Raw genomic sequence first — 56402 nt, forward strand, 5'->3', positions numbered from 1 at the left:
CGGAGGGTCGCCCTCGTACTGGATGTACGAGGGCGATCCCGACAACGCGGCTGGGGGTCCCCCCTGCTCGCAGAGCTCGGGGGAGGGCGTGCCAGACGCCGCGAGCCAGGCGCCACTTTGCGGACACGCCCTAGTGCCGGGACATCCGCACCCCGTGCGGTGGCGCGGTCTCTCAGTTGCTGAGCGTGCCGCTGGCCAGCAGGCCGATCAGGAGCGCGCCGACGACGACGCGGTAGATCACGAAGGCGTTGAAGGAGTGCTTGGCGACGAACTTCAGCAGCCAGGCGATGGAGGCGTAGGCCACCACGAAGGAGACGACGGTGCCCACCACCAGCGGGGCGGCGCTCACACCGGCGCCGAGGGCGTCCTTGAGCTCGTAGACACCGGCGCCGGTGAGGGCCGGGATGCCGAGGAAGAAGGAGAGCCGGGTGGCGGCGACGCGGTCGAGGTCGAGGATGAGCGCCGTGGACATGGTGGCGCCGGAGCGGGAGAAGCCGGGGAAGAGCAGCGCGAGGATCTGGGAGCAGCCGACCAGCATCGCGTCCTTGAACGAGGTGTCGTCCTCGCCGCGCTTGTGGCGGCCCATCTGGTCCGCGGCCCACATGACGCCGGAGCCGGCGATCAGGGAGCCGGCGACCACCCAGAGCGAGGCGAGCGGGCCGTCGATCAGCGGCTTGGCGGCGAGACCGACGACGACGATCGGGACGGTGGCGGCGATCACCCACCAGGCGAACTTGTAGTCGTGCCGGTAGCGCTTCTCGGGGTTGACCAGGCCCTGGAACCAGGCGGAGACGATCCGCCTGATGTCCTTGAAGAAGTACACGAGCACGGCCGCGATGGCGCCGACCTGGATGACCGCGGAGAACCCGACGACGGACTTGTCGTCCACGGGGATGTTCATGAGCCCCTCGGCGATCTTCAGGTGTCCGGTGGAGGACACCGGGAGGAACTCGGTCACCCCCTCCACTACTCCGAGGACGACGGCCTGACCGACAGAGATGGCGCTCATGGATTCCAGTTCTGGGGAGAGGGGGTCGGCGGCGGTGTGCGGACACGTCGAGCTACGCCCGTACGGCACCGGCGCGGACCGCTGCTGAGCGTCGCCCGCGCGTACGGCAGCGTAGAGGCACCGGACGGGCGGGGCGGCACAGGGGCGCGCGGGCCCGGACCGGCCGGACGGGGCTCTCGCGGGGCCCGTGCGCCCCGGTCACGCGGTGACCGCGCGCGAGCGCGGTGCGGGCGCGCGGGGGGCGGAAGCCGGGCCGCTCACAACGACTTCTTACCGTCGGTGCCCGTATTGCCCGGGAAGTGAGGGTCACCAGTTCTTCTCGAAGAGCTGGGCCACCTCGGCGATACGGGCCTCGTCGCGCCGGTAATAGGTGCGCAGCAGTCTCCGGCGGGTGCGCAGCAGGCCGAGCCGGGTGAGGAAGTCGAGGTGGGCGATGACGGTGCGGCGGGGAACGCCGAGCTTGACGGCGAGGGCGCACGCGGTGACGCCGGTCCCGGCGGGGTCGGTGTGGAGGCTCGCCGGGGGGAAGTGGGCGGCCGGGTCCTTGAGCCACTCCAGGACGGTCTGCCGTATGCGGCCCGAGGGGGTCCCCACCATGCGTACGCCTCCCCTCCCCCGGGCTTCTCGCGCGTGCCGGTGGCCCCACTGTGACGCAGGAGGCCGAGGTGCGCCGGGCTCTCGGCACGTGTTGTCTGGTACCGGACGGCGGCGAAGGGCGCGCACGCGGCGGGGCGCGGCGCGGCCGGAGGGCCGGGACTGCCGGTAAGGCGGCTTGCGCGAGCACTAGTTGCACAGTCAACGATTGGCCGGATCGGTGCTACGGTGCGGGTATGGCAGTGAAGACGGGTGAGGACGCCCGGCTCGAAGAACGTTGGCGGGACATCCTCGCGGTGCACGCGCGCACGATGTGCGAGATAGACCGCGCCCTGCATCCGCACGGGCTGGGTGCCAGCGACTTCGAGGTGCTGGACCTCCTGGCCGCGGAGACGCCGGCCGAGGGCGACCATTGCCGGGTGCAGAACCTGGTGGGCCGGGTCCACCTCAGCCAGTCCGCGCTCTCGCGGCTGATCGGACGGCTGGAGAAGGAGGGCCTCGTCGAGCGCTCGGTGTGCGCGGAGGACCGGCGCGGAGTGTGGGTGAGCCTCACCCGCAAGGGCCGCGAGCTGCACGCGCGGGTGCTGCCGCTCCAGCGGTCGGTGCTGGGGCGCATGCTGACGGACTCCACGGACTGAGGTCCGGGCACACCACTGTGGCGGAGCCGCCCATGTGCGACTCCGCCACAGGGAACGCGGTTCAGCGCGCCAACAGCGTGCGCACGCCCTGCGAGGTGAGCGTCAGGCCGTGCTCTGAGCTGCCGTCGATCGTGAGCGAGAGCTCCTCCTCGGGCCACTGGGAGGCGAGCGCGCCGAGCTGGATCAGCCGGTAGCGGGAGACGGAGGGCAGCAGCCCGGCCATCTCCAGTTCCGAGGTGAAGACGGGAACCACCTGCTCGCCGCCGGGCTGTTCCAGCACCGGCAGGGCGACCATCGTGGAGTCGGCGCCCTCCGCGTCCACCGCCTCGTCGGGCATCGGGACGAGCACATCGCTGTGCGCGAGGGTCTCAAGGGCGGCCTGGTCGTCGGTGTTGACGGCCAGCACGTCCAGCGCCTGCTGGGCGGGCGTCGGCGTCGGAAGGTCGTCGTGTGCGGGTGTCTCCATGGCACATCCCCAGGTAGTGCGGTCGTACGGGCTCGCGCCGGGGCCGGGGCCCGAGCGCGCTCCCGGCCGCGTACCCCTGCGGGCCCGGAGCATGCGCACGGATTTCCGGCCGCCCGCCCCCTGACCGGCCCGGAGCCCCGCCACCGCTGCGGCCGGGGGCGTGCGGGGCGGCGGGCGGTTCACCCGATCGGCGGGCCGGCCGGAGCCCTGCCCAAAGATCTGAGGTGAGGCTAACCTAAGCCCGTCGTCGGCGTCCGCCGGTGACGCCGCGCCTCGGACCGGCCCCTTGCGCGGGCCGCGCACACTGCCTGGGAGGCAGCGTTGTCGACACCCCTCTTCTCCTCGGTCATCCGTACCGCGAGCCAGGACCGGCACACCGAGGCGGAGGGGGCGCCGTTCCTGCGCGATCTGCTGGGCGGCCGGTTCGGCGTGGAGGCGTTCGCCCGCTACACCGAGCAGCTCCTCTTCGTCTACCGCGCACTGGAGGACGCCGCCCCCGCCCTGGAGCGCGACCGGGTCGCGGGCCCCTTCGTCCGGCCGGAGCTGCGCCGGGTGGCCGAGCTGGAGCGCGACCTGCGGCACCTGCTCGGCGACGGCTGGCGCGAGCGGGCGGCCCCGCTGCCCGCGACCCGGCGGTACGCGGCCCGCATCACCGAGGTCGCCGCGACCTGGCCGGCCGGATACGTGGCGCACCACTACACCCGCTACCTGGGCGACCTGTCGGGCGGCCAGGTGATCCGGCGGATCGCCGAGCGGACCTGGGGCCTTGAGAGCAAGGGCGACGGGGTGCGCTTCTACGTCTTCGAGGAGATAGCCAACCCGGCCGCCTTCAAGCGCCGCTACCGCACCCTGCTCGACGCGCTGCCGGTGGGCGCGGCGGAGCGGGAGCGGGTGGTGGAGGAGTGCCGGACCGCGTTCGCGCTCAACAGCGCGGTCTTCGCCGACCTCGGCAGCCTCTTCCCGGCCGGCGCCTGACCTCCCCCGGGAACACCCCTCCGCGACCCCGCACCGAGAGGTTGATTCACCGTACACACATCTGCATAATGGCCTTATGCATAAGCGGGTTATGGACAACGATCCCGTCGTCACCGCCCCCGGGACCTCCACCGAAGACCTGATGATCGCCGTGGAGCAGCTCGTCCGCCATGTACGGCGCAGCGCCACGGCGGGCGGCCTGAGCACCGCCGCCTCCTCGGCGCTCGGCAGGCTGGGCCGGGAGGGTCCGCAGCGGCTGACCGAGCTGGCGCGGGCCGAGAACGCCACCCAGCCGAACATGACCCAGCTCGTCACGCGCATGGAGCGCGCGGGGCTGGTGCGCCGCGTCGCCGACCGCACGGACGGGCGGGGCGTGCTGGTGGAGGCCACCGCGCAGGGGCGCGAGGTGTTCCTCGCGCGCCGGGCCGAGCGGGCGAAGGCACTGGGACTGCTCGTCGAGGAACTGTCCGAGCCGGAGCGGGAAGCCGTGCGGCTCGCCCTCCCGGCGCTGGCCCACGCGATAGAGAAGCGTTCCTGATTCGTCCGTCGGTATCTCCCCGACGCCGCCACGGCAGCGCCGGGGAGAGCGATTCGAGTGGAGAGAAGCGGCAGATGAGTGTTCCGCGCGCACGGGCCGCGAGCCCGTTCCGGCAGCCGAAGGCCGTGTGGGCCGTGGCGTTCGCCTGCGTGATCTCGTTCATGGGCATCGGGCTGGTCGACCCGATCCTGCCCGCTCTGGCGGACAGCCTGCACGCCACGCCGAGCCAGGTGTCCCTGCTGTTCAGCAGCTATCTGATCGTGACGGCCGTCGCCATGCTGTTCGTCGGCTGGTTCTCCAGCCGGTTCGGCGCCAAGCGCACCCTGGTCGTCGGTCTCGCCGTCATCGTGGTCTTCGCGGCCCTGGCCGGGACCACCGACTCGATCAACGGCATCGTCGGCTTCCGCGCGGGCTGGGGGCTGGGCAACGCCCTGTTCATCGCGACCTCGCTCGCCGTGATCGTCGCCTCGGCAAGCGGCGGCTTCGGCGGCGCGATCATCCTGTACGAGACCGCGCTCGGCCTGGGTATCGCCGTCGGACCGCTGCTGGGCGGGGAGTTGGGGGCGATCAGCTGGCGCGGGCCGTTCTTCGGAGTGGCCGTGCTGATGGCCGTCGCCCTGGTCGCCACGCTGGCCTTCGTCCCGTCATTGCCGAAGCCCGCCCGGCCCACCTCGCCCCTCGCCCCGCTGAAGGCGCTCAGGCACCGGGGTCTGCTCACCATGGGCATCATGGCGCTGCTGTACAACTGGGGCTTCTTCACCATGCTCGGGTACGCGCCGTACCCGATGAAACTGAGCGCGCACGAGCTGGGACTGGTCTTCACCGGCTGGGGTCTGCTGGTGGCCGCGTTCAGCGTGTTCTTCGCCCCGCGTCTCCAGGCCCGCTTCGGCACCGCGCCGGTGCTGTACGCCAACCTGCTGGGCCTCGGCGTCGTGATGGCGGTCATCGCGGCCGGGGTCGGCAGTCCCACGGTGGTCATCGTGGCGGTGATCGTGTCCGGGGCCTTCATCGGCATCAACAACACCCTGACCACGCAGGCCGTCATGCTCGTCTCGCCCGTCGAGCGCCCGGTGGCGTCCTCCTCGTACGGCTTCCTGCGGTTCATCGGCGGCGGACTCGCGCCGTTCGTCGCGGGCAAGCTGGCCGACGCCACCGACCTGAGCGTGCCGTTCTACCTCGGTGCGGCGACCTTCCTGATCGCCATCCCGGTGCTGGCCAGCGGGCACGGGCTGCTGCGGAAGGCGGAGGAGGAGCCGGAGGAGGCCGAGGCCGTCGCTCCGTCGCTCGCCGCCGTGGGTGAGCCCGCCGGCTGGGACACGCCCCCGGTGATCGTGGCGGTCGGCGCGCACGGCGGCGCCCCGGGCATCGTGGACGCGGCGGCGCGGCTCGCGCGGGAGAGCGGCAGCCCGCTGGAGGTGGTGCACGTCCGGGAGACCGTCGTGGTGGAGGGGCAGACCGTGGTGCCGGAGGGCGCCGAGGAGGCGCGGGCCGCCGTCGCCGCCCATCTGACCCGGCTGGCCACACACGGAGTGGCCGCCTCGGGCCAGGTGCTGACCAGTGTCGGCGACCACGCCGCCGCCGGGCGGGTGCTGGCCGAGCACGCGACGCGGGTGGGCGCCCGGGCGGTGGCGGTGGGCCGTTCGCCGCGCGGACCGCTGACCCAGTTCGCGGACGGCAGCATCACCTCCGCCCTCACCCACGGTGCGCCGTGCGACGTGCTGCTGGTGGACGCGGAGTCGGTGCCCCGGCAGTTGACGAAGGGTTCGCTGGCCGAGCTGCGCGACAGCGCGGTCTGAACGGGACACGGCGAAGGGGGCCGCGGCGTGTGCCGCGGCCCCCTTCGCCGTGTCCCGTTCAGCGCGTCAGCAGTCCCCTGACCTGGTCGTGGACCGCCGCGCGGGCGGCCGGGACGTCGTGCAGCAGAGTCGGGGCGAGCGCCGACAGCGCTTCCTCGGGGTCGGGGCCGCACTCGGTGGTCTCGCCGACGACCTCGTAGCCGTCGCGTACGGCGATGTTGAGCCGGTAGCGGTCCTCGCCCAGGGGGTGAAGGGCGGAGGCGACGACGAGGGGCGGGGGTCCGCCCGGGTCGCCCTCGTGCTTGCGGTAGGCGCTGGCCACGGGGGTGCGCCAGCGCAGGCTGAGCAGGACAGGGCTCTTGGCGACGACCTCGGCCAGGTCGGTGTCGTGGACGCCGGTGGAGGTCAGGACGGTGGCGCGCGCGTCCAGCACGAGGGCCGCCGGGAGCAGGCAGCGCAGGGTGCTGCCCGCTATGTTGCCGCCGACGGTGGCCGCACGGCGTACGGCGCCGGTGCCGACCGCGCCCGCCGCGCGGCGCAGCACCTCGGGGACCCGGTCGTCGACGCGGTTCAGGACGACGGCGCCGCCCAGTTCCTCGCGGCCGAGGACATTGGCCTCGGGCAGGTCGCGCAGCGACATGGCCTGCGCCGGGAAGCCGTCGCGCTGCCAGGTGGCCCAGACCAGGGTGGCGCCGCCCACGGCGACGGCTCCCTCGGCCAGATGGTCCCGCGCTTCGGAGACGGACGTGGGCAGACGCAGCAGCACGGTGGCCAACCTGCCTTCCTCGGGGGTCCGGCGAGCGGCCGCTTCCGCGGCCAGGGGCATTCTGGCCGCCCGGTCAGGGGCGCGTCCAGGGCTCATGGGCGCGCGCCCCGTGCGCCCCTTCGCGCCCCTGATGGGCCGTCAACGGCGGGTGCGGACCAGCAGGTACAGGAAGTACGGCGTGCCGATGACCGCGGTCATCAGGCCGGCGCCGAGCTGTGCGGGGGCGATCACCGTGCGGCCGGTCAGGTCGGCGACGCAGACCAGGACGGCGCCCAGCATGACGGCCACCGGGACGACCCGCGCGTGGCGGCGGCCGACGAGGGCGCGTGCCGCGTGCGGCGCCACCAGGCCGACGAAGCCGATGCCGCCCGCGGCGGCGACGGCCGTCGCGCTCAGCAGGACGCTGACCACCAGCAGCCCCAGCCGGGCGGGTGCCGTGCGCAGTCCGAGCAGCCTCGGGGTGTCCTCGTCGAGGGAGACCAGGTCGAGTTCGGTGCGCCGGGCGACGGCGACGGCCAGGCCCAGGGCGAGCGCGACCGCCACGGGCAGGGTGTCCGTGAGGGTCCGCCCGTAGGTCGAGCCGGACAGCCAGGTGAGCGCCTTGGTCGCGTTGAACGGGTCGGTGAGCACGATGAGCAGCCCGATCAGCGCCGTCGTCGCGGCCTGTGCGCCGATGCCCACCAGCACCAGCCGGTTCTGCCCGAACCCGCCCCGGGCGGCGAGCCCGAAGACGACCAGGGCCGCCAGGCCCGCGCCCGCGAACGAGGCACCGGCGATGCCCCAGGACCCGGCGAGCGGTGCCGTCGTGACGAACAGGACCGCGCCGAGCGCGCCCCCGCCCGAGACCCCGAGGACGCCGGGTTCGGCGAGGGGGTTGCGGGTGACGGCCTGGACCAGGGTGCCGGAGAGGGCGAGTGCCGCGCCCGCGAGGAGCGCCGCGAGGACTCTGGGGACGCGGGTGTCCAGGACGAAAGTGACGGACTGTCCGGCGAGGCCGCCCGCCCAGTTGGCGACGTCGCCCAGCAGCAGCACGGTGTCGCCGAGCAGGACCCCGGCGAGCGTGACACCGGCCAGGACGACGGCGAGCACCGCCACCGTGACCAGGAACGCGGTCCGGCCGACCAGGCGTCCCCCGTCGGCGCCGCCGACGGTGCCGGTGTCGCGCACCCGTGCGGCCATGCCGACCAGGAACAGCGCGCCCAGCAGGCTGGTGACGACGCCGGTGGGCACGGCGACGGCGGTCTGGGCGGGCACCAGCAGGCGCAGAGCCACGTCCGCGCCGAGGACCAGGCCCGCGCCGGTGAGTCCGGCCACGGGCAGGGCCGTCCGTGCCCTGACGAAGGGGCGTACGCGCCGGGCGAGGGGGCGTACCAGCGCGGGGGCGCACAGGCCGACGTAGCCCACGGGTCCGGCCAGGGTGACCGCGGCGGCGGAGAGCAGCGCGGCGCACACCACGACGGTGATCCGGGTTCCCCTCACCGGCACGCCGATTCCGCGCGCGGCCTCGTCGCCGAGGGCGAGGGCGTCCGTCCGGCGGGCCGTCAGGAGCAGTCCGGCGGCGCCCGCGAGGACGACCGGGGTCATCTGGAGGACGCCGTCGAAGCCGTTCTGGGCGATGCCGCCCTGGTTCCACCGATAGAGGCCGCTGGTCCGCTCGGGGTAGAGCAGGAGCAGGGCGTCGGTGACGGAGGACAGGCCGAGGGTGAGGGCGCTGCCGGCGAGGACGAGCCGTACGGTGCCCGCGGCGAGGCCGGACAGGGCCAGGACGACGGCCGCGGAGGCGAGCGCCCCGGCGAAGGCCACGCCGGAGGAGGCGATCATGGGCAAAGTGACGCCGGTGACGGTGAGCAGGCCGAGGGCGAGGTAGGACCCCGCGTTCACGGCCAGGGTGTCGGGTGCGGCGAGCACGTTGCGGCTGACGGCCTGGAGGGCGGCGCCCGCGATGCCGAGGGCGGCGCCGACGAGGAGTCCGGCCGCCGCGCGGGGCAGCCGGGAGGCGATGACCACGGAGGCGTCGCCGGGTTCGGCGCGGCCGGTGAGGGCCTTGAGGACCTCGGGCGCGCCGACGGCGGCGGTGCCCTGGACGAGGTCGGCGACCGCGAGGGCGGCGACCAGCAGGGCGAGGAGGGCCGCCACCGCGACCGCTCCCGTCCGGGTGGTGACGGCCGCGCGGCCGGTGGCGGGCAGGGGCGCGGTGACGGTCATTGGGCTACTTCGTGAGGGCGCCGGTGAGGGCGTCGACGTACGCCTGCATGGACTTGGGGCCGCCGAACATCCAGATGCCGTCGGGGAGCCGGTGCACGGCGTCCTTCTTGACGAAGGGCAGCGCCTTCCAGGCGGCGTTCGCCGCGAGTTCCTTCTTGAACGGGTCGCCCTCGCTGTCGCTGCCGATGTACGCGAACCGCGTGCCGGCGCCGAGCGAGGAGAGGCCCTCGACGTCGGTGGCGGCCAGGCCGTAGGCGGGGTCGCCCTTGAGCTTCCAGGCGTTCTCCAGGCCGAGGGCCTTGTTGACGGAGCCGAGCTGGGAGCCGTCGGTGTAGGCGCGCAGGGAGACCTGGTTGGCGGCGACGTAGGCGTCGGCGAAGGCGATCCCGGCACCGGCGAGGCCGGCGCCGGCGAGCTTCTTCGCGCCCTCGGCGATCTTGGCGTCGAACGCCTTGTTCGCCTCGGCGGCACGGTCGGTGGTGCCGGTGGCCCTGGCGATGAGGTCGAGGTTCTTCTTCATCCGGCCGATCTGGTCGGCGGCGTCCGCGGACTTGACCTCCAGCACCGGGGCTATTTTGCGCAGCTGCTTGACGGCGCCCGCGGGCAGGTCGGTGGTGGCCACGATCAGGTCCGGGCGCAGCGAGGCGATGGTGTCCGTGCTGGGCTCGCCCCGGGTGCCGATGTCCTTGGGGGTGCCGCGCAGCGGGGCGGCGGTGTCCCAGGTCTTGTAACCCTTGACGTCCGCGACGCCGACCGGGTCCACGCCGAGCGTGACGAGGCTCTCCACGACGTTCCACTCGGTGCCGACGACCCTTTTGGCGGGACCGTCGAGCTTGATCTGGGCGCCGGTGTCGTCGGTCAGGGTGATGCTCCGGGCGGTGCCCTTGTCCTTGCCGGTGGCGGCGGGTTCGGTGGTGCCGCAGGCCGTGAGGGCGAGCGCGCCGGCGGACAGGGCGGCGAGGGCGGTCAGGTGGCGTCTCATGAGGTGGTGCTGAGCCTTCCGGTACGTGCGTGGTGGCGGCCGACGGCGCGGGTGCGCAGCCGGCCCGTCAGGGGGTCGGTGTCGACGTCGACGCGGATGCCGTAGGTGTCGGTCAGACGGTCGGAGGTGAGGACGTCCTCGGGGGCGCCGTCGGCGACGATCCGGCCCGCGCGCAGCAGGGTGATCCGGTCGGCGACGGCGGCGGCCTGGTCCAGGTCGTGCAGGACGACGCCGACGGCGATGCCGTGGCCGTCCGCCAGGTCCCGCACCAGGTCGAGGAGTTCGACCTGGTAACGCAGGTCGAGGTAGGTGGTGGGTTCGTCGAGGAGGAGGACCCCGGTGTCCTGGGCGAGGCAGCTCGCCAGCCAGACCCGCTGGAGCTGGCCGCCGGAGAGGTGCTCGGCGCCCCGTCCGGCGAGGTCCGTCAGATCGGTGAGGGCGAGGGCACGCCGTACGGCGTCCGCGCCGTCCGCGTCGGCACGGGTCCAACGACTGCGGTACGGGTAGCGGCCGAACTCGACGACGTCCCGCACGGTCAGGCCGCCCGGGGTGGGGCGGCCCTGGGTCAGCAGGGCGACACGGCGTGCGAACTCGCGTGCCGTCAGGGCCAGTCCGTCGACCGTGACCGTCTCCTCGCCCCCCGGCTCCGCCGGCCGCGCCAGCGTGAGCGTGGCGGTACGGGGGCGCTGGAGGCGGGCGAGGGTGCGCAGCAGGGTGGACTTGCCGCTGCCGTTGGGGCCCACGAGCGCCGTGACCTCGCCGGGCCGGAGCGTGATGGCCGCCTGGTGCACCACGTCCGTCCCGTCGTAGGCCACGGTCACGTCACGGGCGGCCAGTTGATGACCGCGCGCACGGCGGCCCTCGGGTGTCTCTTCACCGGAACTCACGAGGTGAGGTTAGCCTATCCTTACCTTGCCGATCACCCCCCTGACCGGGGTGGCCTCTTGCGACCCTTCGAAGATCCCTTCCGTCGCCCTGCGGCAAGCCCTCACCCGCGGGGCATGTGCTTGGTGGCCGGGCAACCCTTCCGGCTCACTTCACCGACGCAGCCCCACCCCGTAGCGGTGATGTAGCGAAAGTACTGACGGGGCTTACGCGGCACGGCCTCGGTGGTGATCGTGCCGTTCCCCTTCGGGATGCGTTGGGTGTGATAGCCGGATGTATCGATATATGCCACGTTGATGTGCCATGCGCAGGTGTGAGTGGATACTTCGGGCTGGATACCGAAAGCCATGCCTGACTGGCCACTGCCCAGGTCCACCACGTTGTGATGGAAGAACAACTTGCCCTGGGAGTCGCCCTCGTCGAGGACGTACGGTCCCTTCGGCTTGTCCGCCTTCCCGCCTGTCAGGTCCCACAAAAGGCCCTGCCGGGGCTGGGAGCCCGCGGGTGGGATGTTGACCACGGTCTGCGCCGTGGGTGCGCTGCACGCGTCCTTCACAGCGGTCATTCCGTTGATCGTGAGTCCGGAGCTGCGGTCACTGTTCAGATTCAGATTGAATGTCTGGGCCTCGCCACGGTTCTCATTCCCGTCCTCGAAGGGCGCCACGTACGACGCGCTCTCGACGATACGGCCGCCCAGGGGCTTCAGGAACGCCCACACCTGTGACGCATCGCCACTTATGCCGGTCAGGGCCGCCTGTTCACTCGCCGTCAGCGGCCGGTCCAGCAGCACATACAGGGCCTCAGGAACGTCCTGTTCGTAGTCGCGAGGGGTGATGGTGGAGACGAACGCGGGCTGTTCGCGGTCGACGGCGTTCTCCGCGTTCTTGTCCGAGCGGGCTCGGTCAGTGGACGTGGTCCAGTCCAGCGCGTAGCTCGCGTAGTAGGCGAACACGAGACCCCCCAGGACCACGACCGCCGCAACCACCACGTACAGCAATCGATGCTTCGGCGTAAGCCTGCGCATTCCAGGCAGGCGTTCGTCAGCCCAGACCTGCCACGCGGTCGATCCGGACTCCGGGGTGGCATTCTCCGGGCCGGGCTCCGGGGCACCGTCGTGGACCCGGCCGCCGGCCGACGGGGTCGAGGCCGGCCCCGAGGTGCCTTCATCGGGATCCGGCGTGCCGGAGCCAGAAGGCGGCGGGGCTGGTGGAGTCGTAGCCATGGATTCCCCCGGTTCTGCGCTGTGATCGATTTCGTAGGCCCCTCTCACCTGGCGAACCGCCTGACGTGGAAGGTGGTGTGGGGCCTGCCCCAGTGGCCGCGTTCACGGCATACACATGACCGTCGGCGCAGCCGAAGTAAAGCAACCCGTGGGCCACGTCGAGGGCTGACTCGACCCTGCCGCCGGCAGAGAAAGCCCACCGCTCTCTTCCGCCGGCTGTTTCCAGCGCGTACACCTTCCCGTCGTCGCTGCCGAAATAGACCAGCCCACGGGCCACCGCCGGCGACGAGTGGACGGAGTCCCCGGCAGTGAAGGACCACTTCTTCGTTCCGGTAGCAGCGTCCAGGGCGTACACGTTCTTGTCGCGGCTGCCGAAGTACACCACCCCGTCGACGACCGCCGGCGAGGAGGCGACGAAATCTCCGGTGGTGAAGGACCACTTCTTCGTTCCGGCAGCAGCGTCCAAGGCATGCAGGATCCCGCCGGCCGTACCCAGGTAAACTGTCCCGTCGACCACGACCGGCGAAGTCGAGATGAAGTCGTGCTTCTTGGTCATGCTGATGGTGACCGACCACTTCTCGGTCCCTGTCACCGCGTCGAAGGCGTGGAAGACCTCGTCCCAATTGATGTAGACCACTCCACCGACTACATCTGGCCGATAGTCGAACGTCGTTCCCCTCATGCGAGTGGACCACTTCTCGGTCCCGGTGACTGTGTTCATCGCACGCAGCACCCCGTTCTCCGCACTGAAGTACACCGTCCCGTCGGCCACGGCCGGGGAGTAGAACGGCCAGCCTCCCGCCGAAGGATGTGACCAGTCACTGGTGTCAAAGATCCAGTTCTTGGCACCCGTAGCCGCATTCAGGGCGTAGAGAGCCCCCGCGCTGCTGCCGAAGTACACCGCCCCGTCAGCCACCGTTGGAGACGAGGAGAGGACGAAGGCACTGGTCTCGGTGGTGTAGGCCCACCTCTTGGTCCCGGTGACGGCATCCAGGGCGTGCAGGACCTCTGTGTCGTGTTCATTGCTGAGGAGGTACACCACACCGCCGACGACCGTCGGTGATGAAATATCGACGCTGCCGACGGCATGGCGCCAGGGACGCGGTGAGACGGCGTTCTTGTCGCCTCGACCAGCGCCGTCACATCCGACGGCGCTGACGCCGACACCGACTGCGGTAGCAGTTCCAAGGCTCAGGCGCAAAGCGGCGCGCCGAGTGAGAACACTGGACCACGGCGGGGTACCGACAGACGGTTCCAGCACGCGCTCCGGGCCATGAGCCACGACGGGCGGGCCGGTCTCCACCACGCCGGCACGGTTCGACTCATGGGCTGGGCGGACCGCGCGGACGAGCTGACGCATGCGCCGTCGAGACAGCAGACGGATGGTGCCGGCGGAGCGGGTCATGGTCTCAGAATAGGAATCTCTTTCACGGCGGACACCGATTCCGGCGGATACAGAGCGAGCCGCGACGACGCGGTGGGGACTGCGACGGGGTCACCCCTCGGGCCGGGAAGCGGGGTTCCACAGGCCGGAGCGGCGCAGTGCGGCCGGGCAGTGGAGGTAGATCTCGTCGATGTCGACGACGAGTGCCAGTAGGGGGCGCCGGCCGCCCTGGGCCATCGTCTCGAAGAAAGGCGCGTCGGTGAGGATGCGGGCCCGGCCGTTGACGCGGAGCACGTCACCGCTGCCGGGGACGAGATAGAGCAGACCGGCGTGCGGGTTGTCCAGGATGTTGTGGAAGCTGTCGGCCCGCCGGTTGCCGGGGCGGTCGGGGATGGCCAGCGTGGACGGGCCGAGGACGTGGGTGAAGCCCGGCCCGTCGCCGCGCGGCGAGACGTCGCAGTTGCCCCGGCGGTCGGAGGTGGCCAGCAGGCAGAAGGGCGCGCGGGCGAGGATGTCCCGGTCGGTGTCGTCCAGGTGACGGTGCACCTTGTCGATGACGAGGGGGAACGGCTCGCCCAGCAGTTCGCGCAACTCCTCGGGCGAGCCCAGTTCCACGAATCCGGCGGTGTCCGCGCCGTCCGGTCGCGGCGCGGCCGCGTCGATGAACTGGGACAAGCCGACTCCCTCGGTCCGCGCGCGCCGGGAGCGGCCCGGCCCGCGGTCGTGTCGCATGGACCCGTACCGCGGGCCCGGCTGATGGCCCGGCACACATTATCGGACGTTAGGTTTGGCTTACCTAACTGGCATTGCGCTTACCTGTCCGGCATTGCTCAGGGCAGGCGCGCGACGCCCGCGTAGATCCCGCTCTCCTCGGGCGCCGGGGCGTCGCCGTCCTTGAACCACTCCGTGGCCGTGACCAGGCCCGGCTCGACCAGTTCCAGTCCCTCGAAGAAGCGCTGGACGCCCGCGCGGTCGCGGAAGCCGAGCCGGATGCCGCCCTTGGCGTACTCGGCCGTGACCTGCGCGGACAGCTCCGGGAAGATGTCGGAGGAGGCGTGCGAGAGGACCAGGTAGCTGCCCGGGGGGAGGGTGGCGAGGAGGTTCGACACCAGGCCGTAGGGGTCCTGGTCGTCGTTGATGAAGTGCATCAGGGCGATCAGGGACAGGGCGACGGGCCGGTCGAAGTCGAGCGTCTGCCGGGCGTGCTTGATGATCGCGGCCGGGTCGCGGACATCGGCCTCCACGTACTGGGTGGCGCCCTCGGGACGGCCGACGAGCAGCGCCTCCGCGTGCCGCAACACGATCGGGTCGTTGTCGGTGTAGACGATCCGGGCCGTCGGCACGATCCGCTGGACGATCTGGTGCAGGTTCGGCTCGGTGGGTATGCCGGTGCCGATGTCGAGGAACTGGTCGACACCCTGGGTGGCGAGCCAGGCGACCGCGCGGTTCATGAAGGCGCGGTTCTGCCGGGCGCCGTCGCGCGCCTCGGGAGGCAGCCGCTCCCCCACGGCCTCGTCGACGGGGTAGTTGTCCTTGCCGCCGAGCAGCCAGTCGTACACCCGCGCCGGGTGGGCCGTACTGGTGTCGATCTGCCGGGGGCCGGGCGTGGCGGTGGTCATGGGCGGACTCCGTCATGATTCAGGCCGGTGCGAACACAGACGATCATCGAGTGGTGTCGTCATTCTGCATGTGGCGTACGGGAGTTGACCAGGGTGGGGTGCCCGGGGACCGCTCGGCGGGCCGGGTGCGGGGGCTGCCGGGGCGGGCCGTCGGCGCACGATCGCCGACCGGTGCCGATCGCTCCGGAGGGAGAGTGTGACCCATGACCGACCCTGGTCTCCAGGGTTCGAAAGTATTAGCTGATAATTTGTGAAGCTCGCGGGCAGACACGGGGCCAGGGGGAAAGAAATTGGCCACGGGTACCGCCGTGATGGTCACCGATTCCGGCCGGTCCGTCTGCCCACGCGAGCAAGGCCGAGTGGGGAGGGAGACCTGTCGTGACCGAGGCAGGGCGCGGGGCGGACGCAAGGGACGGCGGCCGGCGCGGGCGAGGCCGGCGCGCGGCGCCGAAACGGGCGTGGGGACGCCGTACGCAGGACCCCGAGGGGGAGGCCGGCAACGAGACCGGGAGCGCCCCTGAGGGACCCGCGTTCGAGCCGGAGGCGACCATGCAGCTCCGGGTCGGCACGGTCCGCCCGGACGAGACGATGCAGCTCAAGATCGTCGCGCTGGACGGCACCCGCCCCACACCCGAGCCGGAACCCGGGCCGACGAGCGACGAGAAGCAGGCCGAGGCACGCCGTCCGGGGTTCCTGGCCCCGCTGTTCACCGTGCTCGCCGTGCTGGGCCGCCTCCTCGCGCCGGTCACCGCGAAGCTCGCCCCCTACGCCCGGATCGCCGCCCCCTACGTCCGCAGGCTGCGGCCCGAGTACCCGCGGCCGGGCCGGGAGGACTGGCGGCGCTGGATACCCTCCTGGCGCCAGTGGCTCGCGGGCTGGCTGGCCGCGGTCGGCGTCACCGGCCTGTTCCTTACCGTGGCCTACGCGGCGACCGACGTGCCGACCAACCTCAACTCGTACGCCACCCAGCAGGACAACGTCTACTTCTGGTCCGACGGCACCCCCATGGCCCGTACCGGCTGGGTGCGCCGCCAGGCGATGCCGCTGAAGGACATCCCGGAGGGGGTCCGCTGGGCAGTGCTCGCGGCGGAGAACGAGAGCTTCTACACCGACCCCGGCATCTCCGGCAAGGGCATCACCCGCGCCCTGTGGCGCACGGTCGGCGAGGGGGCCACCGAGGGCGGGTCGACGATCACCCAGCAGTACGTCAAGAACGTCTACCTGAACCAGGACCAGAACCTCGGCCGCAAGCTCACCGAGGCGATGATCGCCCTCAAGCTCGACAACCGGATGAGCAAGGACAAGATCCTCGAGGGCTACCTCAACACGAGCTGGTTCGGCCGCGGCACCTACGGCATCCAGCGCGCCTCGCAGGCGTACTACGGCAAGGACGTCAGCAAGCTGAACCCCAGCGAGGCCGCCATGCTCGCCTCGCTGCTCAAGGGCGCCGGCCTGTACGACCCGACGCTCAGCGCGGCCAACCACGCCCGTGCGCAGGAGCGCTGGTCCTGGATCCTCGACCGCATGGTGAAGATCGGCAAGCTCTCTCCGGCCGAACGCGCCAAGTACACCAAGTTCCCCGAGCCGCTGAAGACCCTCCAGATCTACGACACGGGCAAGCAGAGCGACTACCTGGTGGAGCTGGCGTCCCAGTACGCGAAGAAGAACGCCCACCTGTCGGCCAAGGAGTTCGACCTCGGCGGCTACCAGATCTACACGACCTTCGACCGCAAGCGGGAGAGCGAGCTGACCGACGCGGTCACCAAGGCCCGCGAGGACGCGCGGAAGAAGGACCCCGAGGCGGCGGGCGACGCCCACTACGGGGCGGCGTCGGTCGCCACCGACGGCCGGATCGTCGCGGTCTACGGCGGCCCCGACCACCGCAAGCAGGGCTACAACGAGTCCAACGCGACCACCGTGCCAGCCGGTTCGGCCTTCACGCCGTTCGTCTACGCGGCGGGCCTGGAGCACGGCGTGCACAAGACCCGCGAGGGCCCGGCGACCCCGGTCTCCCCGGAGTCGGTCTACGACGGCAACGACGCGGTGCCCGTCACCACCCCCGAGGGCCCCTACTGGGACCGCAGCGGCCGCAAGGTCTCCGCGCACAACGAGGGCAAACGCTCCTACGGGCCCATCTCCCTGCACCAGGCGATGGCCCGCTCGGTGAACACGCCGTTCATGCAGCTCGGCATGGACACCGGGCTGGAGAAGGTGAAGTCCACCGCGCAGGCGGCCGGGCTGCTCCCCTCCAGCTTCGGCCCGGCGACGCCCGCGCTGTCGCTCGGCACCTCCACGCCCAGCACGATCCGCATGGCCAGCGGCTACGCCACCTTCGCCGCGGAAGGGCGGCACACCGAGCCGTACTCGGTGCGCCGCATCACCCGTAACGGCTCCGGGGTCCGGCTGGACGCGCCCGACCGGCGCCGGGCGGTGAGCCCGCAGGTCGCCCGGCAGGTCAGCGAGGCACTCGGGGACAACTTCCGCACCTCACACCCCACCGCCGCGGCCGTCCCGGCCGCCGGAAAGGACGGGACCACCGAGAAGGACACCGCGCTCTGGTACACCGGCACGCTCAAGTCGGTGTCGACCGCGATCGTCGTCTACCGCATCGACCTGGGCAAGAGCCTGGAACCGCTGCCGCTGGACGGCCTGGCCGGCACCACGGCGAACAGCGTGCCGTACGGAATCTGGTCGCGGGCCGTGGGCGTCGGCTGACCCCCGCCGCCCCGCCCCGCCCCTCCCGGCTCCACACCCGCAACCCGCAACCGGAGATCGATCCGTATGAAGTCGTCGAGCACAGGACGCCGCCGCAAGGCCCGCGCCACCGAGAGCCGCCGCGTGCCCCGCCCCGGCATCATCGCCCTGGCCCTGCTGCTCGTGCTGGTCTCCTCGGTCACGGGGTACCTGCTGCTGAGCAACGACGACGGCACCGCGTCGGCGGTCTCCCCCGCCAAGGAGCCCGGCGCGGCCAAGGAGCCGAAGTGGGACGGCAAGACCAAGGTGCTCGGGGACGGCTCCACGTCCTACACCGGCCCCCAGAAGGGCACGCTGAAGCCCGTACGGCTCAAGCCGGGTGAGAAGCCGCCCCAGTTCGTCGTCTTCTCCTGGGACGGCGGACTGGAGGGCAGCGACCATCTCTTCTCGCACTACCGCGAGCTGGCCAAGCAGTACAACGCCCACATGACGTTCTTCCTGACCGGCATCTACCTGCTGCCGAAGGCCAAGAAGGACCTCTACCACCCGCCGCAGCACTCGCCCGGCGCCGCCGCCATCGACTACGCGACCGACGAGCACATCCGGGAGACGGTCGAGGAACTGCGCAAGGTGTACCAGGACGGCAACGAGATCGGCACCCACTTCAACGGCCACTTCTGCGGCGCCAAGGGCGGCGGGGACTGGAGCGTCGCGGAGTGGAAGAGCGAGATCGACCAGTTCTTCTCCTTCGTGGAGAACTGGAAGACCAACACCGGCTACAAGGACCTCGCCCCGCTGCCCTTCGACTTCAAGAAGGAGGTCACCGGCGGCCGGGCGCCCTGCCTGGAGGGCCAGAAGAACCTGCTGAAGGCCATCAAGGACTACGGCTGGCGCTACGACGCCAGCTCCGCGGGCGACTTCCAGATCTGGCCGGCGAAGAAGGACGGCGTCTGGGACTTCCCGCTCCAGATGCTGCCGTACGAGTCGGGCAAGTACCAGGGCCTGTCGATGGACTTCAACTTCCTGTACAACCAGTCCGAAGGCGAGACCCAGGGCAACGCGGCCGAGTTCCCCAAGTGGGAGCAGCAGACGGTGGATTCGTACATGGCCGGATTCAACCGGGTCTATTTCGGCAGCCGGGCGCCGCTGTTCGTCGGCAACCACTTCGAGGACTGGAACGGCGGCATCTACATGCGCGCCATCGACCAGGTGGTCAAGAACGTGTGCGTCAAGAAGGGCGTGAAGTGCGTGTCCTTCAAGGAACTGGCGGACTGGATGGACGTGCAGACCCCGCAGACGCTCGCCCGGCTGCGCAGCCTGGACCCGGCCCAGTCGCCTGACTGGTCGTCGGTCGTCAAGTGACGTGTGAAACAGTCTGGTTCCACTTGTGCATCCCGTCTTCACACCTGCCCCGCGCGGCATGCGAAGATGCGTTCGCCCGGTCTCTGTCACCGGAGTCCCGGTCTCTGTACCGGCGTAGAGGGGAACATCATTGAAGTCAAGAAAACTGAGCCGTAAGCGGAGCCGCGCCACCATAATCTCGGCGGCGGCCGCCTCCGTGGTGGCGGGCGTCGCCCTGCTGCCGAACTGGAGCGCGGGCGCGGCGGTCACCGACGACCCGACCGTCGACACGGCGACCAAGGCGACCTTCCAGAAGCTGGCGGACGCGGTCTTCACCGACCGCACCCAGGCCCTGGTCGGCGGTTCCACGGAGGGCCGCAAGCAGCGGACCTCCGGTTTCTCCGGCGATGTGCGCCTGTCCGGCACGCAGTCGCGCCAGGAGGACTCCGCGCTCAGCCAGCTGCGCGGCCGCAAGAGCCGTCTGGCCGAGCTGGGCGAGCAGTACAGCGCGGGCAGCACCAGCGTCAAGCTGGACGCCACGGAGGTCAAGGGACGGCGTGCCACGGTGGCCGTCACCGAGACGACGTCGCTCACGTACAAGAAGGTCACCGGCAAGGAGCCCGCGACCACGGGGTTCCAGGCCCACCACGAGCTGACCTTCAAGGCGGACCGCGGCGGGAACTGGCAGCTCACGGGCATCAAGGACACCGATGAGGGCTACCTCGCGGTGAACCAGGTCGCGAAGCCCGAGGTCGCCAAGGTCTCCGTCAAGGCCGACGACGGCCCGCCGGAGGCGCCTCGCGCGGCCACCACGCGGCCCGCCCCGGCGAACCCCAAGAACTTCACCGCGTCCGGCTACGACTACAACGCCATGGCCGCGTACGCGACGAAGTACTGGAGCAAGTACAACACGGAGTACCCCGACTTCAACGGGGCCGGCGCTGGTGGTGACTGCACCAACTTCGTCAGCCAGTCGCTGAAGGCGGGTGGCTGGAAGCACGTTCCCGGTTACACGAACGACTTCCACAAGTGGTTCGGCAACGCCGACATCCAGTCGGACTCCTTCGTCGGTGTGAACGAGTTCTCCTGGTTCGCGCTGTCCTCGAAGCGGGTCACGAGCCTTGCCAACGTCTACCAGGCCGACATCGGCGATGTCGTCCAGATGGACTTCAACAAGGACGGGTCCAAGGACCACACGATGATCGTCACCAAGCGCGACGCCCAGGGCGTGCCCTACGTGACGTACCACTCCACCAACACCTACAACCGGTCGGTGGCGAGCCTCGTCGCGTCCTACCCGACGGCGGCGTTCTTCGCCTACCGCACCTGAGGTGAGTGAGGGCCCCCGTACGGCGCGCAGGTTCCGGCGCCGTACGGGGGCCTTCGCGCGTTCGGGCGCCGGTCCTTTGCGGCTGATCGCGGCCTGGCTAAGGTCGTGCACCGACCAGGTTTCGGCGGGCGTCGCTGTCAGGGGGAGTGGATGAGCCGGTACGCGCGGTTGGCCTTCACCAAGAACGTACGGGGTGTGCAGGAGGAGCGGGGCAGTGCCGAGGCGATGGCCCGGCTGCTCGCGCGGGACACCGGGGAGCCCGACCGGCTGGGGCCCGACGAGGCGGACTTCATCATGGCCCGCGACGGGTTCTACCTGGCCAGCACGGGCGACGACGGCTGGCCCTACGTGCAGTTCCGGGGCGGGCCGCCCGGGTTCGTGCACGTGCTGGACGCGGGCACGCTGGGCTGGCTGGAAGTGCGGGGCAACCGGCAGTACATCACCACGGGCAACCTCCGCTCCGACGACCGGGTCTCGCTGTTCTTCATGGACTACGCGAACCCGACCCGGCTGAAGATCTTCGGCCGTGCCGAGACCCGTGATCCGTCCGAGTTCCCCGAGCTGCACGGGAAGCTGGCCGAGCCGCGCACCGACGGTCCCCTGGAGCAGCTCATGGTGATCCGGGTGGAGGGCCTGTTCTGGAACTGCCCCAAGCACATCACCCCGCGCTACTCGGAGGCGGAGCTGGCCGAGGCGCTGGAACCGGTACGGGAGCGGATGCGGATGCTGGCCGAGGAGAACGCGGCGCTGCGGGAACGGCTCCAGGACCGGGACTGAGCGGCGCCGCCCGGTACGGGCCGCGGCCCGCGGCGGTACGGCCTCCGGTACGGGAGGCGTGCCGCCGCGGGACCGGGTGTCAGCTCGCGGCGAGACGGGCCCGGATCAGCCACAGGCGGTTGGCGAAGCGGCGTCCGCGCGGCTGTACGTCGTAGGGCCAGCGCCCCTCCCCCGCGCCGGGCTGTCCCGGCTCCTTCAGGGACTCCACCTCCCAGCCGTTGGCCTCGAGGAACGGCTCGGGCTCGTCGGTGCCGAAGATCCACGGGGTGCCGTCCTCGGCGAGGCGGTCGAGGAACGGCTTGGAGAACGGGCTGCGCAGCAGGGTCCGGCCGAGGATGTCGAAGGTGAGGTGGCTGCCGGGCGCGGAGGCGGAGGCCAGCAGGCGCAGCAGCCCGCCGGCCTGCTCCTCGGTGAGGAAGAAGGTCAGCGCCTCGGCGACCCACAGGGTGGGCCGGGTCCGGTCGAAGCCGGCCGCCTCCAGGTCGGGCAGCCACTCCTTGGTCAGGTCGGCGGACACCTCGTGGCGCCGTACGGTGGGCTTGGCGCCCAGCGCGTCCAGCCGGCGCCGCTTCTCGGTGATGAGCGGGCCGTGGTCGACCTCGTAGACGTCGACGTCGTCGGGCCAGTCGAGCCGGAAGGCGCGGGTGTCCATTCCGGCGGCGATCAGCACGACCTGGCCGATGCCGCCGTCGGCGAGCAGGTCGCGGATGGCGTCGTCGAGGAAGCGGGTGCGGATGGAGATGAACGGCAGCAGCCCGCCGCCGGTGTAGCGGTCGATCAGCTCGAAGCCCTTGGGCTCGGCGAGGGACCGGGCCAGCGGGTCGACGTAGAGGGCGTCCTCACGCTCGGACTCCAGGGCGCGGGCCGCGGCCATCCACTGTGCGGTGTACGAAACGGCGTGCATGGGTGTGGTGGTCCCTTCGACAGGTGCGCGGTAGGTGCGCGGTTCAGCAGGGCGGGTGAGAGGCGGGGCTCAGGTGCGGACGACCGCCTTGGTGCGCATCAGGAAGTCGCCGAGGAAGCCGTCGTGCGGCAGTCCGGGCGCGATGCGGTAGGTGGGTGTGTCACCGACGTAGACGTTGCCGATGGTGGGTTCGGCGAGCAGCGCGTCGATCAGGTCCTCCCTGCGGGTGAGCGCGGTGACGACGAGGCTGTCCCGCAGGACGGCGGTGCCGGCCTCGGGGGTCCAGGGCGCCACCCAGACGCAGGGGAAGGGGAGTTCGACGCCGAGCTGAGGTGCGTCGGGCCGGTCGGCCTGGTGCACGGCCGGCCGCAACGCGGCGCTGCCGTCGCCGAGTTCGGCCACGACCCCCTCCGCGCCCAGCCAGGGCCGGGTGCCCGCCGCCCGGTTCGCCAGGTGCGCGCCGAACGCGCGTGCCGTGGCGAGGGGCTGGACGGGCAGCACGGCCTTGTCGTCCTCCGGCGCGAGGGCGGGCAGCCCGCCGAGCCGTTCGGCGAGGGCCGCGCACAGCGGCGCCGGGTCGCCCTCGACGAGGACGGCGGTGGCGTTGACGCAGCCGGTGCCGCCGTGGTGGGCGACCGAGTCCACGATGGTGTCCAGGTGCTCGCGCCAGTCCGTGTCGGCGGTGACGAGGATCTTGGAGCGGCCCGGCCCCTGGGTCAGCACCGCCGGGTCGGTCCGGTGGCGCCGCACCGCGTCGTCGCCGCCGTAGACCATGCCGAGGTCGGCGCCGCGCAGCAGTTCACCGGCCAGCTCGTGCCCGGTGGGCAGGAACGCCACCTGGTCCGCGCCGAGTCCGGCCTCGCGCAGCGCGGTGATCAGCCGGTAGGGGGTGAAGGGCTCCCGGCGCGAGGGGCGGACCGCGACGCGGAAGCCGAGCGCCAGCGCCTCCGGCCAGAGGCTGTGGGTGCCGGGGTGGTTCCCGGCCGCGTTCACCGCGAAGACCTCACCGCGCCGGGTCCACACGGCGCGCCCGGCGCGGGTGAGCGGGTCGCGCCAGTCGTCGCGGGCGTCCACCGGGCGGGCCCGGCGGGCGCTGTCGTACGCGGCGGCCAGGCGTTCGCCGATGGCGTGGGTGGCGGTGCGGACGACCCCGAGGGGCACTCCGCCGACCCGGCTGACGAGGTGCTCGTGCTCGGCGACGGTCAGCCCGCCGAGCCGGCCGGTGGTGAACAGCTCGGCCGCGCGGGCCAGTACGGCGGCCCGCCGGTCGGGGGCGGGCGGCTCGGCGCGGCGCAGCGCGGTCAGCGCGCGGTGCAGGAACACACCCGGCACCAGGCTGAGCCGGGCGACCGGCGTGCCGGCGACATCGGTGACCGTGAGCCGGTTGCGGGCGCGGTACGGGCCGCGGGGCCCGAGCGCGTCGAGCTGGGGCAGTTCCTCCTCCGCCTCGGCGGGCATCAGTAGACCCCCTCGATGACCGTCTCGTTCTCGAAGACGCCGACCGGGGCGATGTCCGCGACGGAGTCCCCCGTGCCGCCCTCGGGCGGCCGGACGCGGGTGGCGAGGTCGCGTTCGAGGTTGTTGGGCAGCAGGAAGGACTTGCTGACGTGGTGGGCGACCACCCGCCCGCGTTCCCCGTACGCGACGGGCCGGCCGCTCTCGGGGTCGACCACGCCGAAGGTGACCCAGGGGTCGAGGGTGTCGAAGACGCAGGGTCCGTCGTCGGGCAGGCCCGGCCGCTCCCCCGCGAAGCCGAGGATCATCGTGCTGCCGTAGTTGCCGCTGAGGACGGTGCCGGGGAAGACCTCGGTGCGGTACAGGTGGCGGGAGTCGGCGTCCATCTGGGTGCCGCCCCAGCGGATCGCGCGGACCTTGTCGTTGACGAGGTCCACCAGGTCGTCCCGGCGGGCGAGCCGCTCCAGCAGGGGCGGGGTGATGGTCATGACGCCGATGTCCTGGGTGCGCAGCACCTCGGCGGCCTGGTCGACGACGTGCTCGGCGTAGGCACCGGCCTCGGGGCCGCGGCCCTCGGCGATGGCGCGCTTCACCCAGCGTGGGTCGAGGTCGACGCGGAACCCGTACCGGCCGTGGGTGGTGGCGGAGCGCTGGAAGTACTCGCCGACGATGTGCGGGCCGCCGGGGACCAGGCCAAGCCAGTCGGTGCCGCGCGGGAAGCCGTGGGCGTCGAGGGCCTGGTTGCTCCAGTGCAGGGTGCGCTCCAGCCAGTCGCGGAGCAGCACGATCCGCTTGGGCGCGCCGGTGGTGCCGCCGCTCTCGTACACCCCGACGACGTCCGGGCGGTCGCCGTATCCGCGCGGGACCAGGTCGGCGGCGGGCACGTGCCGCAGTTCGGCGGCGACGTTGGGGAAGAGGGCGAGGTCGGCGTGGGTGCGGACGTCGCGGCGGGGGTCGAAGTCGAAGGCGGTGGCCCGCTTGAGCCAGAACGGCGATCCGGTGTCCGGGCCGAAGTGCCAGGCCATGGCGGCCTGGACGAATTCGTCCGGGTCGGGGCGGGTGCCGTGCGGTGGTTCGAGGATGCGGTCGGTCTCGGCGATGTCCAGCGTCATGGCGCGTCCCAGGTCGGGGTGGTCAGGAGTGGGGTCCGGCGGCGAGGGCCACGGGGTTGCCGTCGGGGTCGGTGACGTAGGCGATCCGCTCGCCCCACGGCATCTCCACCGGGTCGCGCAGCGACGGGACGCCGGCGTCGGTGAGTTCCTTCAGCGTGGTGTCCAGGTCGTCGACGAGGACGAACATCTCGAACCGCGGTCCGGTGCCGACCGCGCTGCCGTGGCGGTCGGCGGGCCAGTCGGCGTCGACCACGGCGAGTTCCGCCGTGCCGCGTGCCAGGGCGACGTAGGTGGGCTCGCCCTCGGGCGGGTTCTGGCGCGTCCGGGTGAAGCCGAGCCGTTCGTAGAAGGCGGCGGTCGCCGGGACGTGCTCGGCGAAGATCAGGGGGAAGGCGCGTTCCTGCACGGCGGGCCGGCTCCTTGAGTCGGGGGCGGTCATGGCTGGAGCCGGGTGACGTGCCACCGGGCGCCGTCGCGTTCGTAGCGCAGCCGGTGGTGCATCCGGTCGGAGCGGGCGGACCAGAACTCCACCTCGTGCGGGACCAGCCGGTAGCCGGTGAACCGGGCGGGGCGGTCCAGGGCGGCGCCGGTGGCGGCGAGGGACTCGGCGGCCGCGCGCAGCGCGTCGGGGTCGGTGAGGGGTTCGCTCTGCTGGGAGGCGGCGGACATGGCGTGCAGCGGGACGGGCCGGGAGTGCCACAGGGCGTCCGCCTCGGCCTCGCCGATGGGGACGGCCGGGCCGCCGACGCTGATCTGCTGGGAGGTCTCCCGCCAGTAGAGCAGCCCGGACGCCCAGCCGGTCTCCTCGATGTCCCGGCTCTTGCGGCTGGTGCTGTGCGTGGTGAACAGCAGGCCCGTCTCGTCGATGCCGCCGAAGACGACGACGCGGGTGGAGGCGCGGCCGCGCTTGTCGGCGGTGGCCAGGGCGAGCGCCCTCGGCTCGCGCACCCCGTCCTCGACGGCCCGGGCGAGCCAGTCGCGGACCAGGCCCAGCGGCTCGGCCGGCGGGTCGTCGTACTCCGGGAAGCGGCGGTCGGTGCGCCCGGTGAGGCTCTCGAACTTGCTGCTGTTCATGCCGTGCCTTTCCTGGTGTCGGTCCCGCCTAGACGTAGAGGGTTCCGCGCCCCACCGGGACGCCGTGGCCGCCGACCCGGACGGAGGCGACGTGCTCCCCGGTGCCGTCGGCGGTGGCGAGCATCAGGGAGGGGCGGCCCATCTCCACGCCCTGGAGGATCTCCAGCGGCTGTCCGTAGCGGGCGAGGCCGTGCCGGGCGAGGTGGATGGCCAGGGGGCCCGCCGCCGATCCGGTCGCCGCGTCCTCGACGACGCCGTAGGCCGGGGAGAACATCCGGGTCCGCCAGTGCGAGCCCTCCCCGGCGAAGCAGTTGGCCGCCATGTCGGGGAAGCGGGACAGGGCGCGGTGGTCGGGGCGGAGCGCGGAGAGCGCGGCGGTGCTCTCCAGTCCGACGAACACGTGGCGGGGCCCGTTGCGGTAGATCTCGACCGGCGCGGTGGAGGCGGTGACGCCGAGCGCCCGGAGCAGTTCCTCCGCGTGCTCGTAGGGCTCCCAGTGCGGGTGCGGCTGTTCCATGCGGACGGTCACCGCGCCGTCGTCGTCGCCGAGTTCGACGGGGATGGTGCCCATGGCGGTCTCCAGCCGCAGCCGGTCGCGCTTGAGCACCTCGCCGAGCGCGACCGCCGTACCGAGCAACGGGTGCCCGGCGAAGGGCAGTTCGTTGACGGGGGTGAAGATGCGGATGCGCGCGTCGCCGCCGTCGCGGGCGGGGTGGACGAAGGTGGTCTCGGAGAGGTTCATCTCCCGCGCGATCCGCTGCATCGTCCTGGCCGTCAGGTCGCCGGCGTCCAGGAAGACGGCGACCGGGTTGCCGTACAGCGGCTTGCGGGAGAAGGCGTCCACGAGCAGGTACTCGTGCATCAGCGGGACTCCTCGGGGACCTGGGGCAGGTGGGCGGGGGCGGCGAGGGCCTCGACGGCGAAGCCCATGCGGTGGTCGGGAGGGCGGCCGATCAGGTCGGCGGCCCGGTTGGGCGGCAGCGGGTGGCCGTCGGGCCGGTCGGTGTCCCACACCATGACCGCGCCCCACCGGTTGTGGGCCGGGTCGGCGACCCAGTACTTCACCCGGAGGCCGGGGACCTCGGCCCAGTCGCCGGTCACCCCCTCCGACAGGTGCTCGTTGAGGGAGCGGATGCTCTGCGGTGAGTCGTGCAGGTCCCACCAGGCGATCTCCAGCCTCATCGGGCGAGCACCCCCCGCAGCGCGTCGCCGAGCAGCCGGGGTCCGTCCACGGTGAGCACGGACTCGGCGTGGAACTGGAAGGAGGCGAAGTGCGGTCCGCGCAGCGCGTCGACCTCGCCGGTGTCCGGGTCCCGGCTGACCGCGATCTCCCCGGTGCCGGGTACGTGGTGGTGGTCGGCGGGGCTGACGGCGGCGAACGTGTTGTAGTAGCCGACGCGTTCGGGCCGGCCGAACAGGCCGATGGTGCGCTGCAGCCCCTGGTTGGGTTCCGCCCGGCGGATCAGGGGGAACCCGAGGCGGCGGCTGAGCACCTGGTGGCTGAGGCAGACCGCGAGGAACGGCAGCCGGTCGCGCAGCAGCTGGGCCACGGCGGCGTCCAGTGCGGCGATCTTCGGGTCGGCGGTGTCCTGCGGGTCGCCGGGGCCGGGGCCCATGACGACCGCGTCGAAGCCGTCGAGACGGCCGTGCAGCCGGTCGTAGCGCAGCACTTCGGCGGTGGGTCCGAGTGCTTCGAGCTGCTGGACGATCATCGCGGTGAAGGCGTCCTCGGCGTCCACCACGAGGATCTTCAGTCCCTTCAGTTCCGGGACCGTGAGGGCGCCCGGGGCCGCGGTGGCGAGCCAGAAGCCGGCGATGCCGGCGTTGCGGCCGGTGAGGGCCTCGCGGATCTCGGGCCGGTCCGCGAACCGCGTGGCGGACGCCGGGGGCACGTCGGGTCCGGCCGCCGCGCCGAGCGCGTGCAGCAGCCCGGCCGCCTTGGCGCGGGTCTCGGCGGCCTCCGCGCGCGGCGAGGAGTGGCGTACGAGGGTGGCGCCGACGGCGAGGCGCAGGCGCCCGTCGGCGGCGATGTCGGCGGTGCGGATGAGGATGGCGGAGTCCAGCGAGCGGCTCCCGTCGGGCTCGCGGCTGATCAGCGCGGCGACGCCGCTGTAGTAACCGCGCCCCTGGGGTTCGTGGCGCTGGATGACGCGGGCCGCGCTCTCCACGGGGCTGCCGGTGACGGTCGGCGCGAACAGGGTCTCGCGGAGGATGTCGCGCAGGTCGCGGCGGGTGCGGCCCTCGATGAAGTACTCGGTGTGGGCGAGCCGGGCCATCTCTTTCAGCCGGGGGCCGGTGACGCGGACGCCGGGCTCGCAGACGCGGGACATCATCTTCAGTTCCTCGTCCAGGACCATGTACAGCTCGTCGGTCTCCTTGCGGTCCCGCAGGAACTCGGTGAGACCGGCGAGGTCCGGGCCGCCGGGCGGGTAGCGGTAGGTGCCGCTGATGGGGTTCATCACGGCGTGGCCGTCCCGGACGGAGATGTGCCGCTCCGGGGTGGCGCCGACGAAGGCGCGGCCGCCGACGTGGATGACGAAGGTCCAGTAGGCGCTGTGCTCGACGGCGGTCAGGCGGCGGAAGACGGCCAGCGCGGTGTGCGGGGAGTAGCCGTCGAGGTCGGCGAGCAGGGTGCGCCGCAGCACGAAGTTGGCGCCCTCGCCGGTGCCTATCTCGTCCGCGACCACGCGCCGCACCTTCTCGGCGTACTCCTCGTCGGACAGGTCGAAGCGGTGCCCGCTCAGGCCGACCGGGGTGTCGGGCAGCCGGTCCAGCACGTCGGCGAGGGGCAGCTCGGCCTGTTCGGTGACGGTGAGCGCGACGAGCGGGGAGCCGTCGTCGGGGGCGGCGAAGTCCCGCTCGGCGAGCTGGCGGTAGGGAACGAGGACGAGGACCTCGTGGGCCGGCCCGGCCGTGCCGTCGGGCAGCGGCAGCCCGGCGAGCGTGGCGGGGTGGCAGACGTCGCCCAGGAGCACGTCGACGCTGCCGGGGGTGCCGCTCTCCGGCCGGTGCAGCAGGGCGAAGTCGTGGTCGCCGGGGGCGGCGAGCAGGCGGGCGAGGAGGTCGCCGGGCGGGCTCACCGGAACACCTCCGCGCTGGGCAGGACCACCCCGCAGCGCTCGGCCACGTAGTCGAGGGCCAGGCGGTGGCGTTCGGCGGAGAAGTCGGCGACGGCGTCGGCGGCCAGGAACACCTGGATGTCGTTGCCGAACGCCTCGACGGCCGTGGCGAGCACGCCGATGTGGGCGTACACCCCGCACAGCACGAGCTGGTCGCGTCCGGCGTCGCGCAGCCGGCGCAGCAGGCCGGAGCGGTGGAAGGCGCTGTAGCGGTACTTGGTGAGCATCCAGTCGCCGGGTTCCGGGGCCAGCTCGGGGACCACCTCGCGGTCCTCGGGGGCGGTGCGCATGCCCGGTCCCCAGAAGTCCTTGAGCAGGCCGCGGTCCTCGTCGGTCATGCCGCCCGGCTGCGCGGTGTAGGCGACCGGCACGGCCAGGCTCGCGGCCCGTTTGCGCAACCGGGCGGCGTTGCCGATCAGTTCGGAGCGCAGCGGGTCGGGGAGGGAGCGGAGGAAGAAGCGCTGCATGTCGTGGACCAGCAGGGCGGCGCGCCGCGGGTCCGGCGTCCAGTGGGCCGTGTTCGCCGGGAGGCTGTCCGCCGCCGGCAGGGCGTAGGAAGCGATACGTGGTATGCCGACCACCAGTCGGCTCCTTTCGGGGCGGGAGTCAGATGTGGCCTGCCGGGGCGCGGCGGGTGTCAGGCCAGGGTGTGGGCCCATCCGGTGACCAGGCGCATCGCCTGGCCGGGGTTGAGGCGGGGGTCGCAGAACGTGGTGTGCCGGTCCCCCACCCGGCCGAGCTCGGAGATGTCGGCGGCGCACTCGGTGACGTCGTCCGGGGTGGTCTCCAGGTGCAGTCCGCCGTTGACGCCGCCGCTCTCGGCCAGGGCGGCGCCGAACCCCTCGATCTCGGCGAGCATCGCGTCCACCAGGCGGGTCTTGTGTCCGGTGGGGCCGGTGATGGTGTTGCCGTGCATGGGGTCGCACAGCCAGATCGCGGGGTGCCCGGCGGCCCGTACCGCCTCCACCAGCGGGGGCAGCCTGCTGGCCACGAAGTCGGTGCCCATCCGGGCGACCAGCACGAGCCGGCCCGCTTCGCGGTGCGGGTCGAGGCGGCCGGCCAGGGCGGTGACGTCGTCGGTGGTGGTACCGGAGCCGATCTTGCAGGCGACCGGGTTGAGCACCTCGGCGAGCAGCCGCACATGGGCGCCCTCGGGCAGGCGGGTGCGTTCCCCGATCCAGGGCAGGTGCGTGGAGCCCAGGTACCTGCGGGTCCCGGCCGGGCGGAGCATGGGCAGTTCGTAGTCGAGCAGCAGGGCCTCGTGGCTGGTCCACACCCGCTCGGCGTCGGGCCGGCCCGCGTTGACCGCGTCCAGTTCGCGGACGATGTCCGTCGCGGCCCGGTGGCAGGTGAGGATGCGCTCGGGGTCGGGGCGCCGGCTGACCGCGTCGGGCTCGGGCGCGTTGACCATGTGGCCGCGGAAGACGGGCAGGGTGATGCCGCCGACCTGCTCCACGGGCTTGGAGCGGGGCTTGGCGAACTGCCCGGCGATGCGGCCGATCCGGAGCACGGGCTTGCCGGTGACGGCACCCGCGGCGTCGGCGAGCCGGTCCAGCAGGTCCGTCTTGCGCCGTACGTGACGGGGGGTCGACTCCGCCGGGTCCTCGGCGCAGTCCCCCGCCTGGAGCAGGAGGGCCCGGCCGGCCGCGACGTCGGCGAGCAGGCGGCGCAGCCGTCCGGCGGCTTCCGCGGTGACCAGCGGCGCGGAGGTGCCGAGGGTGTCGCGCACCCGCTCGACCGGCCGGGGGTCGTCCCACTGGGGCTGCTGCAGGGCGAGTGACGTTCGGATGTCCTTCACTGAGGGGCGCACGGCTTCCTCTTGCGGGGTCGGGGCGGGGACCGGTGGCCGGTCGGCCGGCGTCAGGTCGGGATTCCGTCGCGGCGGACCGCGGGGACGTCGATACCGAGGGCCCGGAACTGCTGGCACGGGTTCATGAACTCGCGCTGCTGCTTGATCTTCCCGTTCTCGAAGGTGAAGGAGTGCAGGAAGTGGTTGCGGTAGAGGCCGGGCTCGTAGCCGGGGAAGAGGATCTGGCCCTCGCCGTCGCACTCGACCCAGAAGCGGTCGGGGTCCTGGGTGTCGAAGATCTCGACGTTGATCCACGCCCAGTCGGGGAAGCACTTCAGCGACCAGACGGCGTGGTCGCCGAGGCGGTCCCGGCCGCTGATGACGATGGGCTCACCGGTCTCGGTGGTCCACAGTCCGCCGGTGCCGTCCTCGGTGAACAGCAGGTGCCGCTCCAGGCGGTCCTGGCCGCGGGTGTTCATGTACCTGGCGACGACGGCTCGGTTCTGTTCGCGGATCTCGTGCTCGTCGGACATGTCTGGTCTCGCTTTCCGTGGCTGGGAGGCGAAGGACCGCCGCCGCCCGTCCCGTCGGCGCGGGCGGGGGGCGCGGGCCCTGGAACACATCGGAACGAAAGGGGTCGCGCGGGGTTGCTGCCGGGTCCGCCGGGAGGTCAGACCAGCATGCTGACCGTGCGCGGGTCCTGACCGACCAGGGCGCTGCCGTAGACCTGTTCGGGGACGCCCATCCCGAAGCCGGCGTGCCGGCTGCCGACATGGATGTCGCGCCACAGGCGCTGGAGCGGGTTGGACTCGTCCAGGGCGGAGGAGCCGTAGAGGGTGACGATGTCGTCGACGGCCCGCCGGCACTGCTGGACGACGTGGGTGGCGTCCATGCGGGCACGGGCCCGGGTCAGCAGGTCGGGGTTCTCGCCCGCCCGGGCGTGCTCGTCGACGCCGTCGGCGAGGCGGCGGGCGTGCAGCCGGGCGGTGTCCAGGCGGGTGGCGGCGGCCGCGAGGGCGAGCCTGGCGGTGGGCGACTCGGCCTGGCTGGCGAAGGTGGTCCCGGCGACGCGGCGGGTGCCCGCGTGTTCCAGCGCGTGGCGCAGGGCGGTGTCGGCGCCGCCGAGCAGCGAGCCGATCAGGCCGACCATGAACACGCCGGTCAGGCTGTTCCGGTAGCGCCGGTCGGGCGCCACCAGGCCGTCGGTCTCGCCGTCGATGAGCGGTTTGTAGGGCAGGAGCCGGTGGGCGGGCACGAAGACGCGGTCGGCGACGACCGTGTTGCTTCCGGTGCCGCGCATGCCGACGAAGTGCCAGGTGTCGCGGACGGTCACCTCGGCGGCCGGCATCAGGGCGAAGTGCGGCTGGAGGCCGGTTCCGGTGTCGGCGAGCAGCAGTCCGCCGATCCATTCCGCGTGCAGCGAGCCGGAGGCGTAGGGCCATTCGCCGCTGACCCGGACCCCGCCGTCGGCCGGCTCGACGGTGCGCACGGGCGCGCCGAGGATGAGGGCGGTGCGGGCGTCGGGGTCGTCGCCCCAGACCTCGGCGCGGGTGCGCTCGGGGAAGAGCGAGACGACGAAGTTGCCGACGTTGAGCACGCCGGTGACCCAGGCGGCGGAGGGACAGCCGCGGCCGAGCTCGGTGCAGACCTCCAGCAGGGTGCGCACGGAGGTCTCGTGGCCGCCGTTGCTCCGGGGCACCAGGAGCCGGGTCAGTCCGGCGCCGGTGATCCGGGCCATGACCTCGTCGGGCAGGCGCCGGTCGCGGTCGCTGTCGGCGGCGCGCTTGAAGAGTTCCTCGCGGAGGCCGGCGGCCTGGTTCACCAGCTCCGCGGCATACGCGTCGACGTCATTACCTGAACCGCGCAATTTCTTTTTCCTTCCGGATTTTCGGGACACGAAAGGCCCCGGTGCGGATGGCGCTCCGGACGATTGGCGGCGGGTTTCCCCGGCCGCCCCGGCATCGTACGTGGGCCGGTTCGGCACAGCCACCCCCGTCGAATTCGCGGCGCCACATACGAAACTGTCCGTTCCGCTTGCCCCTGCCGAGCGCGTGGAGGGAAAAGCGGAATACGCTCCTTCCCTCCACGCCGCCCACCTGCGGGCGGGCGTTCAACCGTGGAATCTCCTCGGTTGAACGCCCGCCGGAGCGCGACCGCGCGCCTTACGCGGGCCTCGGCGGCTGTGGTAATCCCTTTGGTTCGACAGGGCCTGACGCCGGATCTATTCCTCAGGAGACTGGCATGAGCAAAAGCGCCCAGAAGTCCTACGATTACGCGACCGCCGACTTCAACGCCGTATATCGCGGAGGTGAACTGCTGGGTGACGCCGGGATCACCCGGGTCCCCTGGGACATCGGTGAACCGCAGCCCGGTGTGCTTGAATTCGAGCGCCGCGGCCGAATTCGCGGTGAGGTGCTGGACGCGGGATGCGGTCTGGGTGACAACGCCGTCTTCCTCGCCGCCCGCGGCCACCGGGTCACCGCGGTCGACGCCGCCTCCACGGCGATCGAGCGGGCCAGGAAGCGCGCGGCGGACCGGCCCGGCGGCGCGGACATCGAGTTCGCCGTCGCCGACGCCACCAGCCTGGCCGGCTTCGAGGGCCGCTTCGACACGGTGCTGGACAGCGCGCTGTTCCACACCCTCGACGCGGACGGGCGCCGTCGCTACGCCGCCGCCCTCGGCCGGGCCGCCCGGCCGGGTGCCTGGCTGGACATGCTGTGCTTCGCCGCGGTCCCCGGCGGCATGCCCGAACCCCTGTCCGTCTCCGAACAGACGGTGCGCGATGTGCTCACCGAGGCGGGCTGGACGGTGACGGAGCTGACCCGGACCGTCTACTGGGGCGTGGCCGAGGCCACCCGCACCTTCCTGGAGAAGACGGGCGTCCAGGTGGAGATCGACGACGCCGGACGCACCCAGCTGCCGGTCTGGTCCGTCCTCGCCGAGCGCGCCTGACCGCACCGCCCGCGCTACCGCAACTCCTCCCGAAAGAAGGTCTGCCGATGGCGACGACCGTCAAACCCGTCAAGCTGGATCTGGCCCGGCTGGAAGCGATGGCGGAGTCCGACTACTACAACCCGTACACGATCTTCGACTGGCCCGAGTCCCTGGAGACGGACCGGCCGTGGATGAGCGAGGACCTGGTCACGCTCGCCGGCACCGAGGAGTGGGGCAGGCTGACGCGTGAGCAGCAACTCGCCCTGACCCGGTTCGAGGCGGTGAACTTCTTCAGCCTCAACGTGCACGGCATCCGCGAGCTGCTCAGCGAGGTCGTGCTCCGTATCCACACCAAGACCTACGCCGACGCCTCGGAGTTCCTCCACCACTTCATCGGGGAGGAGAACGAGCACATGTGGTTCTTCGGGACCTTCTGCCTGAAGTACGGCGGGAAGGTGTACCCGGCGGTGCCGCAGGTCGGTCCGGGCCGGATCGAGGGCGTGAGCGACGCCGCGACCGAACTGGTCATCTTCGCCCGCATCCTGATCTTCGAGGAGCTGGTCGACTACTTCAACGCGCGGATGGCGACGGACGATTCGCTGCCGCCGATCGCGCAGGAGATCAACCGGGTCCACCACCAGGACGAGAGCCGCCATGTCGCCTTCGGGCGGCACCTGTTCACCCAGCTCCTGGACCAGGTCAAGGAGAGCAGCCCGCAGGACATCCCGGTGCTCGCCAACTACCTGGAGACGTACCTCGAGTACAGCGTCCGCAGTCTGTACAACCCGGCCGTGTACCGCGACGCCGGTCTCGACCAGCCTCTCGAACTGCGCCGCCGGCTGCTGGAGCACCCGGCCCGGCACGCCGCGCACACCGCGATCCTCAACCGCACCCGCAAGTTCCTCGCCCGCAACGGCCTTCAGGTCCAGGGAGCATCGGCATGAGCGACGACAAGCTGACCAAGATCCTCACCTTCATCAACCAGCGCAACCCCGAGGTGGGCGAGCTGAAGCTGGACGACGACCTGATCGACCGCCGCGCGGTGGACTCGCTGGCGTTCGTGGAGTTCCTCTACCTGCTGGAGGAGCTGAGCGGGGAGACGATCGACCCCGAGGAGATCGACGTCGAGGACTTCCGCACCCTGCGCGCCATCGACAAGCGCTTCCTGCACGGCGCGGCGGCCGGCTGATGGGCACCGCCACCGGGACGACCGACAACGGCCTCGGCGTGCTCGGCCCGGACGAGCTGCGGCTGCTGCGCGCCTTCGACTCGCTGGTGCTGTCGTGGGCGCACGAGTGGGAGGCCGAGGAGCGGCGCTACCCGTTCCTGCTGCGGCCGGCGGACCTGGAGTCCATCGACTACTACGAGAACTTCCCGCACCTGGGTCTGGCCGCCGTGGCGGCCGACCCGGCCCGGCTGGCCGAGCTGCGCGCCGGTGCCGCGAGCCCGTTGGAGGAGCTGCCGTCCGCCGTCCTGAACGACGCGGCGCTGGCCCTGCCCTCGGCCGCCTGCTACTCGGTCTACTTCGACCTGAAGGGCCGGGCGCTGGCCGCGGCGGAGAACCGGTTCACCACGGTCTCCACCTGCTTCCGCAACGAGACGCGCTACGAGGGGCTGCGCAGGCTGCTCGGCTTCAGCATGCGCGAGATCGTGTTCGTCGGCTCGCCCGAGGGTGCCACCGGGCACCTGAAGCGGGCCAAGGAACAGGTGCTGGGCCTCGCCGACCGGCTGGGCCTGGCGATGAGCACCGAGGTGGCCACCGACCCGTTCTTCGACCGCACCGGATCACGGGCCACCATGCAGCGCCTGTTCCCGGTGAAGGAGGAGTTCGTGGTGGACGGCCTGGCCATCGGGTCGGTCAACTACCACCGCAACTTCTTCGGTGAGCGCTGCGCGATCTCCCTGCCGGACGGCTCGCCCGCCTCCACCAGTTGCCTGGCCTTCGGCCTGGAGCGGTGGGTGCACGCGCTGACCGCCCGGTTCGGCGACGCCCGCTCGGCCGCCGAGGCGGTCCTCGAAGCCGTCTGAGCCCCGCCCGCCCCCGCGCCCGAAAGTGAGCCGATGACCGACACGACCGTCGACGACGCCCTGGAGACCGGCGAGATCCAGGTGAGCGACGACATCCGGATAGCGTACGAGCGACGCGGGTCCGGACCCGACATCGTCCTCGTCAACAACTTCTTCATGGACCGCAAGTCCTGGCGGTCCTACACCGCGAACCTGGCCACCACGGCCCGGCTCACCTCCTACGACCTGCGCGGCCAGGGCGACTCCAGCCCGCATCCCGGGGAGCCGGTGTGGGAGGACCACATCGGTGATCTCAAGGCCCTGTTCGACGGCCTCGGGCTGGAGAAGGCGATCCTGGTCGGCACGTCGTTCTCGACGCTGATCTGCCGGGACTTCGCCGTCGCCCACCCCGAGCGGGTACAGGGGCTGATCCTGGCCGGGCCGGCGATGAGCCCGCACGGGCCGCAGCGGCTGCGCCGCATCACCAAGTCCTGGCTGAAGACGCTGGACACCTCCGGACTGGGCGTGCTGTACGAGCAGTTGTACCCGCTCGTCTCCGGCGACCGGGCGGTGGAGGAGGCGGGGCCCATCGGTTTCATGGGCCGCAAGCAGAACTTCCTGGGCATCCACACCGTGGAGTCGCTGCGGGCCGGGCTCGCGGTGTCGGTGAAGGCGCCGCTGGCCCCGGAGATCATGACCAGGGTGGCGGCTCCGACGCTGCTGTTCGTCGGCGGGGACGACTTCTCGCTCAGCACGGACGCGGTGCGGGAGATGGTGGGGCTGTTCCCGGACGCCACCACCGTCACCGTCCCGGACGGCGGGCACCTGGCCTTCCTGGAGGAGCCCGAGTGGTTCCAGCGGGAGGTCGTGTCCTTCATCGAGCGGGTCGCCGGGAAGGGTGACTGAGACACCGTCTCCGGGGCTCCCGAGCGCATGGCTGCTCGGGAGCCCCGGCCGTGCCTGCCGGGTGGTGCTGGCGAGCGCCGCGGTCGCCCCGCCGGGCACCGGCGCGGCACAGCACCGGGCCGGCCGGGACGCGGTGGGTGCGGCGCTGCGGCGCGCGGGCAGCCCCGTGACGTCGGTGGGCCGCGCGTACAGCGGGGCGCCGGTCTGTCCGGCGGGGTTCCCGGCCTCCGTCACCCACAGCACCGCGCTGGCGGTGGCCGCGGTCGCGCCCGGCGCCCGTGGCGTGGGGGTGGATCTGGAGCCGCGCTTCCCCGAGCAGCGGCTGCACCGGTTCCTGCTGGACGACCGGGAGCGGGCCGAGCTGTGGCCGGCGGGCGATCCGCTGGGGCTGCGCCGGCTGTTCGCCGCGAAGGAGGCCGCCTTCAAGGCGCTCTCGGACTGCGCGGACGCGCATGGCGGGCTGTTCTGGCGGGTGCGGCTCAGCCGTCACGAGGGGCGGCTGTGGGCACGGGCAGGCGACCGGTACGCGCTGGTCGGCGAGCTGACGGAACCCGGGTTCTCGCTGGCCGTGGCGGTGACCGCCACTCCCTGAGCAAGCCATAAGCAAAAGTTCGGCATCCCAGAAAAACCAGGTCTTGGACTTCTGATCGCATCGTCGGGACCATGACTGGGACGGCAGTGCCGCCGCGACCCCCGTCAGCGGCACTGCCGTCCCTCGACGAAAGGAACGGACCGTGCCCGCTCGCCCCGAACCGCCCACCGCGCGCGAGGACCTGAGCGCGGCGGCCGGACAACTGGCCGGGACCGTGAGCGGCCCGCTGTTCACGCCGGGCCAGGACGGCTACGACGAGGAACGCGTCCGCTATCAGACCCATCTGCCGCACCGGCCGGCGTTCGTCGTCGGCGCGGCCGAGCCGAAGGACGTCCAGCGGGCGGTGGAGTTCGCCGCCGCGCGGGACCTCCCGGTGGGCGTGCAGGCCACCGGCCACTGCCCCGCGCCGCCCGCGGGGACCGGTGTCCTCGTCAGCACCCGCCGGATGACCGAGGTACGCGTCGACCCGGCCGCGCGCACCGCCTTCGTGGGCGCGGGCGCGCGGTGGAAGCAGGTCATCGAGGCGGCCGCGCCGCACGGCCTGGCCCCGCTCAGCGGCAGCGCCCCCGATGTGGGGGCGGTCGGCTACACCCTGGGCGGCGGCATCGGCCTGATGGCCCGGAGGTTCGGCTACGCGGCCGACCACGTGCGGCGCGTCGAGTGCGTCACCGCCGACGGCAGGGCGCGCGAGGTCACCGCCGAGAGCGATCCGGACCTCTTCTGGGCGCTGCGCGGCGGCCGGGACAACTTCGGCCTGGTGACCGGGCTGGAGGTGGACCTGGTCCCGGTGACCCGGCTGTACGGCGGCGGACTCTACTTCGACGGCGCCTCGGCGGAACGCGTGCTGAACGCCTACCTGAGCTGGACGCGGACGGTCCCGGAGGAGACGACCTCCTCCCTGGCGCTGGTCCCGCTGCCCGACACGCCGGCCCTGCCGCCACCGCTGCGCGGCCGGTACGTGGTGCACATCCGCGTCGCCCACCTCGGCGACCCGGACTCCGGGGAGCGGCTGGTCGCCCCGCTGCGCGCGCTCGGGCCGCGGCTGGCCGACTCGGTGCGCGAACTGCCGTACACCGAGTCCGGGTCCATCCACAACGACCCGGTCCCGCCGGCCGCGTACGCCGGGACCAACGCGATGCTCAGCGGTCTCGACGCGGACGCGGTGCGCACGGTGCTCGACCTGTCCGGTCCCGGCGCGCCGGTCACCAGCATCGTCGAGGTGCGCCATCTCGGCGGCGCGCTGGCCCTGCCGCCGCGGGTGCCGAACGCCGTCGGCAACCGCTCGGCCCGCTACCTGCTGGCGGTGCTGGACCGGGTGACCGACGCCGACGCGGACGCGGTACGCGCCGCGCACACCCGGCTCGTCGACGCCCTGGCCCCGCTCACCACGGGCCGCAACCTGAACTTCCTGTACGGCGCGGCCGCGACACCGGACCAGGTGCGGCTGGCGTACGACCCCGACGACTACGCGCGCCTCGGCCGGATCAAGGCCGCGTACGACCCCGGAAACCTCTTCCGGCTGAACCACAACATCCCGCCGATCCCCTCCCCCGGCCCCCGCTGACGGGCCGCGGCCGACCGCTCCGGCAGCAGAAGGAACGATGATGGAAAAGAAATGGTGGACCCTGTTGGGGGTGTGCGGCGGGACGTTCATGCTCCTGCTGGACACCACCATCGTGTACGTCGTCATGCCCGACGTGCAGCGCGACCTGGAAGCCAGCTTCGCCGACCTGCAGTGGGTGATCGACGGGTACGCGCTGGCGCTGGCCTCCTTCCTGCTGACGAGCGGCACGCTGGCCGACCGGTTCGGGCGCAAGAGGCTCTACGCCATCGGCGTGGCCCTGTTCACGTTCGCCTCGCTGCTGTGCGGCGTGGCGCAGTCCCCGCTGATGCTGATCCTCTCGCGGGTGCTCCAGGGCGTCGGCGGTTCGGTCATGTTCGCCACCGGCCTGGCGCTGCTCGCGGGCAGCTTCCAGGGCAAGGAACGCGGTATGGCGTTCGGCGTGTGGGGCATGGTGACCGGCCTCGCCTCCGCCGTCGGCCCGGTGGCCGGCGGCCTGATCTCCAGCGGCATCAGCTGGCGCGGCATCTTCCTGGTCAACGTGCCGATCGGTGTCGTCGTCGCCCTGATCATCGCGCTGCGCGTGGACGAGTCGAAGTCGCCCTTCGCCCGCAAGCTGGACTGGCCGGGCTTCGTGCTGCTCACAGGCGGTCTCGCCACCCTGGTCTACGGTCTGATCCGCGCCGGTGAGACCGAGTGGGGCGACGGCCGCGCGGTGACCGGTCTGGTGGTGGGCGCGGTGCTGCTGCTCGCCTTCCTCGCCGTGGAGGCGAAGTCCGAGCAGCCCATGTTCGATCTGCGGCTGTTCCGCATCCCCACGTTCGTCGGCGGCTCCATCGCCGCCTTCGCGATGAACGGCTCGCTGTTCGCGATGTTCCTCTTCCTGGCCATCTACTTCCAGGAGGCGCTGGGCTACTCGTCGCTGGAGACCGGTCTGCGTCTGCTCACCGCCTCGCTGTCGATGCTGGCCGCCTCCCTGATCGCGGGCCGGCTCAGCGCCAAGATCCAGCCCCGGTACATGATCGGGGTCGGCCTGCTGCTGGTCGGTGCCGCGCTGCTGCTGATGGGCGGGATCACCGAGTCCAGCGGCTGGGAGCACTTCATCCCCGGTCTGGTGCTGGGCGGTATCGGCGCCGGTCTGGTGAACCCCCCGCTGGCCTCCACGGCCGTGGGCGTCGTGGACTTCTCCCGCGCCGGCATGGCCTCGGGCGTGAACGGCACGTTCCGTCAGCTCGGCGTGAGCGCCGGTGTGGCGGTGCTCGGCTCCACCTTCGCCGGCGTCATCAGCGAGCGGTTCCGCGACGGACTGCGCGGGGTGCCGGAACTGGCCGGGCGCGGCGAGCAGCTGGCCGCGCTGACCCGCGGCGGCGAGACGGAGCAGGCGGTGCGGCTGGTGCCCGGGGCTTACGGGGAGAAGGTGCAGCAGATCGCCACGACCGGTTTCGTGGACGGGCTGAACACGCTGCTCGCGGTGTCGGCGGGGCTGGCGCTGCTGGGCGGTGTGCTGGCGCTGGTGCTGATCCGGCCCGCCGACTTCCAGGCGGCGCAGGCGCCGAAGCCGGAGGCCAAGGACGCTCCCGGGCAGTCGCCGGTGGCCGCCGAGAGCTGAGTCCTTCACGCACGGAGCGGGCCCGTCGGCTGCCGACGGGCCCGCTCGTCGTCGTCCCCGGCCCCGGTCAGGCCCCGCTCATCGAGGCGACGGCCTGGCCGGCGGCCGGTTCCCCGAAGGACTGCCGGCAGTGCAGCAGCAGTTCGCGCAGGGCGGGGCTCTTGGTGGGCGCGGAGATCAGGGCGAGCACCGCCGGTACGTCGGCGTCGGTGATGGGGACGGTCGTGAGCCCCTCCTGATGGGCGGTCATGGACTCCGAGAGCACCGCCACGCCGAGTCCCCGCTCGGCCAGGTTCATCACCGCGCCGGGGGCGCTGGCCTGGAGTGCGATCGTGGGGGTCAGACCGAGCGCGGCGGACGCCTGGTCCAGCGTGGCCCGGATACCGGTTCCCGCGGGCAGGCAGACGATGGGGTAGGCGCTCAGCTCGGCGAGGGTGACCCCGCCGCTTTCGGCCAGCGGGTGGCCGTGCGGCACGGCGGCGACGATGGGCTCGCTGACCACCTGCCAGCCGTCCAGGTCCTCCGGCGCACGGTGGGCGGCGCCGATCAGCGCCAGGTCGACGCTGCCCTCGCGGACGTACTCGACCAGCTTGGCGGAATCGTCCTCGACCAGGCTGATCTCGACTCCGGGGTGGGCGAGGTGGAAGCCCGACAGGGCGTCGAACAGCGGCTGGACGGTGCAGGCGGTGACCATGCCGACGACCAGCTTGCCGCGGACCAGACCGTTCATCTCGTCCACGGCCTGCCGCAGCGAGTCCATGGAGGACAGCACGGACTTGGCGTGGGCGAGCACCACCTCGCCGACGGCGGTGAGCTGCACGCTGCGCCCGGAGCGGTCGATCAGGGTGGCCCCCAGGTCGTTCTCGAGCTGGCGGATCTGCGCGCTGATACCGGGTTGGCTGATATGCACCAGCTCCGCGGCCCTGGTGAAATTGGCTTCCTGTGCCACGGCGATGAAGTACCTGAGCTGCCTGATCTCCATAACCCTGAATTATAACGACGATCCGGATGATTGATTGGACTTGTTCTCGGCCAATGACGGAAAATTGCCACGTTGGTACCCGGACCGCAGGAAAGGATGATTGTGTCCGAGAACGAGAAGGCCCTGAAGCCGGAAGACCTCACCCGCCTCTTCGTGGAGCGCGCCAACGCCGGTGACGCCGCCGGCCTCGCCGCGCTGTACGACGAGGAGGCCGTGATGGCCTACCCGCCCGGCAGCACCACGGTGGGCCGCGAGGCGATCCGCCGGCTCTGGGAGAAGGTGCTGTCCAACGGGCCGCGCTTCGAGCCCGAGGAGCCCCTGCCCACGCTGGTGTTCGGTGACATCGCGCTCACCTCGACGCCGCCGAGGGACGGTTCCGGTGCCCGCGCGCAGGTGGTCAGGCGCCAGGCGGACGGCAGCTGGCTGCGCATCATCGACCAGCCGGAGTTCCGGCCGCCGACGAGCTGACGGTCTGTCGTTTTCTGGCCATCCTCGCCTGGGCGCCGCCGGCCATGTCACGGCCGGCGCCCGGTGCGCGGCAGAGGAAATCCGGCCGGAGAACCCGTTGCCTCCTGTGAGGCGGCGGTTCCGGCCCGGCCGATTTCTCTCATCGCACGTTGACGATTCACCGGCACCGGATATGGTGCACGGCAGCAGGTCCAGAGCCAAACGGGGGAGGCTCTTCACAGTGATACGCGATACTCGACGCCGTTTTTCGGCGCGGCGGGCTCTTTTCCGGACCCGCCCCTTCCAGCCCGGCCCACTCGGTGAACGCCGCCCATTCGGCGCGGCGGCGCACCGGCGGCCGGGCTCTCGTGTATCCCCCGTCTGTAGTTCCGACCGGGCATTCGCGCGCGGCCGCTGACCGCCCGCGAAAACACCGTCGTCGGCTTCTCCCGTCACCGTCCGGGTGTCGCGTACCGGCGACAGGTGTGCAGGCACGCGCGTCAATCTCACATCTTTATGCCCCCCGTACGGACATATGAACAGGAGATTGAGAATGGCTGTGACCGAGACCAGAAGCATTCATCTCGCCGCGCCGTCGATCTGCGAGTCGGCGGAGATGTGGCACGCGCAGGCGGACAGTCTGCCGGTGACCCGGGCTCCCATCGAGACCCTGTCCACCGACGACTCCCCCCGCATCTCGGGCGAGAACGAGGAGCACGTGCGGCACCTGGCCCAGTGCGTCTCGCCGCTGCCGCCGATCATCGTGCACCGCGCGACCCTGCGCGTGATCGACGGCGTCCACCGGCTGCGGGCCGCCCGGCTCAACGGGCAGAGCCACATCGACGTGCAGTACTTCGACGGCACGGCCAAGGACGCGTTCCTGCTGGCCGTCGAACGCAACGCGCATCACGGACTGCCGCTGACGCGCGCCGACCGCAACGCGGCGGCGCTGCGCATCATCCGCTCCCACCCGGACTGGTCGGACCGGATGATCGCGGCCGCGACCGGGCTGTCACCCAAGACGGTGGGCTCGATCCGGCGTCGTTCGGGTGACGCAATTCCTCAGTTGAACGCCCGGATCGGCCGGGACGGCCGGTCGCGCCCGGTCGACAACTCCGAGCGGCGGCGGCTGGCCGGCGAGTACGCCCGCGCCCATCCGCAGGCCACGCTGCGGGAGATCGCCAGGGAGAGCGGACTGTCCCTGGCGACCGCCCGGGACGTGCGCGAACGGGTGCAGAAGGGGGCCAGCCCCACGCTGGGCGGCCGCCCCTCCGGTGCCCCGCTGCCGCGGCCGGCCGCCGCCCCGCCGGTGTCGCGCGTCCCGCAGCCGTCCGGTCCGGTCACCGCCTTCGCGCTGGCGGAGACGCTGTTGCTGCTCAGGCGGGACCCGTCGATACGGCTCACCGAGCACGGCCGGTTCCTGCTGCGCCTGCTGGACACCCACGCGCTGGCGAACCGGCGCTGGGAGGAACTGGTGGACCGGATACCGCCGCACTGCGCCGCCAAGGTCGCGGCCGCGGCCCGCGAATGCGCGGCCTCCTGGCGGGACGCGGCACAGCAGCTGGAGGAACGGGCCCGTGCGGTCGACGGCCGCGGGGCGGTGAACACGATCGCCCGGTAATCGCGAATAAGCGGCCCTCGTCGGATCCGGCAGATTTCCCTATGCTCTCCGCATGACAATTCTGGTGACCGGAGCCACCGGCAAAACGGGCCGCCATGTGGTGCGGCAACTGCTTGCCGCAGGTGAAGAAGTACGTGTATTGATCCGCGATCCGGAAAGCGCAGCGAACGCGGAAAACGCGGACGCCCTTTCCGGAGTGGATGTCGTACGTGGCGATCTGAGCGAACCGGAAAGTCTTTACGCGGCCCTTGACGGGGTGTCATCCGTTTTCCTCTTCCCGGTTCTCGACGCCATACCGGCGTTCGCGGAGACGGCGAAACGCGCCGGAGTGCGCAAGGCCGTGCTGTTCACCGGGGCCTGGGCCGCGGGGCACACCGCCCGGGACCGTGCCTCCTGGGTCTACCCGCGCTACCGGGCGGCCGAGGCGGCGCTCGCCGAGAACGGTCCGGAGCGGTGGACGGTGCTGCGGCCGGCTCCCTTCGCCACCAACGCGCTGTGGTGGGCGCCGGGCGCGCGGGCGGACGGGGTGGTGCGGCTGCCCCATCCGGACGCCGTCTGCCCGGTGGTCCACGAGGCCGACCTCGCGGCGGCCGCCGTGGCCGCTCTGCTGGACGACGGCCACCACGGGAAGCGGTACACCGTCACCGGACCGGCCCCCGTGTCGCAGGCGGAGCAGGTCGCCGCGATCGCGCGGGCGAGCGGACGTCCACTGCGGGCCGAGCGCATCGACCCGGAGGTCTGGCGGGCCGGGGCGGAGCGCTTCCTGCGGCCCGGCATCGTCGCCGACCTGCTGAACGAGTGGTCCCAGACCGAGGCCGACCCCGCGACCGCCCTGCCGGTCACCTCGTGCGTCGAGGACCTCACCGGACGGCCCGCCCGCACCTTCGCGCACTGGGCCGCCGATCACGCCGCCGACTTCTCCTGACCCCGTCCCGCCCCGAACACGGCCACCGCCCCGAAAGGACGGTCATGGAGTACACCCAGCTCGGCCGCAGCGGTCTGCGCGTCTCCCGGCTCTGCCTCGGCACCATGAACTTCGGGGTGCACACCGAGGAGGCCGAGGCCCACCGCATCCTGGACGCCGCCCTGGACGCGGGCGTCAACTTCGTCGACACCGCCGACCTGTACGGCTGGCCCGAGCGGCCCGGCCTGACCGAGACGGTCATCGGCAACTGGCTGGCGCGGGGCGGCGGCCGCCGTGAACGCACCGTGCTGGCGACCAAGGTGTACTCCGACACCGGCGACTGGCCCAACGAGGGCGGGCTGTCGGCGCTGCACATCCGCCGGGCGGTCGAGGCCAGCCTGCGGCGGCTGCGGACCGACCACATCGACCTCTACCAGATGCACCACATCGACCGCTCCACGCCGTGGGACGAGATCTGGCAGGCCATGGACGTCCTGGTGACCCAGGGCAAGATCGTGTACGTCGGGTCCAGCAACTTCGCGGGCTGGCACCTGGCCGAAGCCCAGGAGTCCGCCCGCGCCCGGCACCTGCCCGGCCTCGTCAGCGAGCAGTCCCACTACAACCTGCTGGAACGCACGGTGGAGCTGGAGGTCGTCCCGGCCGCCCGGCGCTACGGCATCGGCCTGCTCCCCTGGTCCCCGCTGCACAGCGGCCTCCTCGCCGGAGTGCTGCGGGACGAGCGCCGGGGCGTGCGGCGCACGGTCGCGCGGGCCGCCGCCGCGCTCGCGGCCAGGCGCCCGCAGATCCAGGAGTACGAGGACTTCGCCGCCGAACTGGGCCAGGAGCCGGGGCACATCGCACTGGCCTGGCTGCTCGCCAACCCCGCCGTCACCGCGCCCGTGGTCGGTCCCCGCACGCTGGCGCAGTTCCACGGCGCCCTCGCGGCGCTGGAGGTGGAGCTGGAGCCGAAGGCGCTGGCCCGGCTCGACGAGATCTTCCCCGGCCACCGGCCCGCTCCCGAGGCCTACGCCTGGTGACATCCGGCCGGCGCCGCCCGGTGCCGGCCGTGCCCGGACCCGTAACCCACCGTCAGCAGCCGCTGCGAACCCCAGGGAGTGTCATGCCCCGCCGTCTGTTCACTTCGGAGTCCGTCACCGAGGGCCATCCCGACAAGATGGCCGACCGGATCAGCGACACGGTTCTCGACGCGTTGCTCGCGCGTGACCCGGGTTCGCGTGTCGCGGTGGAGACCCTGATCACCACCGGCCAGGTGCACGTGGCCGGTGAGGTCACGACGCGGGCCTGGGCCGACGTGCCCGCGCTGGTCCGCGAGGCCGTCCTCGACATCGGCTACGACGCGTCGGCCAAGGGCTTCGACGGCGCGTCGTGCGGGGTCTCCGTGTCCATCGGCGCCCAGTCCCCCGACATCGCGCGCGGTGTCGACACCGGCGGCGCCGGCACCGAGGACCCGCTGGCCGCCCAGGGCGCCGGGGACCAGGGACTGATGTTCGGGTACGCGACCGACGAGACGCCGGAGTTGATGCCGCTGCCGATCAGGCTCGCGCACCGTCTGGCGCAGCGGCTGACCGAGGTGCGCCGCTCCGGGAACATGCCGTACCTCAGGCCCGACGGGAAGACGCAGGTCACCGTCGAGTACGACGGTGACCGGGCGGTCCGCCTGGACACGGTCGTCGTCTCCGCGCAGCACGCGGCGGACGTCTCCCTGGAGGACCTGCTGGTGCCCGAGATCCGCCGGAACGTGGTGGAGGCGGAGCTCGCGCGGCTGGCCGGGGAGGGGATCGAACTCGACACCGAGGGCTGCCGGCTGCTGGTCAATCCCACCGGCCGCTTCCACATCGGCGGCCCGATGGGCGATGCGGGCCTGACCGGCCGGAAGATCATCATCGACACCTACGGGGGCATGGCCCGTCACGGCGGCGGCGCCTTCTCGGGAAAGGACCCCTCCAAGGTGGACCGTTCGGCCGCGTACGCGATGCGCTGGGTGGCCAAGAACGTGGTGGCGGCCGGTCTGGCGTCGCGCTGCGAGGTGCAGGTGGCGTACGCCATCGGGCGGGCGGAGCCGGTGGGCCTGTTCATCGAGACCTTCGGTACCCACCGGGTCGGCGTGGACGTGATCGGCAAGGCCGTCGACGAGGTCTTCGACCTCCGCCCGGCCGCCATCATCCGCGACCTGGACCTGCTCCGCCCGATCTACGCCGCGACCGCGGCCTACGGCCACTTCGGCCGCGAGCTGCCGGACTTCACGTGGGAGCGCACGGACCGGGCGGACGCCCTCCGCGCGGTGGCGGGGCTGTAGGCGGGCTCGGACGACCGCGCCCCGCCCGGCAGTCGGGCGGGGCGCTTCGGCATGCCGGGTCTCAGGCGGGCAGCGAGCGGGCCAGCTCGGTCAGGGACGCCTTGACGCGGTCGTGCAGTCCGCCGCCGAAGGTGACGCGGGCGGCGCCGAGCCGGCCCAGTTCCGCCGGGGACGGGCCGCCCGGGAGGTACAGGGCGTTGAGCGGCGCCGGTACGGCACCGGACAGTTCGGGCAGCAGCCCGGCCGGGGCCAGGATGGGGTACACCACGTCGGCTCCCGCCTCGGTGTAGAGGCGGCCGCGCACGATCGCCTCCTCCGCGTCGTCCGCGCCGTACAGGAAGCTGTCCACACGGGCGTTGAGCACCAGCCGGCCCCGGGCGGCCGCCGTGACCTCGGCCAGCCAGTCGGCGTGCGCGTGGGCGTCCTTGAGCTTGCCGGAGGCGTGGTCGGTGTCCTCCAGGTTGCAGCCGACGGCACCTGCGGCGAGCAGCCGCTCCACGATCTCCGCGGGCGGCAGTCCGTAGCCGTCCTCGATGTCGGCGGTCACGGGGACGCCGACCGCGCGGACGATCCGGCCGAGCGCGGCGAACACCTCGTCGGCGGGGGCGGTTCCGCCGTCGGAGTGGCCGAGCACGGCGGCGACCGCGGCGCTGGAGGTGGCCAGCACCCGGTGTCCGGCGTCGGCGAAGACGCGGGCGCTCTCCGCGTCCCAGATGTTGGGGATCACCAGCGGATCGGCAGGGTCGGGCCGCTGGTGCAGCGCGCGGAAGTCCTCGGTCCGGGTACGGCTGGGCACAGGTCGTCTCCTGAAGTTCGGTCGGAACGCACGAGCCGCCGTCAGCGTAGGCAACGCGGGCCGTGTACGTCCCGTCGCCGCCTCAGCGTTTCAGCGCACGGTCCACCAGCGCGCCCGCCGCCCCCGTGTAGTGGGCGGGGTCCAGCAGCGCGGCCCGCTCCGGCCCGTCCAGGACACCCGCCAACTCCGGCAGCTGCGACAGGACTTCGGCGAGCGGAACCTCCTCGGCCGCCGCATGTGCCGACGCCGCGGCCAGCAGGTGCCGGGCCTTCGCCTTGCCGAGGCGGGGGGCGAGGACGGCGGCGAGGCGCTCGGAGACGATCTGGCCCCCGGTCAGGCCGAGGTTGGCGCGCATCCGGCCGGCGTGCACGGTCAGGCCGCGGCTCAGCTCCAGAGCGGTGTGCGCGGCGCCTCCGGTCAGGCGCAGGGCCTCGCGCAGCAGCGTCCATTCGGCGTGCCAGCCCCCGGCGGAGCGTTCGTCCTCGGTGGTGAGGCACTGGGTGAGCCCGGCCGAGAGCACCGGGACCTGGAGGGCGGCGGAGCGGATCAGGGTGGCGAGGACCGGGTTGCGTTTGTGCGGCATGGCGGAGGAGGCGCCCCGGCCGGCCGGGCCGGGTTCGGCCACCTCCCCCACCTCGGTGCGGGTCATGACCTGCACGTCGACCGCGATCTTGCCGAGCGCGGCCGCCGTGTGGGCGAGCGCGGCGCCGAGGTCGGCGACCGGGGTGCGCAGCGCGTGCCAGGGCAGCACCGGGCGGGCGAGGCCGGTCTCCTCGGCGTAGGCCGTGGTCAGGGCGTCGAGGTAGCCGCCCGGATCGCCGGCGCCGGTGGCTCCGTCGAGGCGCGCGTACTCCAGGTATCCGGCGAGGGTGCCTGCCGCGCCGCCGAGCGCCACCGGCAGCCCGTGGTCCAGGACTCGGCCGAGCCGGTCGGCGCAGTCCAGGACCAGGGACCGCCAGCCCGCGGCCTTCAGTCCGAAGGTGGTGGGCACCGCGTGCAGGGCGAGGGTGCGCCCGGCCATGACGGTGTCCCGGTGCGTCCCGGCCAGGCGGGCCAGTTCCCCGGCGGTGGCGCGCAGGTCGGCGACGGTGAGGCGCAGGGCGCGGGCGGCCACCAGCATGGTGCCGGTGTCCAGGATGTCCTGGCTGGTGGAGCCCCGGTGGACGTACTCGGCGGCGGCCGGGTCGGCGGCGGCCACCACGGCGGTGAAGGCGCGCACCAGGCCGACCACCGGGTTGGCGGTCTCGCGGGCGGCGAGGGCGAGGGCGCGCGCGTCCAGCCGGGCCGCGTCGGCGGCCTCGGTGATGACGGCGGCGACCGGGGCGGGCACCGCTCCGAGCCGCGCCTGGGCGCGGGCGAGCGCGGCCTCGGCGTCGAGCATGGCCTGCAGCCAGGCGGTGTCCCCGGTCGCCTCCTCCACGGGCACCCCGGCCCGTACCGGGGACAACAGGCCGGCATCGAGGACGGGTTCGGCGGTCATGCGGTCACCTCGGCGGGTCCGGTGGCGGGGATCGGTTCGGTCGCGGGGCAGGGCGGCAGGGACAGGACGGCGTGTGCGACGGCGTCGGAGTCCTCCAGCGTCACCGAGCCCACGCCGGGCCGGATGCCCGCGGCGGTGACCCAGTGCACGGACTCGGTGGGGACGCCGTAGGCGAAGCGCCGGGGGTGGGCGCGTCCGGCGGCGTCGACGAGCCGGTAGGGACGCTGCGTCACGTCGAGCCCGCCGGTCTCGTACGCCTCGCCGTGGGCGGCGGGTATCCGGTGCGGGCGGCACTGGCCGGTGCTCAGAAGGTGCCGCAGCAGCGGGTCGGCGGTGCGCTGCAGGTCGGGTTCGGGCAGCCGGGCCTCGATGAGCGCGCGGAACGGCGGGGCGGTGTCCGCTCCGCCGGGGGTGCGGGCGAGGAAGGCGGGGAGGCCGGGCGCGGTGTCGACGCGCAGGCCGGGCGGCAGGATCTGCACGATGTCGGCCTCGACGAGGGCGGCGAGCTCCTCGATGCGGGAGGCGGGCGGGCCGATGGAGAGGAAGGCGTTGAGCGGGGTGTACCAGCCGTGCAGTTCGTCGCGGTAGGAGAGGCCGTCGATGCCGTCGTGGTCGACCACGAGACGGATCTCGTTGCGCAGGTCGCGCAGCACGTCGAGGGCGGCCTTCAGGGGGCCGGTGACGTTCCCCACGCGGGCGTCGGCCACGTCCTGGCGGAGGTGGTCCAGCAGCCAGGCGCGGTGGTCGGCCGCCGTGGTGAACTCCCGGTCGCCGTACGGGCGGGCGACGCGCTCCCAGTCCCAGCGGTCGGCCGCGCCGATGCCGGACGCGTGGAGGAAGGCGTCCTCCTGGCTGTCGGGCACGTGCGGATAGGCGTCGGCGAACGCGGTGGCGTCCTGCCCGCGCGCGGTCAGCAGGGCCGCGTAGTAGACGCCCTGGACCTCCCGGGAGATCAGGGGCCACAGGTCGGTGCCAAAGCCCGGCCGTTCGCCGCGCCGGGCGCGCGTCCGCAGTGCCTCGACCCGTTCCCGGTCGAGCAGCCGCGGCTCGTGGCGGCCGTGGGCGCCCTTCTGGTTCTCGCCCCGCGCGTGGTACGGCACCCCGCGCCGGGACCCCGCGTACATGCGGGGTTCCCGCCCGGAGGGTACGTAGACGAGCCGGTCGCCGGTGCGGGTGAAGGAGCCGCCCCGGCCGAGGGTGAGCAGGGCGAGGTGGTCGAAGAAGTTGAGGCCGAGGCCGCGCAGCAGGACGGGCTGTCCCGGGGCGATGCCGGTCAGGTCGTGGTCGGCCGGGTTGGCGGGTGGCAGATAGGTCAGCCCGTGCGTGGCGGCGAAGTCCGCCAGGCCGCGGGTGCCGGGGTCGGGGCGGGCGGGGAGGTGGCCGAGGGCGAGTACGACGGCGTCGAGTCCGGTCAGTGCGGTGCCGTCGGAGAGGAGCACGCTCTGCGGGCCGTCCGCCGCGGGACCGGCGTCGTCCAGGGCGATGGCACGCGCGGTGTGCACCCGGACGGTGATGTGCGCGGGGGCGGTGGCGAGCAGGCGCCGGAAGACCCAGCGCAGGTAGTGGCCGTAGAAGGCGCGGGTGGGATAGGAGTCCGGGCCGAGCGCGCGGGCCTCGGCGGCGACGGGCCCGTCCGGGCCGCCGGGCGGTGCCCCGGTGCCGGCGAGGCGGCGGGCCCACTCGTACAGGCTGGGGCCGTCCTCGACCGGGCCGACGATGGTGACGCTCGTGTCGGTGAACAGGGTGACCTGCGAGGCCACCGTGTTCATGAGCAGGTGCGGGGACTGCGCCGTGCGCCAGACCCGGCCCGGTCCCGGAGGCGAGTCGTCGACGATGTGCACGGTGAGGCGGTCCCGCGAGGGCGACTTGCGCTCCTGGGCGAGCAGCCGTTCCAGGACGGACACGCCGCGGGGGCCCGCCCCGACGACACAGATCTCCGAGGGTGTGCTGGTCAAGTGGTCACTCTCCGCTGGACTGTGGAGTGGGCGTGGCCGGTCCGGGGACCGGACGGGGAGCGGGGCGGGGGACGGCGGCGGCCGGGGTGAGCCGGATGGACACCTCCGCTCCGGCGCCGACCGGCAGGGGCATCGACAGGTAGTCCGCGCCGTCGCGCACCCGGTCGAGGTAGGGGCCGGCGGGGGCGGAGCCCAGGGCGAGCACGATGGTGCCGGGGCGCATCCGCCCCTCCAGCGCGGTGAGCGCGGGCAGGGTGAGGTCGGGTCGGCAGTCGAGCAGGGCGAGGTCGACCGGGGCGCTCGCGCGGGCCAGGTCGTGCAGGCCGGCGTGGCGGACCTCGGCCCACGGGGCGAGCCCGGCCTCGGTCAGCCGGGCCTGGGCGCGGGCGGCGCGGTGTGCGTCGGGCACATGGCCGACGACGTGTCCGGTGCCGTTGGCGCGGGCTCCGGCGGCGAGTTGGTCGAGGGAGCCGTCCGCCGTGCCGTCGTACGCCACCACGCGGTCGGCGCGCAGGGAGCGGACCAGGGAGTACAGGAGGCGGCCGATTTCGGGGGTGAGCGGTTGTCCGGGGCGCCGCCGGGCACGCTCCGGGCGGACGAGGTGGAGGAACCCGTCGGCGTCGATGACGGCGCGCACTCCGGTGCGCAGGGGGCCGTCGGCGGCACCGCCCGCGCCGTCCGGGGCCGGCGGCAGGGCCAGTCCGGCTCCGCCGACGAGGAGTTCGCCGTCCGCCGCGATCTCGGCACGGACGTGGGACAGCGGTCTGCCCACCGTGCCGGACCTGCGGGCGGCCGGGGTGTTCCAGGCGACGGCGCCGGTGGTCTCCGCCAGCCCGTATCCGGCGTACACCGGCAGTCCGAGGCCCTCGCACTCGCGGAGCAGCCGGTGCGGCACCTCCGTGCCGCACCACAGCACCGGGACGCCGGGGGTGCCGAACAGGGCGGCCGGGACGGGTCTGCCCTCGCGGCGCGCGGTGCGGGCCGCGCCGATCAGCGCCACCGCGCCGGGCGGGGTGACGGCGAGCGCGGTGGGCCGGACGGCGGCGGTCCAGCCGGGCAGGGCGGCGCCGGGAAGGCCGGCCGGGGGCAGCAGCAGGCAGCCCGCGTCGGCGAGGGTCAGCGCGGTGGCGGCCACCTGGTGGGCCAGGTCGGCCAGCGGGAGGGTGACGGCGCAGCGGGCGAAGGCTCCGGCGGGCAACTCGGCCCGCAGCGCGTCGAGACGCGCGGCGACGGCGTGCGCGCGGATGCCCACCCGGGTGCCGGGCGGACCCGAGGCGGGGAGGAGCTTGCAGATCCAGTCCCGGTCGTCGTCGGGGAGGCGGTAGGCGCCGCCGGCGCGGGCGGTGAGCCGGGCGAGGTCGACCGGGACGACCGGGCAGCCGGCGGGGAGCACGGGGTGGTCCGCCCAGGAGGCCAGCAGGGCCAGCCCGCGGCTGTCGGCGAGCACGGCGGACACGTCCGCGAGCAGGGCGGCGGCGGTGCGCGCGGAGGCGCCGGGGGGTACGGGGCAGGCGGTCATCCGCAGGGCCAGCAGGGCGAGTTCGGCGACGACGGCTTCGGCGGAGTCGCCGCACAGGACACCTACGCTCGGGGTTTCTCCCCCGGCGACACGCGCCGCCAGCCGGTCCCCCAGGGCGCGGGCGGCGCGGGTGACGGCGCGGTAGGAGTGGACGGCCGTGGTGCCGTCCCCGGCCGTCACCTCCACCAGCGGCCGGTCGCCGTCCTCGGCGTGCCGGCGCAGGACGGTCTCAACGGCCCTCACGCTCGGATTCCTCCCGTCGGGCGCGCCGCCGGGCGCGGTGGTGGCGTAGGCCGCTTCAGGCGGTGGTGCGCTCGGGGCTGTGCCGGTTCCAGCCGACGTCGTCGGACCGGGACACCCGCACACCGGTGTTCACGCCGTACATGACTCCGCCGTACATGACTCCCCCTCTTCGGTAAATGAATCGGAAATCAGGGTTCGAAAAATCTTCGGACTCCGGCGGGGTTCACGGTTCGATCCTCCGGCGGAACAACCGTCACCCGTCGGCGAACGAAGACAAAAGACCTAACATGCTTCGGGTCGGCGCAGTGCCGTGAAACGAAGGATTGAAATGGAAACAGCTCAGCGTAAAACGGGCACGGAAATGACCGGGACCCCCTTGGGGGAACAGGCGGCAGGACCGCTCCAGGAGGCGATAGCCGCCTGCTCCGCCGGCCTCGCCGAGGACGTCCCGGACTACCGCACGACCATGCGCAACGTCGCCGAGGCACTGAGCGGCCTCTCCCGCGCGGTCGCCGAACAGGCCGACTGGGCGCCCCCGGACCGCCAGGGCGCGGCGGGGCCCCGTCCGGACGCCGGACGAAACGGCGGCGCGAACTCCGCTTTCCGGTACCTGAACGGCCTTCCGGACATCAACCGGGCCATCCAGAATGAACTGGCGGGGGCCCGCGAGGAGATCCTCACCGCCCAGCCGGACGGCTCGCGCCCGCACGCCGTGCTGCGGGACGCGCTCGACTCGGTGCGCCGTCAGCTCGCCGCCGGCGTGGCCATGCGGACGCTCTACCAGCACAGCACGCGGTTCGACGAGCCGACGAAGCACTACGTGAAGGCGGTGACCGGGTTCGGTGTCCAGGTACGCACGCTGCCGGAGTTCTTCGAGCGGCTCATCATCATCGACCGGGCGGCCGCGTTCATCCCGGGCAGCCGGGACCGCCGGACCGCGGTGCTGGTCCGGGAGCCCGCGGTGGTCGGTTTCCTCACCGATGTGTTCACCCGGCAGTGGGACCGCGCCGAACCGTTTCCCTTCGTCCCGGTGCGCGCCGCGGAGGCCGCCGGAGAAGTGATCCCGGACATGCGGGAATGCATCCGGAAACTGCTGATCGAAGGCCGCTCGGACAAAGAGATCGCACGCCGGCTCGGATTGAGCCTGCGTTCGCTGCAAAGCCATGTGGCGCGCCTGAAAGAGGATTACGGAGCGCAGCACCGGCTCCAGCTCGGATATCTCATGGCATTGAGCGATCATTTCCCGGCCGAGCCGGATTCCGGTATTCCCGAAAGCCCCCGAGCGACCCCAGGAGCGACGCGCCCATGACCCGTCACGCGCTGGCCGCGAACGAGAACCCCTACCCGCCGCTGCCCTCGGTGCGCGCCGCGCTGTCGGCGGCGGGCTACGGCCTCAACCGCTACCCCGACCGCGCGGTCACCGCACTGGGCGAGGCGCTCGCCGCCCGCCACGGGGTGCCGCGTTCGCACATCGTGACCGGGGCGGGATCGGTGGGCGTCACCCTTCACCTGCTGCACGCCCTGCTGCGCGAGGGCGACGAAGTGGTGTACGCCTGGCCGTCGTTCGAGGCGTATCCGCATCTCACCGGGATCTGCCGGGGCACCTCGGTGCGGGTGCCGCTGCGCGAGGAGCGGCACGATCTGGCGGCGATGGCCGACGCGATCACCCCGCGCACCGCGCTGGTCATCGTGTGCAGCCCCAACAACCCCACCGGCACCGCCGTCACCCGCGCCGAGCTGGAAGCCTTCCTGGACCGCGTACCGCCGGGCGTGCTGGTGCTGCTGGACGAGGCGTACCGGGAGTTCGTGCGCGACCCCGAGGTACCGGACGGCATCGACCTGTACCGCTCCCGGCCGGGCCTGGTGGTGCTGCGGACCTTCTCCAAGGCGTACGGCCTGGCCGCGCTGCGCGTGGGGTACGCCGTGGCGCACGAGGAGGTGGCCGACCGCATCCGGCACGCCGTCGTCCCGTTCGGGGTGAACGCGCTCGGCCAGGCCGCCGCGCTGGCCTCCCTGGCGGCCGAGGACGAGCTGCTGGAGCGGGTGGAGGCCGTGGTGAAGGAACGCGACCGCCTGGCGACCGCGTTGGGGCCCGACGTGCCCGTGACCGCGTCCGAGGCCAACTTCCTCTGGCTGCCGCTCGGTGAGCGCACCACCGCGTTCGCCCAGGCGTGCGCCGGGGCCGGGATCGCCGTACGGGCCTTCCCCGGCGAGGGGGTCCGCGTCACGGTCGGCACGCCCGAGGCGAACGACGCGGTCCTCAGGGTCGCGGCGGCGTTCCCGGCCCGGTGAGCGCGCGGGTCAGTCCGGTACGGGCTCCGGCTCCCGTGCCCCGGCGGGGCGCCGGGCTCCCGCCCAGCGCACGGCGGGTTCCATGGCGAGGCCCGCCCCGAGAAACAGCGCGCCCACGACCAGCCAGCCGCCGGTGCCCCAGGACAGGATGAGCGTGGTCAGCAGCAGCGGGCCGATGAGCCGCGCCACGGCGGTCCCGGCGCCGTAGAAGCCCTGGTACTGGCCCTGTTTGTCGGCCGGGGCGAGGGCGAAGCCGATCTCCCAGGAACCGGAGCCGAGCAGCATCTCCCCGAAGACCTGCACACAGGCGGCGGCCAGCAGCACGAGCACCGGCAGCCAGGCCGAGGTGCCGGCCGCCGACACCGCGAAGCATCCGCAGGCCAGCAGCAGCACGATCCCCGCGTGCCGTACGGCGCGGGCGGCGGAGCGCAGGCCGGTGACGCGGGCGGCCATCCGCACCTGGAACAGCACCACGGCGAGGGTGTTGAGCACGAGCAGCGCGGACACCGTCCAGCCCGGCGCGTGGGTCCGCCGCACGATCCACAGCGGCAGCACGACGCTGAGCAGCGGCATGTACAGCAGCATGATCATGTTGAGCAGGGAGACCAGGGCGTAGGGCCGGTCCCGCAGGACGGTGAGGGAGCGTTCCGCCTGGCGGTCCGCCGAGGGGAGCTGCCGGGCAGGCGTGGGCAGCCGTCCCAGCACCCAGGCCGCCGCCACGAAGGTGACCGCGTCCATGGCCAGCGCCGTCAGGTAGGCCGCCTCGCTGTCGAGCTGGAGGGCGATGCCGCCGAGCGCCGCGCCGAGGGCGAGGCCCGCGTTGACGGTGGACTGGAGGTACGCCCGTGTCTCGGTGCGCCGGGCGGGTTCCACGAGTCCGGCCAGCAGGGCCTGCCGGGCCGCCGCGAGCCCGCACTGGCAGCAGGTGTAGAGGCAGACCGCGGCCAGGAACGCCGGGTAGGTCCGCACGAGGAGCAGGGAGGCGATGGCGGCGCCGGTCGCCAGCGACATGAGGACGGCGATGCCGCGCGGTCCGCGCCGGTCGGCGAGGTGGCCGAGGGGCACGCCGACGACGGCGCCGAGCGCCCAGCCCGCGGTGAGCGCGGCCCCGATCTGGGTCGGCGACAGCCCGATGACCCGGCTGAAGTACAGCACTGAACACACGTAATAGGCGCCGTCGCCCACGGAGTTGGTCAGTTGCGCCAGGGCCAGCGTCCGTGGCGGACCGGGTGGGGGGACGATCCTGCTGACGTGCATGCGGTTCCTTTCCGGTGGCCCCGTGCCGGGCGGGGAGGTGCTGCGGGCTCGCTGTGGGGGCGCGCCCGCGACGACGTACGGAGGTGTCCCTAGGGGGTGACGGCGACGCGCAGGGTCTCGCGGACGAACTTCACGGCGTCCTCGCGTTCGGTGGGCGAGGCGGCGTCGACGAGCACGTGCCCGAGCCGCCGGCCGGAGGAGGTGAGCGGCTGGACCGTGTCCCCCACGCCCTTGCGCGGCCGCACGCGGACGACCGCCGGATGCGCCCGCACCTCGTCCGCTCCGTCGATCCGGGTGATGGTGCCG

At 72.7% G+C, this 56402-nt stretch carries 53 protein-coding genes (1 of these 53 running past the window's edge); 23 read left to right on the forward strand and 30 right to left on the reverse strand.

All coding sequences use genetic code 11. The features are described from left to right. Positions 1 to 172: 172 nt before the first annotated feature. Both ABZ898_RS26675 and ABZ898_RS26680 read right to left on the reverse strand, forming a co-directional pair. Positions 173 to 1009: an undecaprenyl-diphosphate phosphatase gene (locus tag ABZ898_RS26675; RefSeq protein ID WP_361663927.1), complete on the reverse strand. Its 837-nt coding sequence runs from the start codon at positions 1007 to 1009 to the stop codon at positions 173 to 175. A gap of 306 nt (positions 1010 to 1315) precedes the next feature. After that, on the reverse strand, positions 1316 to 1606 hold the full coding sequence (locus ABZ898_RS26680; RefSeq protein ID WP_361663930.1) for an ArsR family transcriptional regulator: 291 nt from the start codon (positions 1604 to 1606) through the stop codon (positions 1316 to 1318). A gap of 233 nt (positions 1607 to 1839) precedes the next feature. Here ABZ898_RS26680 and ABZ898_RS26685 point away from each other — a divergent pair, with 233 nt between their 5' ends. Beyond that, positions 1840 to 2241: a MarR family transcriptional regulator gene (locus ABZ898_RS26685; protein ID WP_361663933.1), complete on the forward strand. Its 402-nt coding sequence runs from the start codon at positions 1840 to 1842 to the stop codon at positions 2239 to 2241. Positions 2242 to 2302: 61 nt separating this feature from the next. Here the strand turns inward: ABZ898_RS26685 and ABZ898_RS26690 are convergent, their stop codons facing one another. Continuing rightward, entirely contained in the window at positions 2303 to 2707 is a 405-nt protein-coding gene (locus tag ABZ898_RS26690) for an SseB family protein (RefSeq protein ID WP_361663936.1), read from the reverse strand. Positions 2708 to 3028: 321 nt separating this feature from the next. Between ABZ898_RS26690 and ABZ898_RS26695 the strand changes: the two genes are divergently transcribed. The 3 genes from ABZ898_RS26695 to ABZ898_RS26705 all read left to right on the forward strand — a co-directional run bounded on the left by ABZ898_RS26695 (position 3029) and on the right by ABZ898_RS26705 (position 6016). Continuing rightward, positions 3029 to 3682: a biliverdin-producing heme oxygenase gene (locus ABZ898_RS26695; protein WP_361663939.1), complete on the forward strand. Its 654-nt coding sequence runs from the start codon at positions 3029 to 3031 to the stop codon at positions 3680 to 3682. 76 nt (positions 3683 to 3758) lie between these two features. After that, entirely contained in the window at positions 3759 to 4220 is a 462-nt protein-coding gene (locus ABZ898_RS26700; protein ID WP_361663942.1) for a MarR family transcriptional regulator, read from the forward strand. Positions 4221 to 4294: 74 nt separating this feature from the next. Continuing rightward, on the forward strand, positions 4295 to 6016 hold the full coding sequence (locus tag ABZ898_RS26705) for an MFS transporter (protein ID WP_361663945.1): 1722 nt from the start codon (positions 4295 to 4297) through the stop codon (positions 6014 to 6016). Positions 6017 to 6074: 58 nt separating this feature from the next. On the opposite strand, the gene ABZ898_RS26710 is transcribed toward ABZ898_RS26705, so the two are convergent. The 8 genes from ABZ898_RS26710 to ABZ898_RS26745 form a co-directional block, all read right to left on the reverse strand. Next, positions 6075 to 6782, reverse strand: a complete 708-nt coding sequence (locus ABZ898_RS26710) for an FAD binding domain-containing protein (protein ID WP_361664171.1) — start codon at positions 6780 to 6782, stop codon at positions 6075 to 6077. A gap of 138 nt (positions 6783 to 6920) precedes the next feature. Continuing rightward, positions 6921 to 8987, reverse strand: a complete 2067-nt coding sequence (locus ABZ898_RS26715) for an iron ABC transporter permease (protein WP_361663948.1) — start codon at positions 8985 to 8987, stop codon at positions 6921 to 6923. Between the two features lie 4 nt (positions 8988 to 8991). After that, a complete protein-coding gene (locus ABZ898_RS26720; RefSeq protein WP_361663950.1) occupies positions 8992 to 9969 on the reverse strand; it encodes an iron-siderophore ABC transporter substrate-binding protein in 978 nt (325 codons plus the stop codon). Further along, a complete protein-coding gene (locus tag ABZ898_RS26725; RefSeq protein ID WP_361663953.1) occupies positions 9966 to 10856 on the reverse strand; it encodes an ABC transporter ATP-binding protein in 891 nt (296 codons plus the stop codon). The genes ABZ898_RS26720 and ABZ898_RS26725 overlap by 4 nt, the downstream gene beginning before the upstream one ends. A gap of 101 nt (positions 10857 to 10957) precedes the next feature. Next, positions 10958 to 12076 carry a hypothetical protein gene (locus ABZ898_RS26730; protein WP_361663956.1) on the reverse strand — a complete coding sequence of 373 codons (1119 nt, stop codon included), beginning with the start codon at positions 12074 to 12076 and terminating at the stop codon, positions 10958 to 10960. Continuing rightward, positions 12018 to 13382 carry a PQQ-binding-like beta-propeller repeat protein gene (locus ABZ898_RS26735; protein WP_361663959.1) on the reverse strand — a complete coding sequence of 455 codons (1365 nt, stop codon included), beginning with the start codon at positions 13380 to 13382 and terminating at the stop codon, positions 12018 to 12020. Before ABZ898_RS26735 ends, ABZ898_RS26730 begins: the two co-directional genes overlap by 59 nt. Positions 13383 to 13571: 189 nt before the next feature. Beyond that, positions 13572 to 14192, reverse strand: a complete 621-nt coding sequence (locus tag ABZ898_RS26740) for an MSMEG_1061 family FMN-dependent PPOX-type flavoprotein (protein WP_361663962.1) — start codon at positions 14190 to 14192, stop codon at positions 13572 to 13574. A 98-nt stretch (positions 14193 to 14290) separates the two neighbouring features. Next, positions 14291 to 15079 carry an SAM-dependent methyltransferase gene (locus ABZ898_RS26745; RefSeq protein WP_361663965.1) on the reverse strand — a complete coding sequence of 263 codons (789 nt, stop codon included), beginning with the start codon at positions 15077 to 15079 and terminating at the stop codon, positions 14291 to 14293. Between the two features lie 549 nt (positions 15080 to 15628). Here ABZ898_RS26745 and ABZ898_RS26750 point away from each other — a divergent pair. The 4 genes from ABZ898_RS26750 (at position 15629) to ABZ898_RS26765 (ending at position 21221) form a co-directional block, all read left to right on the forward strand. Continuing rightward, positions 15629 to 17794, forward strand: a complete 2166-nt coding sequence (locus ABZ898_RS26750) for a transglycosylase domain-containing protein (RefSeq protein WP_361663968.1) — start codon at positions 15629 to 15631, stop codon at positions 17792 to 17794. 66 nt (positions 17795 to 17860) lie between these two features. Further along, a complete protein-coding gene (locus ABZ898_RS26755; protein ID WP_361663971.1) occupies positions 17861 to 19135 on the forward strand; it encodes a hypothetical protein in 1275 nt (424 codons plus the stop codon). 196 nt (positions 19136 to 19331) lie between these two features. Beyond that, positions 19332 to 20444 (forward strand): amidase domain-containing protein, encoded by a 1113-nt coding sequence (locus ABZ898_RS26760; RefSeq protein WP_361664174.1) that lies wholly within the window; start codon positions 19332 to 19334, stop codon positions 20442 to 20444. A 150-nt stretch (positions 20445 to 20594) separates the two neighbouring features. Then, on the forward strand, positions 20595 to 21221 hold the full coding sequence (locus ABZ898_RS26765) for a pyridoxamine 5'-phosphate oxidase family protein (RefSeq protein WP_361663974.1): 627 nt from the start codon (positions 20595 to 20597) through the stop codon (positions 21219 to 21221). 79 nt (positions 21222 to 21300) lie between these two features. Here the strand turns inward: ABZ898_RS26765 and ABZ898_RS26770 are convergent, their stop codons facing one another. From ABZ898_RS26770 to ABZ898_RS26825, 12 genes are all read right to left on the reverse strand, one after another. Beyond that, entirely contained in the window at positions 21301 to 22125 is an 825-nt protein-coding gene (locus ABZ898_RS26770; protein ID WP_361663977.1) for an SAM-dependent methyltransferase, read from the reverse strand. A 69-nt stretch (positions 22126 to 22194) separates the two neighbouring features. Then, positions 22195 to 23583 carry an aldehyde dehydrogenase family protein gene (locus ABZ898_RS26775; protein ID WP_361663980.1) on the reverse strand — a complete coding sequence of 463 codons (1389 nt, stop codon included), beginning with the start codon at positions 23581 to 23583 and terminating at the stop codon, positions 22195 to 22197. Continuing rightward, a complete protein-coding gene (locus ABZ898_RS26780; protein WP_361663983.1) occupies positions 23583 to 24692 on the reverse strand; it encodes a phenazine antibiotic biosynthesis protein in 1110 nt (369 codons plus the stop codon). Before ABZ898_RS26780 ends, ABZ898_RS26775 begins: the two co-directional genes overlap by 1 nt. 22 nt (positions 24693 to 24714) lie before the next feature. Beyond that, entirely contained in the window at positions 24715 to 25098 is a 384-nt protein-coding gene (locus ABZ898_RS26785; RefSeq protein WP_361663986.1) for a VOC family protein, read from the reverse strand. Between the two features lie 29 nt (positions 25099 to 25127). After that, positions 25128 to 25766, reverse strand: coding sequence for a phenazine biosynthesis FMN-dependent oxidase PhzG (phzG, locus tag ABZ898_RS26790; protein ID WP_361663989.1), 639 nt, complete (start codon positions 25764 to 25766; stop codon positions 25128 to 25130). 28 nt (positions 25767 to 25794) lie between these two features. Then, positions 25795 to 26628, reverse strand: coding sequence for a PhzF family phenazine biosynthesis protein (locus ABZ898_RS26795; protein WP_361663992.1), 834 nt, complete (start codon positions 26626 to 26628; stop codon positions 25795 to 25797). Continuing rightward, entirely contained in the window at positions 26628 to 26948 is a 321-nt protein-coding gene (locus ABZ898_RS26800) for a hypothetical protein (RefSeq protein ID WP_361663995.1), read from the reverse strand. The genes ABZ898_RS26795 and ABZ898_RS26800 overlap by 1 nt, the downstream gene beginning before the upstream one ends. Continuing rightward, on the reverse strand, positions 26945 to 28846 hold the full coding sequence (locus ABZ898_RS26805) for an anthranilate synthase family protein (protein ID WP_361663999.1): 1902 nt from the start codon (positions 28844 to 28846) through the stop codon (positions 26945 to 26947). Before ABZ898_RS26805 ends, ABZ898_RS26800 begins: the two co-directional genes overlap by 4 nt. Continuing rightward, entirely contained in the window at positions 28843 to 29466 is a 624-nt protein-coding gene (locus ABZ898_RS26810; RefSeq protein WP_361664002.1) for an isochorismatase family protein, read from the reverse strand. Before ABZ898_RS26810 ends, ABZ898_RS26805 begins: the two co-directional genes overlap by 4 nt. A 56-nt stretch (positions 29467 to 29522) precedes the next feature. Further along, positions 29523 to 30695 carry a 3-deoxy-7-phosphoheptulonate synthase gene (locus ABZ898_RS26815; protein ID WP_361664005.1) on the reverse strand — a complete coding sequence of 391 codons (1173 nt, stop codon included), beginning with the start codon at positions 30693 to 30695 and terminating at the stop codon, positions 29523 to 29525. Between the two features lie 50 nt (positions 30696 to 30745). Beyond that, complete coding sequence (locus tag ABZ898_RS26820) at positions 30746 to 31207, reverse strand: PhzA/PhzB family protein (RefSeq protein ID WP_361664008.1); 462 nt, start codon at positions 31205 to 31207, stop codon at positions 30746 to 30748. Positions 31208 to 31344: 137 nt separating this feature from the next. Continuing rightward, entirely contained in the window at positions 31345 to 32541 is a 1197-nt protein-coding gene (locus ABZ898_RS26825; protein WP_361664011.1) for an acyl-CoA dehydrogenase family protein, read from the reverse strand. Between the two features lie 374 nt (positions 32542 to 32915). Between ABZ898_RS26825 and ABZ898_RS26830 the strand changes: the two genes are divergently transcribed. The 8 genes from ABZ898_RS26830 to ABZ898_RS26865 all read left to right on the forward strand — a co-directional run bounded on the left by ABZ898_RS26830 (position 32916) and on the right by ABZ898_RS26865 (position 40283). After that, positions 32916 to 33626 carry a class I SAM-dependent methyltransferase gene (locus tag ABZ898_RS26830; RefSeq protein WP_361664014.1) on the forward strand — a complete coding sequence of 237 codons (711 nt, stop codon included), beginning with the start codon at positions 32916 to 32918 and terminating at the stop codon, positions 33624 to 33626. 47 nt (positions 33627 to 33673) lie between these two features. Then, complete coding sequence (locus ABZ898_RS26835; protein WP_361664017.1) at positions 33674 to 34552, forward strand: diiron oxygenase; 879 nt, start codon at positions 33674 to 33676, stop codon at positions 34550 to 34552. Next, positions 34549 to 34797: an acyl carrier protein gene (locus ABZ898_RS26840; protein ID WP_361664020.1), complete on the forward strand. Its 249-nt coding sequence runs from the start codon at positions 34549 to 34551 to the stop codon at positions 34795 to 34797. Before ABZ898_RS26835 ends, ABZ898_RS26840 begins: the two co-directional genes overlap by 4 nt. Next, a complete protein-coding gene (locus tag ABZ898_RS26845) occupies positions 34797 to 35636 on the forward strand; it encodes a hypothetical protein (RefSeq protein WP_361664023.1) in 840 nt (279 codons plus the stop codon). The genes ABZ898_RS26840 and ABZ898_RS26845 overlap by 1 nt, the downstream gene beginning before the upstream one ends. Positions 35637 to 35669: 33 nt before the next feature. Next, a complete protein-coding gene (locus ABZ898_RS26850; RefSeq protein WP_361664025.1) occupies positions 35670 to 36521 on the forward strand; it encodes an alpha/beta hydrolase in 852 nt (283 codons plus the stop codon). Further along, positions 36514 to 37113 (forward strand): 4'-phosphopantetheinyl transferase superfamily protein, encoded by a 600-nt coding sequence (locus tag ABZ898_RS26855; RefSeq protein WP_361664028.1) that lies wholly within the window; start codon positions 36514 to 36516, stop codon positions 37111 to 37113. Before ABZ898_RS26850 ends, ABZ898_RS26855 begins: the two co-directional genes overlap by 8 nt. Positions 37114 to 37255: 142 nt before the next feature. After that, on the forward strand, positions 37256 to 38677 hold the full coding sequence (locus ABZ898_RS26860) for an FAD-binding oxidoreductase (RefSeq protein WP_361664031.1): 1422 nt from the start codon (positions 37256 to 37258) through the stop codon (positions 38675 to 38677). A gap of 37 nt (positions 38678 to 38714) precedes the next feature. Beyond that, positions 38715 to 40283, forward strand: coding sequence for an MFS transporter (locus tag ABZ898_RS26865; RefSeq protein ID WP_361664034.1), 1569 nt, complete (start codon positions 38715 to 38717; stop codon positions 40281 to 40283). Positions 40284 to 40350: 67 nt separating this feature from the next. On the opposite strand, the gene ABZ898_RS26870 is transcribed toward ABZ898_RS26865, so the two are convergent. After that, complete coding sequence (locus tag ABZ898_RS26870) at positions 40351 to 41265, reverse strand: LysR substrate-binding domain-containing protein (RefSeq protein ID WP_361664037.1); 915 nt, start codon at positions 41263 to 41265, stop codon at positions 40351 to 40353. Between the two features lie 102 nt (positions 41266 to 41367). On the opposite strand from ABZ898_RS26870, the gene ABZ898_RS26875 reads away from it, so the two are divergent. The 5 genes from ABZ898_RS26875 (at position 41368) to metK (ending at position 46554) form a co-directional block, all read left to right on the forward strand. Next, positions 41368 to 41733, forward strand: a complete 366-nt coding sequence (locus ABZ898_RS26875; RefSeq protein ID WP_361664176.1) for a nuclear transport factor 2 family protein — start codon at positions 41368 to 41370, stop codon at positions 41731 to 41733. 532 nt (positions 41734 to 42265) lie between these two features. After that, on the forward strand, positions 42266 to 43333 hold the full coding sequence (locus ABZ898_RS26880; protein ID WP_361664040.1) for a ParB N-terminal domain-containing protein: 1068 nt from the start codon (positions 42266 to 42268) through the stop codon (positions 43331 to 43333). 52 nt (positions 43334 to 43385) lie between these two features. Further along, on the forward strand, positions 43386 to 44258 hold the full coding sequence (locus ABZ898_RS26885; RefSeq protein WP_361664043.1) for an NAD(P)H-binding protein: 873 nt from the start codon (positions 43386 to 43388) through the stop codon (positions 44256 to 44258). 44 nt (positions 44259 to 44302) lie between these two features. Beyond that, on the forward strand, positions 44303 to 45274 hold the full coding sequence (locus ABZ898_RS26890; protein WP_361664045.1) for an aldo/keto reductase: 972 nt from the start codon (positions 44303 to 44305) through the stop codon (positions 45272 to 45274). An 83-nt stretch (positions 45275 to 45357) separates the two neighbouring features. Further along, on the forward strand, positions 45358 to 46554 hold the full coding sequence (metK, locus tag ABZ898_RS26895) for a methionine adenosyltransferase (RefSeq protein ID WP_361664048.1): 1197 nt from the start codon (positions 45358 to 45360) through the stop codon (positions 46552 to 46554). 61 nt (positions 46555 to 46615) lie between these two features. Here metK and ABZ898_RS26900 read toward each other — a convergent pair whose 3' ends face one another. The 4 genes from ABZ898_RS26900 to ABZ898_RS26915 form a co-directional block, all read right to left on the reverse strand. Next, positions 46616 to 47350 carry an isocitrate lyase/phosphoenolpyruvate mutase family protein gene (locus tag ABZ898_RS26900; protein WP_361664050.1) on the reverse strand — a complete coding sequence of 245 codons (735 nt, stop codon included), beginning with the start codon at positions 47348 to 47350 and terminating at the stop codon, positions 46616 to 46618. Between the two features lie 82 nt (positions 47351 to 47432). Beyond that, the gene (locus tag ABZ898_RS26905) at positions 47433 to 48830 is read right to left on the reverse strand and encodes a lyase family protein (RefSeq protein ID WP_361664053.1); all 1398 of its coding nucleotides are present in this window, start codon (positions 48828 to 48830) and stop codon (positions 47433 to 47435) included. Then, positions 48827 to 50785: an FAD/NAD(P)-binding protein gene (locus ABZ898_RS26910; RefSeq protein WP_361664056.1), complete on the reverse strand. Its 1959-nt coding sequence runs from the start codon at positions 50783 to 50785 to the stop codon at positions 48827 to 48829. Before ABZ898_RS26910 ends, ABZ898_RS26905 begins: the two co-directional genes overlap by 4 nt. Positions 50786 to 50789: 4 nt before the next feature. Beyond that, positions 50790 to 52547 (reverse strand): AMP-binding protein, encoded by a 1758-nt coding sequence (locus tag ABZ898_RS26915; RefSeq protein WP_361664059.1) that lies wholly within the window; start codon positions 52545 to 52547, stop codon positions 50790 to 50792. Positions 52548 to 52875: 328 nt separating this feature from the next. Here ABZ898_RS26915 and ABZ898_RS26920 point away from each other — a divergent pair, with 328 nt between their 5' ends. Then, positions 52876 to 53856 (forward strand): hypothetical protein, encoded by a 981-nt coding sequence (locus ABZ898_RS26920; protein WP_361664063.1) that lies wholly within the window; start codon positions 52876 to 52878, stop codon positions 53854 to 53856. Then, positions 53853 to 54839 carry a histidinol-phosphate transaminase gene (locus tag ABZ898_RS26925; RefSeq protein WP_361664066.1) on the forward strand — a complete coding sequence of 329 codons (987 nt, stop codon included), beginning with the start codon at positions 53853 to 53855 and terminating at the stop codon, positions 54837 to 54839. Before ABZ898_RS26920 ends, ABZ898_RS26925 begins: the two co-directional genes overlap by 4 nt. Positions 54840 to 54848: 9 nt before the next feature. On the opposite strand, the gene ABZ898_RS26930 is transcribed toward ABZ898_RS26925, so the two are convergent. Together ABZ898_RS26930 and ABZ898_RS26935 are read right to left on the reverse strand one after the other, a co-directional pair. Beyond that, positions 54849 to 56096: an MFS transporter gene (locus tag ABZ898_RS26930; protein ID WP_361664068.1), complete on the reverse strand. Its 1248-nt coding sequence runs from the start codon at positions 56094 to 56096 to the stop codon at positions 54849 to 54851. Between the two features lie 89 nt (positions 56097 to 56185). After that, positions 56186 to 56402, reverse strand: partial view of an ATP-grasp domain-containing protein gene (locus tag ABZ898_RS26935; RefSeq protein WP_361664071.1) — the final stretch only. 980 nt of this gene lie beyond the right edge of the window; 217 of the gene's 1197 nt are visible here — the last part of the coding sequence; its start codon lies off the right edge, out of view; it ends in the stop codon at positions 56186 to 56188.

Source organism: Streptomyces sp. NPDC046860 (assembly GCF_040645115.1).
GTDB lineage: Bacteria > Actinomycetota > Actinomycetes > Streptomycetales > Streptomycetaceae > Streptomyces.

Coding starts and splice junctions, on each gene's coding strand:
- ABZ898_RS26675 (WP_361663927.1), bottom strand. CDS start 1,009: ATGAGCGCCATCTCTGTCGGTCAGGCCGTCGTCCTCGGAGTAGTGGAG.
- ABZ898_RS26680 (WP_361663930.1), bottom strand. CDS start 1,606: ATGGTGGGGACCCCCTCGGGCCGCATACGGCAGACCGTCCTGGAGTGG.
- ABZ898_RS26685 (WP_361663933.1), top strand. CDS start 1,840: ATGGCAGTGAAGACGGGTGAGGACGCCCGGCTCGAAGAACGTTGGCGG.
- ABZ898_RS26690 (WP_361663936.1), bottom strand. CDS start 2,707: ATGGAGACACCCGCACACGACGACCTTCCGACGCCGACGCCCGCCCAG.
- ABZ898_RS26700 (WP_361663942.1), top strand. CDS start 3,759: ATGCATAAGCGGGTTATGGACAACGATCCCGTCGTCACCGCCCCCGGG.
- ABZ898_RS26705 (WP_361663945.1), top strand. CDS start 4,295: ATGAGTGTTCCGCGCGCACGGGCCGCGAGCCCGTTCCGGCAGCCGAAG.
- ABZ898_RS26715 (WP_361663948.1), bottom strand. CDS start 8,987: ATGACCGTCACCGCGCCCCTGCCCGCCACCGGCCGCGCGGCCGTCACC.
- ABZ898_RS26720 (WP_361663950.1), bottom strand. CDS start 9,969: ATGAGACGCCACCTGACCGCCCTCGCCGCCCTGTCCGCCGGCGCGCTC.
- ABZ898_RS26730 (WP_361663956.1), bottom strand. CDS start 12,076: ATGGCTACGACTCCACCAGCCCCGCCGCCTTCTGGCTCCGGCACGCCG.
- ABZ898_RS26740 (WP_361663962.1), bottom strand. CDS start 14,192: ATGCGACACGACCGCGGGCCGGGCCGCTCCCGGCGCGCGCGGACCGAG.
- ABZ898_RS26745 (WP_361663965.1), bottom strand. CDS start 15,079: ATGACCACCGCCACGCCCGGCCCCCGGCAGATCGACACCAGTACGGCC.
- ABZ898_RS26750 (WP_361663968.1), top strand. CDS start 15,629: ATGCAGCTCCGGGTCGGCACGGTCCGCCCGGACGAGACGATGCAGCTC.
- ABZ898_RS26755 (WP_361663971.1), top strand. CDS start 17,861: ATGAAGTCGTCGAGCACAGGACGCCGCCGCAAGGCCCGCGCCACCGAG.
- ABZ898_RS26765 (WP_361663974.1), top strand. CDS start 20,595: ATGAGCCGGTACGCGCGGTTGGCCTTCACCAAGAACGTACGGGGTGTG.
- ABZ898_RS26770 (WP_361663977.1), bottom strand. CDS start 22,125: ATGCACGCCGTTTCGTACACCGCACAGTGGATGGCCGCGGCCCGCGCC.
- ABZ898_RS26775 (WP_361663980.1), bottom strand. CDS start 23,583: ATGCCCGCCGAGGCGGAGGAGGAACTGCCCCAGCTCGACGCGCTCGGG.
- ABZ898_RS26780 (WP_361663983.1), bottom strand. CDS start 24,692: ATGACGCTGGACATCGCCGAGACCGACCGCATCCTCGAACCACCGCAC.
- phzG (WP_361663989.1), bottom strand. CDS start 25,766: ATGAACAGCAGCAAGTTCGAGAGCCTCACCGGGCGCACCGACCGCCGC.
- ABZ898_RS26795 (WP_361663992.1), bottom strand. CDS start 26,628: ATGCACGAGTACCTGCTCGTGGACGCCTTCTCCCGCAAGCCGCTGTAC.
- ABZ898_RS26800 (WP_361663995.1), bottom strand. CDS start 26,948: ATGAGGCTGGAGATCGCCTGGTGGGACCTGCACGACTCACCGCAGAGC.
- ABZ898_RS26820 (WP_361664008.1), bottom strand. CDS start 31,207: ATGTCCGACGAGCACGAGATCCGCGAACAGAACCGAGCCGTCGTCGCC.
- ABZ898_RS26830 (WP_361664014.1), top strand. CDS start 32,916: ATGAGCAAAAGCGCCCAGAAGTCCTACGATTACGCGACCGCCGACTTC.
- ABZ898_RS26835 (WP_361664017.1), top strand. CDS start 33,674: ATGGCGACGACCGTCAAACCCGTCAAGCTGGATCTGGCCCGGCTGGAA.
- ABZ898_RS26840 (WP_361664020.1), top strand. CDS start 34,549: ATGAGCGACGACAAGCTGACCAAGATCCTCACCTTCATCAACCAGCGC.
- ABZ898_RS26845 (WP_361664023.1), top strand. CDS start 34,797: ATGGGCACCGCCACCGGGACGACCGACAACGGCCTCGGCGTGCTCGGC.
- ABZ898_RS26850 (WP_361664025.1), top strand. CDS start 35,670: ATGACCGACACGACCGTCGACGACGCCCTGGAGACCGGCGAGATCCAG.
- ABZ898_RS26865 (WP_361664034.1), top strand. CDS start 38,715: ATGATGGAAAAGAAATGGTGGACCCTGTTGGGGGTGTGCGGCGGGACG.
- ABZ898_RS26870 (WP_361664037.1), bottom strand. CDS start 41,265: ATGGAGATCAGGCAGCTCAGGTACTTCATCGCCGTGGCACAGGAAGCC.
- ABZ898_RS26880 (WP_361664040.1), top strand. CDS start 42,266: ATGGCTGTGACCGAGACCAGAAGCATTCATCTCGCCGCGCCGTCGATC.
- ABZ898_RS26885 (WP_361664043.1), top strand. CDS start 43,386: ATGACAATTCTGGTGACCGGAGCCACCGGCAAAACGGGCCGCCATGTG.
- ABZ898_RS26890 (WP_361664045.1), top strand. CDS start 44,303: ATGGAGTACACCCAGCTCGGCCGCAGCGGTCTGCGCGTCTCCCGGCTC.
- metK (WP_361664048.1), top strand. CDS start 45,358: ATGCCCCGCCGTCTGTTCACTTCGGAGTCCGTCACCGAGGGCCATCCC.
- ABZ898_RS26905 (WP_361664053.1), bottom strand. CDS start 48,830: ATGACCGCCGAACCCGTCCTCGATGCCGGCCTGTTGTCCCCGGTACGG.
- ABZ898_RS26920 (WP_361664063.1), top strand. CDS start 52,876: ATGGAAACAGCTCAGCGTAAAACGGGCACGGAAATGACCGGGACCCCC.
- ABZ898_RS26925 (WP_361664066.1), top strand. CDS start 53,853: ATGACCCGTCACGCGCTGGCCGCGAACGAGAACCCCTACCCGCCGCTG.
- ABZ898_RS26930 (WP_361664068.1), bottom strand. CDS start 56,096: ATGCACGTCAGCAGGATCGTCCCCCCACCCGGTCCGCCACGGACGCTG.